Genomic DNA, 54741 nt, shown 5'->3' on the forward strand with positions numbered 1-54741 from the left:
GGCGAAGGCCTCGGGGGTGGGGGTGAGCACGGGCACGGCCCGCAGGTCGGGGGCGACGGGCTCCCAGGGGGCCTCGTCGGGCTCGAAGCGCGGTTGCCCGCCGGGGGCGGCGGGGCGCAGCAGGACGCCGGGTTCGACGGGCAGCGCGGTGCGGGACCACAGGCGCGGGGGCAGCGGCTGGACGAGGGCGAGCGGCGCCTGGCGGGGCCACTGGTGGATGAGCCGCTGGACGGCGCCGCGCTGCCACAGGGGGCCCACGCAGTCGCTGACGATGAGGGTGAGGCGGCGCCCGGTGGGGTCGTGGAGCTGGTCGCCGGGGCGGAGCCGCGGGCGTCCGTCCGACCCGGAGGTGGTGGTGACGAGCGGCAGGCCCTGGCCGGTGTCATAGAGGCGGTGGACCTGGACGTCGCGGAAGGCGCCGGACTGCTGGCAGGCCTGGCGCAGTTCCTCGACCATCCGGGTCCACACGACCATGGCGGGGCCGGTGTCCATGAGGAGCTGGATGTCGGGGCGCACTCCGGCGGCGGGGCGGAGCACGGGGGTGAGGATGCCGGAGGCGGCGCTGTGTTCGGCGGTGGCGTCCTCGTCGAGCCGTCCCTCGCCGGGGCGGGCCGGGAAGCGGGCGGCGTAGTGGCGCAGCGGCCGCAGCGCCTTCTGCAGGCCGAGGAGGCCGGGCAGGGCGTTGGCGCCGGGGGCGCGGACGAGCAGGGCGGCGCCGGAGCGCACGGCGGCCCCGTCGGCGCCGCCCGCGCCCGTGCGGTCGCCGCGCAGAAGCAGGTCGACGGTCTCGGTGGCACGGGCCGGTGCGTCGGCGGTGTCGGGTGGTGTCCCGGGGGCCGTGGTGACGTCGTCGTCGATGGCCGGATCCGTACGGTCCTCGGGGTGTCCGGGCAGCACGGGATCCGGCGGCCGTCGCCCCGACCGCCCTTCCGGGTCGGCTCCCGGCAGCCACTGGGCGAGCCAGACGGCGTCCGCGACCTCCTCGGCGGTGGGGTCCTGGCCGCCGGCCCGCATTCTGCGGGTGAGTTCTTCCAGGTGCATCCGGCTCGTCCGGTGCATCCGGCCATCACCTCGGCTGATCGAGCGGCTGCATGAGCATGTCCGCGATGCGTTCCCGGGTCACCCGCTCGGTGCGGGGGGCGTGCTGGGTCAGGTAGAGGGCGTTGAGCAGCTGGTCGGTGGCGATGACCTCGCCGGGCTCCCGGTCGAGGAAGCGGTCGACGAGGCCGGGTTCGGCCGCGGCGGCGTCGGGGCCCAGGTGGGCCTCGATCATGGCGCCGAGCTGCTCCTCGCCGGGGGCTTCGAGCTCCAGGCGGATGCAGCGGCGCAGCAGGGCGGCGGGGAAGTCCCGTTCGCCGTTGGAGGTGAGGACGATGAAGGGGAACGTGGTGCAGCGGATCCGTCCGCCGTACACGGGCACCTTGCGTCCGTCGTCGGTGAGCACCTCCACGACCGGTTCGCGGTCGGCGAGCCGCTCCAGCTCGGGGATGGCGAACTCGCCCTCCTCCAGGGCGTTCAGGAGGTCGTTGGGCAGGTCGATGTCGCTCTTGTCCAGCTCGTCGATGAGCAGCACGCGGGGCAGCTCGGAGGGGAGCAGCGCGGTGCCGAGCGGACCGAGCCGCAGGTACGAGCCGATGCCGGCCGGGCTCGCGGCGGTGGCGGCGCCTCCCGCGTCGGCGCGGGCACGCTCCAGCTGCACGTCCTGGAGGCGCCCGATCGCGTCGTAGCGGTAGAGGCCGTCCTGGAGGGTGGTGCGGCTGACGATGGGCCAGCGCAGCACCCGTCCGAGGCCCAGCTCGTGGGCGACGGCGTGGGCGAGGGTGGACTTCCCGGTGCCGGGGTTGCCGGTGACCAGGAGCGGGCGGCGCAGGTAGAGGGCGGCGTTGACGGCGTCGGTCTCGGCGGGCCGCGGGTGGTGGTTCTGGACCAGCCTGCGGCGCACACCGAGCCGCCGGTCGGAGCCGGCGAGCGTGTCGTCGGCGCCTCCGGCGGAGAAGTCACGCCACGGCGGCGGGGCGGGCAGCCGCCGTATCTCGTCGTGCGGATGGCCGGCACCACGGTAGATCCGCCAATCGTTCACGCCTGACTCCTCCTGGCAGTGGTGATGTCACCGGCCCCCTCGACGGTACCGTTCGACCGCCGGATCTGCCGACGGTCAAATCGGCCCGGTTGAGGGCTGGTTGGGGCCGAGTACGAGGGTGGCCGCGGGGTCGTGCGCGCCGGGAGCGCGCCGGGCGGGCAGAGGCGCGTTCGGGGGCGGTGGGGACGCCCTCCGGGGCGGTGGGGACGCGCTCCGGGCGGACGAAGGCGCGTTCGGGGGCGGTGGGGGCCCGCTCCGGGTGGACGAAGGAACGCTCCGCGCCGGCGAAGGCGACGTCCGGATCACCCCGCGGGCGGCGGCGCTCACCGGTCGGCCTCGCCGAGCAGGGGTGGCCCTTGGAGGAGGTCGTCGAAGGGGGGCCGGTCCGGGGGGTCGTAGAGCACGGCGAGGTCCTCGGCCCAGGCGTGCTCGGAGCGCTCGCTCGGGTCGGCCTCCGCGTCGGCGGCCCGCATCCGCAGGGTGCGGACGGGCTGGTGCAGGCCCTCGGCGGAGCCGGCGCCCGCGAGCAGCTTGCCGACCTTGTGGTGGAACTCGGCGCAGTCGGCGTGCTCGGGCGCGCCGTGCCGCCACAGGGCGATGGGGTGCCCGGCGGCGAGCGCCACGTCCATGGCGCGGTGGCCGTCACCGCCGCCGACGGGGCCGCAGTAGACCGGCACGCTGCCGTCGACGGCGCCGCCGAGCCGCTCGTAGGCACCCATCCGGCTCTCCCGGCGGACGTGCGGGGCGTGCGCCTCGGCGCCCGCGGCGAGGACCTCGGCGCGCAGCGGCACGGCGCGCAGGGGGCCGCTCTCGCTGCCCCGCCAGCGCCGCCGCCACTCGGGCGAGGGCGGGTGGTGGCTGCGGTGGCGGTCGCGGAGGACGACGATCCGGCGCTGGCCGAGCGGGAGGGAGCGCTCGCCGAAGTGCTCCTCCTCGGGCGTGAGCCGCCAGGTGTCGAGCGGCAGGTCGAACAGCTCGCGCGGCAGCACCACTTCGACGGCGGCGAGGTGGTCCCCGCTGTCGCCGCGACGGAGGGCGTCCACGAGCGGGGCGCGCAGGGTCTCCTGGAGCTGGTCGCGGGTCACCCCGGTGTCGTCGCCGCTCAGCGGGCTGACCGTGTGCCCGTCGAAGAGCAGCATCAGGCGCCAGGTGTAGCGCTGGGGGGCGGCCCAGGGGACGGGGTCGACCTCGATGCGTACGTCGGCGCGGGCGCCGGCCTCGCGCGCGGGGCGCTCGGCGGGCTCCTCGTGCTCCGCTCCGGTGCCGCCGGTCCGGGACGCCCCGGGGTCGAGGAGGGTGTCGATCTCCTCCTGGACGGCGCCGTGGGCGCCGCCGGACTCGTCGGCGATCCAGTCCTCCAGGCGCTCAAGGCCCTCCATGCCCGGCCCGGAGCCGTACCGGTCGGTGAGGTGCCGGACGACCCGCGCCGCGTAGAGGAGCACGGCGTCGAGCCCGAGGTCGGTGCTCCCGGGCCGGTTCTCCTGCTGGGTGGCGTGGAGTTCGTGCAGCAGGCCCACGCCGTCGCGCCAGGTGCGGGCGTCGGTCTCCAGGACGGCCTGGTAGTCCGGGTGGAGGACCCGGCGCTTGACCGCGTCGACCAGGGCCATGACCTCGCCGGGGCCGGTGGGCGGCGGGAGTTCGGCGAAGCGCCCGTAGAGCTGGGTGCGGCGGACGGGGCTGACCCCGCGCGCGGTGGCGGGCCACAGCTCCATCTGCGCGGCGGTCCAGGTGCGGCCTCCGCGCGGGGAGCGGAGGCGGGAGAGGTGGTACTGGTCGTGGGCGCGCAGCACCTCGTGGAGGATCTCGCCGCCGGGCACGTCGTGGAGCTCGCGCAGGGCGGTGAGCGGGACGGCGGCGCCCTCGTCGCGGCCGCGGCCCTTGTTGAGGCCGATCACCGCGCCCCGGCGCAGGTCGACGACGGGCCCGCCGGAGACGCCCTCCACGGGGAGGGTCCAGCGCAGCAGGAGCGCTCCGCCGTCGACGGCGTGGGCCTCTCCTTCGGCGTGCCGGATCCGGACCTCGCCGGTCTGGTGGGACCAGCCGTGCAGGCTGATCGGGGTCGGGGTGGTGGGCGGACGCTCACTGAGCCGGACGCAGGCGGCGCCCTGCGCGTCGGGGACGTGGACGAGGGCGAGGTCGGGGAAGTCCCAGCGGGCCGGGACGTCTTCGGGCGTGGCGGGTCGCGGCTTGGCCAGCACGACCCGGCCGGTGGTCTCGCCGCCCTCCCAGGTGATGCCGACGGCCGGCTCGTCCCTCCACACCGCGCTCCCCCCTTTCGCCACGACATGGGCGCAGGTCAGCACCCAGCCGGGGGCGATGAAGAAGCCCGTGCCCCAGTACGGGTCGCCGTGCGGGTCATACCCGCCACCGGGAGCGGCGATGCGTACGAGTGCGGGGCGCACGAGAGCGTCGAAGGCGCTCATGAGGCGCCATCGGCCGCCGGGGGCCGCTGGGGGCCGGTGTCGGGGGCGTACCCGGGGGTGTTCTCCGGGGAGGCGGTCGGCGGCGGGACGGTGGGCGCGGAGCCGGCGAGCGGCGGCGCGGCGGGGGCGGGGCCCGGCTCGGTCCAGGTGAGGGAGACGTTCACGGAGGCCTTGCCCCCGGCGTCGGCGAGGACGCCGATCACCTTGCCGGCCTGCGCGGAGAGTTCGATGCCGAAGCTGACGGCGACCTCGACGGGCGACTGCGGGTCGATGCCCGCGCGCAGCGAGCCGACCACCCCGCGCACGACGTCGGCGAGGCCCCCGGCCATGGACACGACCCGGTCGCCGAGGGACCCGATGCCGGTGTCCTGGAAACCGCTGCCCCGGTCCAGCTCCTCCACGGCGCTGACCCGGGCCCAGACGGGCGTCCCGTCGTCCAGTCGAATGCGAGCGATTCCATGCGTCACAGCGGCCCCCGCTCCCCGGAACGATGATGAAGAAGGCTAGTGGGTGGTGCGGACGAGGAACAGGGGACGCCGTGGAGGGGTCACGGCACGGCCTATTCTGATCGCATGTACTTCACCGACCGTGGCATCGAGGAACTGGAGAAGCGGCGCGGCGAGGAGGAGGTCACCTTCGAGTGGCTCGCCGAGCAGCTGCGGACCTTCGTCGACCTGAACCCCGACTTCGAGGTGCCCGTCGAGCGCCTCGCGACCTGGCTGGCCCGCCTCGACGACGAGGACGACGACGAGGACTGAGCAGGGCTGCTAGGAGGTGTCGCCGCGCAGCCGGTCGTAGGCGAGTCCGAGCGCCCCGTGGGCGACCAGGAGCAGACCGGCCGCCACCCAGCCGCCGCTGCGGCGGGTGACCCCCAGGGCGAGCAGCGGCACTCCCGCAGCGAGCTGGGCCGCGCTCAGGAGCCGGGCCTTCGGGCCGCGCAGGTACGGGCCGAGGCGGCCGCCCTCCACGGCGTCGAGCTCGGCACGTACGGCATCGCGCCAGCCGTGCCATTCGACGGGTTCGGCACCCCGGGCGCGGGCCACGGACCGCAGCCGGTCGGCGCTGTCGCCGGGGGTGAGGCCGGTGGGCAGGGCGAGTCCGGCACGGGCGAGGACGGCCGTGATCCCGACGAGCCGGGTGTGGGCGTCGGCCTCGGGGTCGGGCCGGGTGAGCGGTTCGAGGGCCTGGACGTCGAGGACCGGGTCGAGGCCGAGGCGGGCCGCGAAGGTGCGCATGGCCTCGTCCTCGCCGACGGGCGTCCCGTCGGCTAGCCAGGTGTAGCCGACGGTCCTGCGGAAGCCGGCGGCGAGCGTGAGCCCGGCGCGTTCCGCGTCCCACCACAGGGCGAGCACGGGCCAGGTGGCGGCGGAGACGGCGAGGGCGGTGGCCCAGCCGGTGACGACCCGTTCGACGGGCTCGCCGTCGTCGAGCCAGGGCTTCCCCTCCGGTACGAGGACGCTCCACTCGGGTCCCGCGGGGGCGAGGAGCAGCCCCTCCCTGAGCAGCTGGGCCGGCGGGCGGACCGCCGGGGGCTCGGCACGGCAGAGCAGCAGCGCTCCGGCGGGGCGGGATCCCGATGTCGCGTTCATGGCCCCTACGCTAGGGCAATTTGTCCGTGTACGGCGGTGAATGCCCGTCGCGACGCTCCCCTCGCCGATCCCTGTCAGGGGCGATTCGGGGTTGACGTGGCCCTACCGCGATATATCGTGTCTATCGAGATACGCGATATGTTGCGTCGCTCGTCGTCCGAAGTCGTCAGCCCACACGGGAGGCCAGCACCATGACAGAGTGGTCCGTCACCGAGCCGCGGAAGCTCCCGCTGACCGATCCCGTGACCCGGCTCCAGATCCGCGTCGTCAACGGCACGGTCAACGTCGTGGGCACCGACGAGAGTTCCGCCCGCCTGGAGATCTCCGAGATCGAGGGCCCCCCGCTCATCGTGAGCCAGAACGGCTCCACGCTGACCGTGAGCTACGAGGACCTGCACTGGAAGGGCTTCCTCAAGTGGCTCGACCCCAAGGGCCACCGGCGCCGGGCCGTCGTCTCCGTCGCCGTCCCCGCGGGCGCCGACGTCGAGGTCGGCGTGATCGGCGCCGAGGCCGTGATCTCCGGCATCAGAGGACGCACCGAGGTCCGCGGGGTCACCGGCGACACCACCCTGGTCAAGCTCTCCGGCCCGGTCCGCGCCGAGACCGTCTCGGGAAACCTGGAGGCCCAGTCCGTCACCGGCGCGCTCCGGGTCAACTCGGTGACCGGGGACGTCACCGTGTTCGAGGGCGCCGGCACCGCGGTGAAGGCCGAGACGGTCAGCGGCGACATGGTCGTCGACCTCGACCCGGCCGCGGGCCTCGACGGGCCGCCCGCCGACATCCGCCTCACCAGCGTCTCCGGCGAGGTCGCCATCCGGCTGCCACACCCGGCGGACGCCACGGTCGAGGCGAGCACGACCAGCGGCGGCGTCTCCAACGCGTTCGAGGACCTGCGGGTGGGCGGCCAGTGGGGCACCAAGTCCATCACCGGTACCCTCGGCGCCGGCCGGGGCACGGTGCGGGCCACCACGGTCTCCGGCTCCATCGCCCTGCTGCGCCGTCCCGAGCCCGAGCCCGACGGCGACGGCTGGACCGCCACCCCCTCCGTGTCCGGAAAGGCCCTCTGACATGCCGCCCGTCTTCGCCCACGGCCGCCTCCGCCTCTACCTGCTCAAGCTGCTCGACGAGGCGCCCCGCCACGGGTACGAGGTGATCCGCCTCCTGGAGGAGCGCTTCCAGGGGCTGTACGCGCCCTCGGCGGGCACGGTCTACCCGCGGCTCGCCAAGCTGGAGGCCGAGGGCCTGGTCACCCATGCCACCGAGGGCGGCCGCAAGGTCTACTCGATCACCGACGCGGGCCGCGCCGAGCTGGCCGGCCGGAGCGGCGAGCTGGCCGACCTGGAGGTGGAGATCCGCGAGTCCGTCTCCGAGCTGGCCGCCGAGATCCGCGACGACGTCCGCGGCGCCGCGGGCAAGCTGCGCAACGAGATGCGGGCGGCGGCCAGCGCGTCCCGCACCAAGGATTCCTCCTCCTTCGCCGACGCCAAGGAGGAGCTGCGCAGAGCCCGGCAGGAGTGGCGGGAGCAGACCCGCCAGGCCCGCGCGGAGGCGCAGTCGGCCAAGCGCCAGGCGAAGGAGTTCCAGCGGATCGCCCGGCAGGTGCAGGAGCAGGTCCAGGAGCAGGTGCGGGAGCAGGTGTCGCGCGGCGAGTGGCCGAAGGACGTCTGGAAGGGCATCTCGGACATCACGGCCCAGCTGGGCGACCTGGTGACGGGCGCCTCCCACGACAAGGCCCCCCGCCGGTCCCCCGCCCCGGACCAGCCCACCGCCCCCGGCCGGCCCCCGGCCGAGGACGCCGCCCCGGGGTCCGGCGGTGCCGAGCCCGCCGGGGACACCCTGACCGTGGCGGAGGCCCCGGGCACGGAGGGCTCCCCGGCACCGAAGCGCCTCACCCCCGAGCACACCCCGGCCCAGGACCAGGGCCTGACCACGGAGTACGTCCCGGCCCCGGAGCACACGCCCGGCAAGGAGCACGCGCCGGGCCAGGCGTACGGCACGGAGCGGGCCGCCGCCGGCTGGGCCGCGGACATAGAGGCGGGGGGCGAGCCGGCCCGCGAGCTGGACCGGCTCCTCGACCGCTTCCGCGACGAGGTCCGCGACGCGGCCCGCGACCACGGCGTGCGCCGCGACCAGCTGGCCGAGGCACGCCGCCACCTGGCGAGCGCGGCCACGGAGATCACGGCACTCCTGCGCCCCCGCACGAAGAGCTGAGCCCGGCTCCCGTCCTCAGCCCCGGGTGACCGTGACCGTCACGTGGGCGCCGGGGGCGGCGACGACCCAGGCACGGCCGTCGGCCCCGTGCCAGACGAACGCCCTCCCCCGGGCCGCGACCTGCCACGCGCCCGGGGGCAGGGACAGTTCGGTGACGCGGGAGCCGCGCCGGGTCGGGGAGTCGTAGGTGAGCCGGTAGACGCCCGCGGCCGGGTCGTACGAGGAGGAGCGGACGGTGCCCGCGACGGCCTCCGCGTACGGCTCCGCGGTGAGCTCCTTGTTGGTGCGGAAGGCTCCTGCGGTGTCCACGGCGCAGTAGCCGCCGCCGTAGCACCACTCCCAGCCCGCCGAGCCGGAGCTGTAGCGGCCGAGCGAGGCCATGGCCTCGCGGTAGAAGCGGTTCATGTTCGGCCGGGAGTTGTTGAGCGGGCCCCACTCCCCCACGATCACCGGGAGCTTGTACTGCTTGGGGTAGAGGGTGACGGCCTCCTCGTAGTTCTCGATCCAGCGGGAGGCCGGGTCGTAGTCGCCGCCCGCCTCCATCGTGCCGTTGTAGAAGTGCGGCGCGTACACGATCTTCGGGTCGTCGATCCGGCCGAGCCCGGTCGGCACGCCCTCGCCCACGATCGGGGTGGGTTCGACGAAGATCCAGCCGTCGCGGTCGACGGACCGGATCGCGTCCGCGATGCGGTTGTACATCGGGGTGAGCTGCTCGCGCTCGATCCGGCGGGCGGCGGTCGGCAGGTCCTCGCCCTCCCGCATCTCGCCCATGGGCTCGTTGATCGGGTCGTAGCCGATGACGGCCGGGTGGTCGCGGAAGCGCTCGGCCAGCACCCGCCACATCCGGGCCTGGGCGCGGCGCAGGTCGGCGTCCTCGTAGAGGTGGGTGAAGGCGCGCTGCACGGCGGGTTCGAAGTACTCGGAGAACCAGTCGTCGGGGTGGTGGGTGAAGGGCAGCCCGTCGGTCCTGGTCGCCCACGCCGGGATGCCCCGGCTGTCGAACGCGGGCCCGAAGACGTCCTGGTGGGCGTCGAGGACGACCTTCACGTCGTACTTCTGGGCCCAGCCCAGGACCCGGTCGATCTTCCGCAGGTAGGCCTGGCTGTACTGGCCGGGCCGCGGCTCCAGGTCGTCCCAGAAGACCAGCAGGCGGGCGAAGTTGAAGCCCTTGGCCCGCATGTCGCGGAAGTGGCGCTCGGTGATGCCGCTGAGGGCCTGGTCACCGCTGTGGGACTTGTCCGCCAGGTTCCAGCCGCGCAGGGTGAGCGCGCGGCCCTGGGCGTCGGTGAGGGCGGGTATCCCGTCCCCGCCCGTCGCGGAGCCCGCCGTGATACCCGGGGTGGCGCCCGGCGCGGTGCCCGGCGTGCGGCCTGGCGTGGCGTCCGGCGTGGCGTGTGCGGTCGTCGGGGCGAGGAGCGCGGCGACGACGGCGGTCGCCATGAGGGTGGTGCGCAACAAGGGAGCCTCCGGCACGATGAAATGAGCATTGTTCACGTTTCGCGTGCCGGAGATCCCATCAGTATTACTGGCGAGTCATCAAGAGGTCGTCAGGACGATCTTTCCGAAGAGTTCGCCCGAGGCCATCTTCTCGAAGCCCTCGCGGGCCCGGTCCAGCGGCAGCACCTCGTCGATCACCGGGCGCAGGCCCGTGGCCGCGCAGAAGGAGAGCAGGTCCTCCAGCTCGTCCTTGGAGCCCATGGTCGAGCCGACCACCTTCAGCTCCAGGAAGAAGATCCGGGTCAGTTCGGCGTGCGAGGGCCGGTCGCCGCTGGTGGCGCCGGAGATGACGAGCGTGCCGCCCGGGCGCAGCGACTTGACCGAATGCGACCAGGTGGCGGCACCGACCGTCTCGATGACGGCGTCCACCCGCCGGGGCAGCCGCGCCCCCGGCTCGTACGCCTCGACGGCGCCGAGTTCGACGGCCCGCTTGCGCTTGGCCTCGTCCCGGCTGGTCGCGTAGACCCGCAGGCCGGCCGCCTTGCCGAGCGCGATGGCGGCCGTGGCGACACCACCGCCCGCGCCCTGCACGAGGACCGAGTCCCCGGGCCGTACACCGGCGTTGGTGAAGAGCATCCGGTACGCGGTGAGCCAGGCGGTCGGGAGGCAGGCGGCCTCCTCGAAGGAGAGCTCCTTCGGCTTGGGCAGCACGTTCCAGCTGGGCACGGTGACCCGCTCGGCGAAGGTGCCCTGGTAGCGCTCGGTCAGGATCGAGCGCGGCTCGTCCGGGCCGACGCCGTGGCCGGTCTGGCCGATGACGGAGTGGAGCACGACCTCGTTGCCGTGCTCGTCGATCCCGGCGGCGTCGCAGCCGAGGATCATCGGCAGCTTCTCCTCGGGCAGTCCGACCCCGCGCAGCGACCACAGGTCGTGGTGGTTGAGCGAGGCGGCCTTGACGGTGACGGTGGTCCAGCCGGGCCGTACCTCGGGCTCGGGGCGTTCCCCCAGTTCGAGGCCGTCGAGGGGCCGGTCGCGGTCGATTCGGGCAGCGTAGGCGGCGAACATGGGCCTGACACTAGGGGCCGACGGCGAGCCCACGGAACCAGGCACAGGTGTGACGCGCGTCCCTCGGTGCCGCGCCGCCGTCCGCGTACGCGAAAGGGCCCCGTACGCACATACGGGGCCCTTCACGGAACAGCGGACGCGCGGTGGCGCGTCAGCGGCGGGCGACGCCCTCCGCACGGGCGGCGGCGGCCACCGCGGCCGCGACGGCGGGGGCGACCCGCTCGTCGAACGGCGACGGGATCACGCAGTCGGCGGCGAGCGCGTCGCCCACGACGTCCGCGATCGCGTTCGCGGCGGCGATCTTCATGCCCTCGGTGATCCGGGAGGCCCGGACCTGGAGCGCGCCGGCGAAGATGCCGGGGAACGCGAGGACGTTGTTGATCTGGTTCGGGTAGTCCGAACGGCCGGTGGCCACGACCGCCGCGTACTTGTGCGCGACGTCCGGGTGCACCTCGGGGTTCGGGTTGGCCATGGCGAACACGAAGGCGTTCGGCGCCATGGACGCGACCGCGGCCTCGGGGACCGTACCGCCGGAGACGCCGATGAAGACGTCCGCGCCGGCCAGCGCGTCCTCCAGGGAGCCGGTCAGACCGGCCTTGTTGGTGAGGCCGGCGATCTCGCGCTTGACGTCGGTGAGGTCACCGCGGTCGCTGCTGACGATGCCCTTGCGGTCCGTCACGCAGACGTCGCCGAGGCCCGCCTCCAGCAGGAACTTGGCGATGGCCACACCGGCCGCGCCGGCGCCGGAGATGACCGCGCGCAGCTCGCCGAGGGTCCGGCCGGTCAGCTTCGCCGCGTTGCGGAGTGCGGCGAGGGTGACGATGGCGGTGCCGTGCTGGTCGTCGTGGAAGACCGGGATGTCGAGCCGCTCCTGCAGCCTGCGCTCGATCTCGAAGCACCGCGGCGCCGAGATGTCCTCCAGGTTCACGCCGCCGAAGGAGGGGGCGAGCCGGACGACGGTCTCCACGATCTCGTCGGTGTCGGTGGTGGCGAGCGCGATCGGCACCGCGTCCACGCCTCCGAACTGCTTGAAGAGGATTGCCTTCCCCTCCATGACCGGAAGCGAGGCCTCCGGGCCGATGTCGCCGAGTCCGAGCACCGCCGTGCCGTCGGTCACGACCGCGACGACCTGGGACTTCCAGGTGTAGTCGTTGACCAGCTCGGGGTTCTCTGCGATAGCGGTGCACACCTTGGCGACGCCGGGCGTGTACGCGAGGGACAGGTCGTCCTTGTCGCGGAGCGGCACGGTGGCCGTGATGGCCATCTTGCCGCCGCGGTGCAGCGCGAAGGCCGGATCGAAGGGCTCACCGGGAGCCCCTTCCGTACCACTGTCGCTGCGAGGATTGACGATCTCCGCTGCCATTGGGTTGACCCCTTAAGTCTTCTTCATTTGAGGGTGGCCGCTCCTGGATGAGGAGGGGTGGGTGGGTCCCGCAGCCGCCGTGTCTGGCAGCCGCGCGGGCACGCCGCACAACGCGCCCTGAGCCCCGGATGAGGGGTGTGAGCATCCTTCTTACCGGACGGACCGGTCCGGAGACGAGTCCATACCGCCTCGGTGACGCGACTCATACCGAGCGCTACCGGGTACGGACGGAGAGCGACACGTCACACCATGTCCGGAAAGATGTATTCCCCACCCGAATAGCGGCCTTCGTATCGTCCGAATAGCGAGATCGGCGGGATAATTTTCGGTACGGGGAATGTCTTCCCGCAGAAGGTTCTGCCTTGGGGCAGCTGGCCACCGGGTTTCGGCAATGACCCGTTACCCGATTTTGACATCCGTGGCCGTCGGTTTGAGGCGGTCCGAATGGCAAGATGCCGTAATCACACGAGGTCGCGGCACTCGAAGGTGCGTGCGCGACCTATGGCAACTCCCTCACACGCCGGAGGAACCCGACCATGACCGCACGCTCCACGCGCTGTACGACCGCCAAGACCCGCACGTCCCGTCTTGCCGCGGTCGCCGCCATCGCGGTCGCCGGCTCCATGCTGCTGACCGCCTGCGGTGACCAGACCAACAGCGGCTCCACCAAGGAGAGCGGCTCCTCCACCGCCGCCGGCTCCAGCAAGGCCCCGCTCTTCTCGAAGCTGCCGGCGGACATCCAGAAGGCCGGCGTCATCAAGGTCGGCACGGACGCCTCGTACGCCCCGATGGAGTTCACCGAGGGCGGCAAGATCGTCGGCGTCGACCCCGACATCGCGCAGGCGCTCAGCAAGCAGCTCGGCGTGGACCTCCAGTTCACCTCGGGCACCTTCGACGGCCTGATCACCTCGATCTACACCGGCCGCCAGGACCTGATCATGTCCTCGATGACGGACAACAAGAAGCGCCAGGAGGGCCTGGACGACAACGGGAAGAAGATCGGCAAGGGCATCGACTTCGTCGACTACTTCAGCTCCGGCGTCTCCCTGCTGGTCAAGAAGGGCAACCCGCAGGGCGTCAACTCCCTCGACGACCTGTGCGGCAAGACCGTCGCCGTCCAGCGCGGCACGATCTACGAGGACACCTTCAAGGCCCAGGCCACCAAGTGCGGTGACAAGAAGCTGACCATCCAGGCCTTCGACACCGACGCCGAGGCGCAGACCCGCGTCAAGGCCGGCGGCGCCGTCGCCGACCTCAACGACTACCCGGTGGCCGCGTACATCGCGAAGACCTCGGGCGGCGGCAACGACTTCGAGGTCGTCGGCAGCCAGAGCGACGTCGGCCTCTTCGGCATCGGCGTCTCCAAGGACAAGACGCAGCTGCGCGACGTCATCAAGGAAGCGCTCGACGCGAGCATCAAGGACGGCTCCTACGCCGCCGCCCTGAAGAAGTGGAACGTCGAGGGCAGCGCCGTGCAGTCGGCGACGATCAACGCCGGCAAGTGACCTCCTCGCTCCACTGAAGGGCAGTCGTCATGACTGACAAGATCTCCAAGGACCCGGCCGCCGCTCCGGCCGGTCCTGGCCCCTCGGGTACGCCGTACGAGGCCATCAAGGCCATCCCCGTACGGCACTACGGGCGCTGGGTCAGCGCCGTCGTGGTGGTCGCACTCCTCGGCTGGCTCGTCTACGCCTTCTCCCAGGGCAACATCATCTGGGCCACGGTCTGGGACAAGCTCTTCGACTCGTCCGTCCTGGACGGCCTGAAGAACACGGTCATCATCAGCGTCGCCTCAATGGCGCTCGGCCTGGTGCTCGGTGTCCTCTTCGCCGTCATGCGCCTGTCGAAGAACCCGGTCACCGGCGCGGTCGCCTGGCTGTACATCTGGTTCTTCCGCGGCACGCCGGTGTACGTGCAGCTGCTGGTCTGGTTCAACCTCTCGCTGATCTTCGAGTACATCAACCTCGGACCGATCTACAAGAACGAGACCGTCGACGTCATGACGCCGTTCATGGTCGCGCTCCTGGGCCTCGGCCTCAACGAGGGCGCGTACATGGCGGAGATCGTCCGCGCCGGCATCCAGTCGGTCGACGAGGGCCAGACCGAGGCCGCGCACGCCCTCGGCATGTCGCAGACGAAGACCATGTGGCGCGTCGTGCTGCCGCAGGCCATGCGCGTCATCGTGCCCCCGACGGGCAACGAGTTCATCAACATGTTGAAGACCTCGTCCCTGGTCTCGGCCGTGCAGTACACCGAGCTCCTGCGCGCCTCGTCGAACATCGGCACCACGGCAGGCGCCGTGATGGAGATGCTCTTCGTGGCCTCCATCTGGTACCTCGCCCTGACCAGCGTGTTCAGCGTCGGGCAGTACTACCTGGAGCGCCGCTTCGCACGCGGCTCCACGCGCAACCTGCCTGCCACACCGTGGCAGCGCGTCAAGAAGAACCTCGTCACGTTCAAGCGTTCCCCGGAGGCGACCCGATGACCGGTCAGCCCATGGTCAAGGCCGAAGGCGTCCACAAGTCCTACGGCGCCGCTCACATCCTCCGGGGCATCGACCTGGAGGTGCAGAACGGCGAGGTGTTCTGTCTGGTCGGGCCGTCCGGCTCCGGCAAGTCGACCTTCCTGCGCTGCATCAACCACCTGGAGCGCGTCGACGGCGGCCGGCTCTCGGTCGACGGCCAGCTGGTCGGCTACCGCCAGAAGGGCGACAAGCTGTACGAGCTGAAGGACAGCGAGGTCGCGACCCAGCGCCGGGACATCGGCATGGTCTTCCAGCGCTTCAACCTGTTCCCCCACATGACGGCCCTGGCCAACGTCATGGAGGCGCCGATCCAGGTCAAGGGCGAGTCCAAGGCGGTGGCGCGCGAGCGCGCCGAGCGCCTGCTCGACCGGGTCGGCCTCGGCGACAAGATGGCGAACTACCCCTCGCAGCTCTCCGGCGGCCAGCAGCAGCGCGTCGCCATCGCCCGCGCGCTGGCGATGGAGCCGAAGCTGATGCTCTTCGACGAGCCGACCTCGGCCCTCGACCCGGAGCTCGTGGGCGACGTCCTCGACGTCATGCGGGACCTGGCCGAGTCGGGCATGACGATGATCGTCGTCACGCACGAGATGGGCTTCGCCCGTGAGGTCGGCGACTCGCTGGTCTTCATGGACGGCGGCGTGGTCGTCGAGTCGGGCAACCCGAGGGACGTCCTGGGCAACCCGCAGCACGACCGGACGAAGGCGTTCCTTTCGAAGGTCCTGTAGCGGCGCGCGGCGCGACACGGGGAAGGGGCGGTACGGGCACACACCCGCACCGCCCCTTCCCGTACCCCTCCGTCCGCTCAGCGCACGGCGAGCAGCAGGGTGTCGGAGGGCGAGGCCCAGACGGCCCGCGCCTCGCCGAAGCCGGCGGCGCGCAGGGTGTCGGCGTGCCAGCGGGGCGCGGGCATGTCGCCGTCGGCGTGCTCGCCGTAGATCTCGAAGCGGCGGGCGGTGGGCCCGGCGAGGGCGGGGTCGGCGGCGGCCAGGGCCCACCACTCGGCCCAGTCGACCGCGCCGGCGGCCTTGGCCTCGGCCATCCGGGCGTGGCGCCGGGCCCGCTCGGCGGCGTTGATCCGGGGCGTGTCCTGGTCGATCATGTGGTCGGCGTTCATGAACACCCCGCCGTCCCGCACGAGCCCGGCGAGCTGCCCGTACAGGCCGGCCAGCGGCTCGCTGTGCAGCCAATGGAGAGCGGTGGCGGTCAGGACGGCGTCGTAGGAGTCGTGGGGCAGCGCGGTGGCCCACTGCGGGTCCTTGAGATCGGCGGTCACGAAGGCGACCCGTTCGTCGCCGGCGAAGTACCCCTCGGCGATGGCGAGCAGGGCGGGGTCGAGGTCGACACCGGTGCTGGTCGCCTTCGGGAACCGACGGAGCAGCCGGTCCGTAATACTTCCCGTACCGCAGGCGAGGTCGAGCACGCGGGGCTCCGGTCCCACCAGCGCCTCGACCATGTCGAGCATGACGCGGAACCGCTCCTCACGGTCCGGCATGTACCACTCCTGCTGACGGTCCCAGCTCTGCTGCCAGGCCGCCCAGTCGGTTCCGGTCACCGCCGTGTCCGTCATCGCTCCACCCTCGCCCTCGACGTAATACCCTCAAAGGAAAAGCGTCACTTACGCTCCCTCCGCCCCGACCCTAGACCGCCGCCGTAAGGACTACAAGTGGAACTGGCCTATTACTCGGATTACGCCGTGCGCCTGGTCAACACCGAGGAGCCGGCCCGCTCCAAGGACTCCCTGACCTCGGTCGAAGCGGTCCGGGAACTCTTCGGCGAGGCCTCCCAGATGGCCCGGCGGGTGACGGACTCCGACGTGACCCGCTTCCGCGCGGTACGCGCCCGGCTGCGCGCGGTGTTCACGGCGGCCGACGAGGGCGACCACACCCAGGCGGTGGACCTGCTGAACTCCCTGCTCCTGGAGTTCCCGGTCAGCCCCCAGATCTCCGGCCACGACCACCTGGACGAGGAGGGCCGGCCGCGGTGGCACATGCACCTCGCCGACCACCCCTCGAACGCGACCGCGGGCTACGCCGCCATCGCCGCCATGGGCCTCGCCTTCCACCTCACCGAGTTCGGCGCCGACCGCCTCGGCCTGTGCCAGGCCGCGCCCTGCCGCAACGCCTACCTCGACACCTCGACCAACCGCTCCCGCCGCTACTGCTCCGACCGCTGCGCCACCCGCGCCAACGTCGCCGCCTACCGCGCCCGCAAGCGCCTGGAGGCGGAACGCGCCGACCTGACAGGCCTGACGGCGGAGACCAGCCAGCCGAGCACCACCCCGATCGACCGCTGACGCCCGGGGGTGACGGGCCGGTACCGCGCCCGCACCCGCCCGAGCACCAAAGGCGCCGGCACCACCCCGAAGACCCGGCTGTCCCCCTCGGCGTCCGGGTTGTCCCCCAGCACCCACCAGCCGCCGTCCCGCCGCTCGACCAGCCGCTTCACGATCAGCAGATCCTGCTGGAGCGGATGCCGCAGCACGGCCACGTTCCCGGGCCGCAACCGCGCCCCGTACTGCACGAACAGCTGATCGCCGTGGAGCAGGGTGGGCACCATCGACACCCCCGTCACCTCGGCGATCCCGAACGGGGCCCCGGGCTCTTGCCCCGATCCCACCATCAAGCACCTCACAGTCCCATCGTCCACGAGTCCCATGCCGACCCTGGACTTTTGTCCTAAGCCCAAGGGGGCGCTCGCGAAAACGTGCTTCTCACCGAGTAATGTCCCACCTGAGAAGACGATCACGAGGAAGGACAGCAGCATGCTCTCCCGCCTGTTTGCCCCCAAGGTGAAGGTCAGCGCCCACTGCGACCTCCCCTGCGGCGTGTACGACCCGGCCCAGGCCCGCATCGAGGCCGAGTCGGTCAAGGCCGTCCAGGAGAAGTTCCAGGCCAACGAGGACCCGCACTTCCGGGCCCGCGCCACGGTCATCAAGGAGCAGCGCGCGGAGCTCGCCAAGCACCACGTCTCGGTGCTGTGGAGCGACTACTTCAAGCCCCCGCACTTCGAGAAGTACCCCGAGCTGCACACGCTCATCAACGACACCCTGAAGGCCCTGTCGGCGGCCAAGGCCTCGACGGACCCGAAGACGGGCGAGAAGGCGCTGGAACTCATCGCCGAGATCGACCGCATTTTCTGGGAGACGAAGAAGGCCTGACCTTCCTCACTCCCGCCCCGAAGGGGCCCGGCCGCGTTGGCGGCCGGGCCCCTTTGGCGTTCCGCCGCCGGCCCCCGCCCCGCCCCTGAAGTCGGCTGCAAGGTTTCGGCAAGGGCGCCGCAAGGGGGTGGACGTGGCCGGTGGGGAGGTTCGTCGGTGGACTGGCCGTGCAACCGGGGACGGGGGCTTCGATGGACGTGGTGGGCAGGAATCCGGCGCAGTGGGTGACCTTGCAGGGGTGCCGGAGGGTGCTGGTGGTGGTGCATACCGAGGTGTACGGGAGGCGGTTGCGGGAGTTGTTGCCGTTGCTCGCGGCGGATCTGCGGGTGCAGGTGGCGTTCACGGTCGCGCCGCACGCCTTCAACGGCGGGGCGCTGCGGGCGCTGCGCGGGCTCGGTGGGGTCGTGCTGCCGTGGGAGGAGGCGGTGCGGAGCGAGTTCGATCTCGCGCTCGCGGCCGGCTCGCAGGGGGTGGAGCAGGTGCGGGCGCCCCTGGTGCGGCTGCCGCACGGCGCCGGGCATGGGAAGTTGCAGCGGGTCGCGGATATGGAAGAGGGCGGTGGGGAGCGGGCCGTGGGTGGGATGGGGCCGGGGTATCTCATGTGGGGTGGGCGGGTCGTGCCCGCCGCCTATGCCGTGGCGCATCGGGAGGATCTGGAGCTGTTGCGCGCGTCCTGCCCCGAGGCCCTGCCCGTCACCGAGGTCGTGGGGGACGGCGTGCACGACCGGATCGCCGTGAGTCTGCCGCTGCGCGAGCGGTACCGGCTCGCGCTGGGGCTGCGTCCCGGGGAGCGGCTGGTCGTCGTCTCGTCGACGTGGGGGCTCGGCTCCTCGTTCAACCGGCTGGACGCGCTCCTGCCGCGGCTGCTCGCGGAGTTACCGGAGGGCACGTACCGGATCGCGGTGCTCGTCCATCCCAACGTCTGGTCGGGCCACGGCGACTGGCAGGTGCGGGCCTGGCTGGGCACCTTGCGGCGCCGGGGCATCACGCTCGTGTCGCCGGGTGCCGACTGGCGGCCTTTGCTGGTCGCGGCGGACTGGGTGATCGGCGACCACGGCTCCGTCACCCTGTACGCCACGATGACACCGGCCGCCATCCTGCTGGCCCGGTTTCCCGAGGAGGACGTCAACCCGGCCTCCCCCGGTGCCGAACTGGCCCGGGTCGCCCCCGCCCTCTCCCCCGCCCACCCGCTGGCGGAGCAGCTGGCGTACGCGGCGGCCACCTACCCGGCGGAGGCGTACGCCCGGATCGCGGGGCGGATCTCCTCCGAGCCGGGGCGTTTCAACGCCAACATGCGACGGTTGCTCTACCGGGTCCTGCGGCTCGGCGAGCCCGCGTACGAGCCGGAGACCGCCCCGCTGCCCGACCCGCCCGCGCTGGACGCGGGGATGGACGGTCTGTCCGAGGTGTGCGCGTGAGCACCGCCACGGCCCTGGGGCCTGATGATCTCGTCTGTGTCGAGTTCGACGGCGGCGCCAGTGAGGCCTGGTTGCAGTGTGCGGACGTGCTGAGTTCCCGCGGTCCGCTCCCGCACCCGGCCGCCGTGCGCCTCGCCGGCTCCGTACTGCTGCGGTATCCGGGGTGTCTGCTGACCGTCGTCGCGCGGCGTGAGGGCGGGTACGTCGTCGGGCTGCGGGCGGCGGGCGGGGGCGTCGGCCTGTTCGTCGTCAGGGGAGCCGGCCCAGGTCGGTGAGGCGGGTGCGGAGGCGGGCCGCGTCGGAGTCGCTGAGCGGTTCGTAGAGGGCCAGGGACCGTTCGTAGCGGTCCCTGGCCTCGGTCCGCTCGCCGCGCAGGGCCGCGGTCTCGCCCAGCATTTCGAGGGTCCTGGCCCGCCAGTGGACCGACCCTGTCGCCGCGAACTCGTCGAGTGCCTGCCGCAGCACCGTCTCGGCGTCCTCGCCGGTGGTGTGGCGCGCCCCGGCGCGGGCCAGGGCCAGCCCGAGCAGTGCGAGCGCGCGGGCCGCGTCGTACGGGTCGGGCACCGCGAGGAGGGTGGTGCGGGCCTCGGTGAGCGGGGCCAGGGCCTCCCGGGGGCGGCCCGCCGTCAGGGCGGCGTCCCCGAGGCAGATCCGGGTCATCGCGGCGCCGCGCCGGTAGCCGATGGCCTCGCGCAGGGTCAGGGCCTCGGTCAGGTACGTGGTGGCCTCGTCGAGCCGGCCGGCCAGCAGGTGCGACTGGCCGAGGCCGTGCAGGGCCTGGGCCTCGGCCTTCCGGTCGGCGTCCGCGCGGGCGCCGCGCACCGCCTCGGTGAACCAGGCGACGGCCTCGTCGGAGCGTCCGGCGTTGCGGAGCCCGACGCCGCCCGAGGTCAGCATGCGGCTGAGCCCCCGCCGGTCCCCGGCCCGCCCGGCGGCGGCGCGGCCGATCTCGTGCGCCTCGACCCACAGGTCGTACGGGCGCAGGCGCAGGAAGAGCGGCCACATGGCGTCGGCGAGCTGCCACGCGGTGGCGTCCCAGCCGTGTTCGGCGGCGGTCCGCAGCGCGGCCATCAGGTGGAAGCGCTCGGTGTCGAGCCAGGCGAGCGCCCCGGCGGCGCTGTCGAACGGCGGCCGGTGCCGGGGCGGGAAGGCGTAGTCGCGGTCCAGGCTGCGATGGCTGGGCGTGAGCAGTTCCTCGGCGGCGGTCGCCACGGCCAGGTAGTGGTCCACGACCCTGCGGACGGTCTCCCGGCGGTCCTCCGGCGGCTCGGTGGTGTCGGCGAGCTGACCGGCGTGGGCGCGGACGAGGTCGTGGAAGCGGTAGCGCCCGAGGCCGGTGGTGTCGTCGGGTCCCAGGTCCTCCAGGAGGCTCACCTCGGCGAGGTCGTCGAGCAGCCGGTCGCCTTCGTCGGGTCCGACGGCGCAGGCCGCGGCGGCGACGGGCCCGTTGAGGACGGTGACCGGCGGCAGGCCGAGCCTGCGGTAGCCGCGGGCGAGTTCGGGGGTGAGCTGGTGGTACGAGGCGTCGAGCGCGAGCCGTACGGCGTCCTCCCCGCCGAGGCTGAGCGCGTCGAGGCGGGCCGCGCCGGAGCCGCCCAGCGCCCCGGCCATGGCGGCGAGGGACTGCTGGGGCCGGGCGGCCAGCCGGGCCGCGGCGACGGAGACGGCGAGCGGCAGACCGGCGCAGAGGGCGGCGACCTCGTGTGCGGCTTCCGCTTCGCGCCGTACCCGGTCGGCGCCGATCCGGCCGGCGAGCAGCCGGACGGCGTCGGCGGCGGACAACACGCCGAGCTGCTGGAACGAGGCGCCGTCGATGCCGAGGGCGGTGAGCCGACGGCGGCTCGTGACGACGACGAGGCTGCCCGGGGAGGAGGGCAGCAGAGGGCGGACCTGGGCGGCGCTGAGGGCGTTGTCGAGCATGACGGCGAGCCGGAGCCCCGCGGTGTGGGAGCGCCAGAGGGCCGCCGCCTCGGCGGGTTCCACGGGGACCTCCTTGACGCCGAGGGCCCTGAGGAAGCGTCCGAGGATCTCGCCGGGGGCGGCGGGCCCGCTGTCGGGGAGGTGGCCGCGCAGGTCCGCGTAGAGCTGCCCGTCCGGGAAGCGGTCGCTGAGGCCGTGCAGCCAGCGGGTGACGAGCGAGGACTTGCCGACCCCCGCGGGTCCGCTGACGACGGTGAGGAGGGGGCGGGCGCCGAGCTGCGGAAGAAGGGTGTCGAGGAGTGCGAGGGCGTCGGTGCGGCCGGTGAAGTGCTCGGGAGCGGGGAGGAGCTGCCGGGGTACCGGCCGTGCGTCCGGCCCGGGCGGGGCGGCCGGGGCCGGCGGTACGTGGATGTGGACGTCGCCCCGGACCTCGCCGGCCTGGACGACCGGGCCGTGGACGGTGGCGGCGCCGGTGAGGGTGTTGGCCGTGTGTGTCGTGCCGGACGCGGTCGCGGGGCCGGTGGCGGCGCCGGTCGCCGGGCCCGTACCCCCGCTCCCGCTCCCGCTCCCACCCCCGCCCGTCGCCACTGCCTCCATGACCGCTGCCGTCCACTCCCCCAGGACCCGCGCGAGGCGCGGATCGCCTGCCGCGGCGTGCGCGAGCCGCTCGGCCAGGTCCGCGTGGGTTACGGGAGGGGCCGTCGGCCCCTCCCGTAAGAGATGCAAGAGATCGGCGACCGCCGGATCCGTGTCGAGATCCCTCAGCCTGTCGGCCAGAACGCGCCACATTTCTGGGCGTGCCGCCCCGTGGAGCAGGGCAGTGGTGAGTCGTGGAGCCGTCACGGGTTCCATATCTTGCGTCTCCCCCCGTATGTCCGTCGGCGCCTATGACTCTGGCCTTCTTGGACGGCATGACCCCTACCCCCAATTGACCCAAATCAGACCGAACACTCTGATCAACCGAGATCAACAGATCATTCTGGCCAAGCAATTTGATCGAGTGGCGCCATCTTTTGACCGAGTTGACATCGTGTCATCCTTTGGCCTCTGCAAGCGAGTGCAGGCACACACGTGCGGGCCTACCGGCTATAGGGGGCGCTCGGTGGACTTCGGAATACTCTTGCTGGGGCCGGTGGAATTCCGCTTGGACGGAAGCCGCGGCGCACCGGGCACACCGAAGGAACGGCTGACCCTCACCGCCCTGGCCCTGGACGCCGGACACCCCGTCACCCTCGACACGCTCGTGCACCGGGTGTGGGACGACCAGCCGCCCAGCAAGCCACGCGCCAGCCTGCACGTGTACGCGGCGCGCATCCGGCGCCGCCTGCGCACCGCCGCGTGCCCCGCGCACCTGCTCCAGGGGGCGCACGCGTACACCCTGGAGATCGACCCGGACCTGGTGGACTGGCACCGCTTCCGGCGCCTCTCCGACGAGGCCCGCGCGCTCTCCGGCGGCGGGGACACCGGCGGCGCGCTGGAGCGCCTCACCGAGGCGGACGGGCTGTGGCGCGGCGAGCCGCTCGCGGGGCTCACCGGCCTGTGGGCGGAGGGGACGCGGACCCATTTCACCGAGAAGCGGCTCGCCGCCACGCTGACGCGGACCGCGATCGAACTGGGCCTCGGCCGCCACGCCGAACTCGTCCCCGACCTGGCGGCACTGCTCGACGCGCACCCGACGGACGAGACCATCGCGGCCCAGCTGATGACGGCCGCCTACGGCTCCGGGCGCCAGGGGGACGCCCTGCGCACCTACGACTCGGTCCGCCGCAGGCTCTCCGAGGAGCTGGGGACGGACCCCGGCGAAGCCCTGTCCCGGGTCCACCGGCTGGTCCTGGACCGCGCGCCCGTCGCCGAGCTGCTGCCGCGCCCGGCGCCGGCGCCGCCCTCCCCCGCCGCACCCCACACCCTGCCCGGACACGGGGACCTCGTCGGCCGGGAACGCGAACTCGGGCTGATCACGAGCATCGGCACCCCGGCCGACACGGCGACGGCGGACCCCTCAGGGGCGGGCGGCGGAGGGGTCATCGCCCTCCAGACGATCGCCGGAATGCCGGGGGTCGGGAAATCCCTCCTCGCCGTGCACGCGGCCCGCCTGCTCGCCGACCGCTACCCCGACGGGCAGGTCCTGCTCGATCTGCGCACCCACGCCCCCGGGCGCCAAGGGCTGAGCGCGCAGGCGGCGCTGTTCACCCTGCTGCGGGTCTTCGGCGTCGCGGCGGACTCCATCCCGGCGGACCCCGACGAACGCACCGCGCTCTGGCGCACCCTGCTGAGCAACCGGCGCGCCGTGATCGTCCTCGACGACGCGGCCGACGCGGAACAGGTGCGGCCGCTCCTTCCCGGCAGTTCCCCGTCCCTGGTGATCGTCACCAGCCGGCGGAGGCTCACCGGACTGCCCGGGGTCCGCTCGCTCTTCCTCGACATCCTGTCCGCCGCCGACGCCGCCGCGCTCTTCCGGCGCCTCGTCGGCGACGACCGGGTACGGGACCCGGAGGACGTGGCGCGCATCGTCCGGCTCTGCGGGCACCTGCCGCTCGCGGTCGAACTGGCCGCCGGACGCCTGGCGTCCCGCCCCTCGTGGAGCACCTCGCACCTGGTGGAGAAACTCACGAGAACACCCGGAAGGCTCGCGGAGATCAGAGACGGATTCCGTGAGATCGCCCGGGTATTCGAAATGTCGTACCACGCCCTGACAGAAGAGCGAAGGAAGGCGTTCCGTCTGTTGAGCCTGCACTTCGGAGCCACTTTCGGACCGCACGCCGCCGCCGCGCTCACCGGCCTTTCCCTCGACGCCACGGAACGCGCGCTCGACTCCCTCCTCGACGATCATCTGCTGTCCGAACCCGCGCCCGAGAGATTCCAGTTCCATGATCTCGTCGGGGAATACGCGCGCCTGCTCGCCGCGATGGAGGACCCGTCCGCCGAACGCGATCTCGCGCAGGGCCGGTTGATCCATTTCTATCTGCACGCGTCCCGGCGGGCCGCGCGTCTGATCCATCCGCGCCGATTCCGGTACGAACCCGCGGCGCCTTCACCGGAGGGCGGTTCGGCGTTCGCGCTGCCCGAGTGGCGGGACGCCCAGGAGGCACGGGACTGGCTGGCCCAGGAGCGCGCCGGTCTCGTCGCCGCGGAGCAGTGCGCGCGCACGCGCGGGCGCCCGCTCGAAGCGGCCCTGCTCGCCGGCGCCCTGGCCGGCTTCCTGGAGGAGGACGGCCACTGGAGCGAGGCCCAGCGCATGCACGGCCCCGCCGCACGCCACTGGAGCGCGGTGGGCGACGCGCGGGGAGAGGCGTCCGCCCTCATCGACCTGGCCGGCGCCCAGTCCCGGGCGAGCCGCTACTCCCGCGCCCTGACGAGCGCCCACCGCGCCCTGGACCTCGCCGGCGCGATCGGCGACCCCGAGACGGAGGCCGAGGTCCGGCACCTCCTCGGCGTCATCCACTGGAACCTCGGCCGGCACGGCACCGCGCTGACCTTCCAGAGCGCGACGCTGGAATTACGCAGACGGACCGGTGACGTCTGGCAGATAGCCCGCTGCCGGAACAACATGGGCATCACGCATCTCTTCATCGGGGACTACGAGGCGTCCGAGGAATCCCTCCACTCCGCTTTGAAGGGATTCCGCTCCTGCGGCGACGAGCGGGAAGTCGCCCGCGTTCTCAACAATCTCTCGGATTTGCACATCCACCTCGGCGAGCGGAACACCGCACGCCGCGTCGCCCTGGAATCCCTCGCCCTCCTCGAAAGAGTGGGAAGCGATACGGAACGGGCGTCCGCCCAAGTGAACCTGGCCAACACGATGATCGCCGAGAGCGAATCCGACGAGATGCTCGCGCTGTACCGCGAGGCCCTTTCGGTCTTCCGGAGAGTAGGCGACCTCCGCAATTCCGCCGCCACCCTCCACAACATCGGCGACGCCCTCCGAGCGGTGGGCCGCCCGACCGAGGCCGCCTTGCACTACAAGGGCGCATGGACGGCGGCACGGGACATCGGGGCGGCGCACGAGGAGGGGGAGGCGCGACGGGCGCTGGAGGCGCTGCAGAGTGAGGGTTAATACCCCTGGCATATTCACTCGCGCTGACGGGTAGTGAATTTATCAGAAAGATCATCGCCGTGTTGTCGGTTTGCGCGCGATGCCTAGCGGGTGCTGAAATCCCGTCGAGCGCAACGAAGCGCCCCGGAACGAACTCGAGTGAGTGAAATGAAGAAATTCACAGCGCATCTGCTCGTCTGCCTGGTCGGCACCGCCGCCGCCATCGGGATCGCGATATGCATCCCGAGCTCGACGACCGAAACGGACACCCTTCTCGCCGTCTCCGCCGTCGACCTCACCTGATTCACCCCGGGCCCGGAACTGCTCCGGGCCCGTTTCTCATTCCCCGGCCGCCCGCCAGGAATACCGCCGCTTCTCCTTCGACGTCGCGCCCAGCCGGTCGTAGAAGCGGATCGCGCCCTCGTTCCACGGTGGGGTCTGCCACTGGATCTCGGTGAGGCCGAGGGTGGCCGCCTCGGTGCGGACCGCCGTCATCAGCAGGGCGCCGAGGCCGTGGCCCCGGGCCGCCTCGGTGAGGTAGAGGCAGTCCATGTGGAGGTATTCGGCGGCGTCCCAGGTGGACAGTTCGGGGGCGCAGGTCGCGTAGCCGGCGAGGGTGGTGTCGGGGAGTTCGGCGACCAGGCAGCGCAGGCGGGGGGCCGGGGTCGCGAAGAGGAGGCCGTGGAGGCGGTCGGCCAGGCCGGGGGCGGGGGCCGTGGCCTTCTCGTACGCGGCGTGTTCGGCGGCCAGTTCGGCGACGCGCGCCAGGTCCTCCGGGCGGGCGTGGCGGACGCGGGCCGTACGGGTCTCCTGGGCGTGCTCGGTGCTCATGCCGACATCATGCACGGTCCCGCCGTCCCGCCCGCGCGCAGCCAGCTCCGGTACGGGGCCGCCCCCAAGGCCGCCTCCCGGTAGGCGGCGGCCAGTTCGGCGTACGGGCGGTCGAGGGGGACGCCCGGGGCGGCGTACAGCAGGAGGCGGACGGCCAGGGGGTCGCCGCGCAGGGGGCGGACGGCCATGTCCTCGCGCGGGTCCGAGGTGGGCTGGCAGGGGGCGACGGCCTCGCCGAGGACGATGAGCGAGGCGGCGGTGTGGTAGTCGGCGTGCAGCAGGGGCGGGTCGAGGCCCGCCGCGCGCAGCACCCGGTGCAGGCCGTCCCATTCGCCGTCGACGGCCGGGTCGACGGCCCACCGGTCATCGGCGAGGTCGGCGAGCTCCACGACCTCCCGCCCGGCCGCCGGGTGGTCGCGGGCCATGGAGATGAACTGGGGTTCCCGTTCGACGAGGACGCGTCCCTTGAGGCCGGGCGGGACCCGCAGGGGGCAGCCCTCGACCTCGTGGACGAAGGCCAGGTCCAGCCGGCCGGCCTCGACGGTGCGCAGCAGGGCGTGGGCCGAGACGTCGACGCGCAGGGCGATGTCGCTGTCCGGCAGGCCCTGGCGGAGCCGGCGGAGCCAGCCGGGGAGCGCACGGCTGGCGGTGGAGCCGACCCGGAGCGCGGGGCCGCGGGTGCGGGCCGCGGCGGCCCGGGTCTCGGTGATGAGCGCGGTCATGCCGTCGACGAGGGGGCGGGCCCGGCCGAGGACCGTGCGGCCCAGCGGGGTGGGGTGGCAGCCGGTGCGGGTGCGGGAGAAGAGTTCGGCGCCCAGGGCGTTCTCGATGCGGCGCAGTTGCGTGGTCAACGAGGGCTGGCTGACGCCCAGTTGGCGTGCGGCCTTGTGCAGACTTCCGGTGTCCGCGATGGCGCAGAGCGCCCGCAGGTGCCTGACCTCCAGCTCCATGGAGCCGAGGTTAGGGCGGGAGGGGCAGGGGCACCAGATGGCCTCCGCTTACTCAACCAGCGCCATGGGGAGGTGAGTTGGCGGATCGGTGATGTGTTGGTGTTATCGGGTGCTGACATCATTCCCACGCGCCCCGGCTCCCCCGACACTCTCCTCAACCCCACAGGAGGAGCCCCCCATGCGACACCCGAAGATCCTCACCTCCCTGCTGGCCACCGCCCTCGGCGCCGGCCTCAGCCTCTCCCTCGGCGCCGTTCCCGCCACGGCGGACGCGTCGCCCGCTCCGTACTCCGGTTACACCGCTTACGCCGGGTCGAGCGCGGAGGCCAAGGCCAACCAGGCGTTCTTCGACGCCGTCATGAAGTCCGTGGCGAAGAAGCGGGCCGCCGCGCCTGGTGCCGCCGCCGTCACGGTGGTCTACAGCACCGCCAACGCCCCCAGCTTCCGCGGCCAGATATCCCAGTCCGCGCAGATCTGGAACGGCTCCGTCGCCAACGTCCGCCTGGTGGAGGGGTCGAACGCCGACTTCGCCTACTACGAGGGCAATGACTCGCGCGGCTCGTACGCGAGCACCGACGGGCACGGCAACGGTTACATCTTCCTCGACTACCGGCAGAACCAGCAGTACAACTCCACTCGCGTGACCGCCCACGAGACCGGGCACGTGCTCGGCCTCCCCGACCACTACAGCGGCCCGTGCAGCGAGCTGATGTCCGGTGGCGGGCCCGGCACGTCCTGCCAGAACGCCTATCCGAACTCCCAGGAGCGGTCCCGCGTCGACCAGCTGTGGCGCTACGGCCTCACCTCGGCGTTCAAGACCTCGTGACCCCGTGACCGTCGCCACCCCTTGACCGTCGCGACCCCCGCGCCCTCCCTGGCCGTCATGAATCCGCGACTCCGTGAATCCGTGATTCCGTGATTCCGTGACGGCCCCGGAGAACGCCGAACCGGGCGAGACCGTCCCGTGCCCCCTCCCCAGGGCCGGGGCGTTCTCGCCCGGTGGTGGTTCTCGGGCCCTTCCGGGCGGGTCAGGCGGCGGCGCGGAGCAGCCTCCGGACGAGCTCGGTGCCGGGCGGGAGCTGGCGGCCGACCCGGGCGAGGGCCTCGTCGAAGTCGGCCCCGGCTATGCCGGATTCGAAGGCCGCGCCTCCGTAGTGCAGGGTCAGGCTGAGGTCGGCCCGCTCGCCGAGCGTCAGCAGGCAGCTGAGGGTGGCCTGTTGGGTCGCGCCGTCCGCGACGACGGGGAGCGGGAGGTCCCACTCCAGCACGCATCCGCCGAGGGCCTGCCCGCCCTCGTCCACGGCACGCAGCGCGGCGAAGCCGGCGCCCTTGTACTCGATTCCCCTGATCCGGGTGGCCACATGGCCCCCGTCGGCCGCGATCACGATCGCTTCCGCTCCGAGGCGGTCCCGGTACCAACCGGTCCAGACTTCTGTCGACTCCGATGACATGCGCGGACTGTAGCGGTATGACCGGCTCCGGCGCGCGCCCGGTCACCCCGGGGCCGGACTTCTCCCGGTCTCGCCGCTCTCGCCGTTCTTGCCGGTCACGTGCGTGCTCGCGGCTTCCGCACCGTGCCCCGCGACGGGCGCGCGGAGGGTCCCGGAGGCGGTTCCGGAGACGGTGGGCGTTCCGGTGGCGGCTCCGGTGACAGCTCCGGTGCCGGCCCCTGGGTCGCCTCCGGCGGGCTCGGGTTCGTACCGCTCGCACCGCGGGTTGCGGCAGGGCTGGACCTCCCACTCCGGCACCCAGGCCCCGAGGACCTTGTGCCGTCGCGCGAGGACACCGCGGGGCTGCCCGCAGGCCGGGCAGGGGTGCTCGGCCCGGGGGTCCCGTGTGGTGTGCGGCGCCGTGTCGGCCATGCCTCCAGCCTAGGACGCGGTGTCCGTCACCGCTTCTTGGTGTACGTCCGCACGACGACCCCGTTGGTGAAGCCGCGCACGTTCTCCAACGTGAAGTCGCGGATGCCGAAGTCGGTGCCGAACATCGGCATGCCGGCGCCGTAGATCTGCGGGTACGACTTGATGACGAGCTCGTCGATCTCGTCGACGAGCTGTCCCGCGACCTGGGCGCCGCCGCAGACCCAGATGCCGAGGGAGCTGTCCTCGGCCTTGAGCTCGCGGACCCGGGCGACGAGGTCACCGGCGACCAGCTCGACGTTCGGGTCGGGCGACTCGGTGAGCGAGCGGGTCGCGACGATCTCGCGCAGGTGGGCGTACGGGCTGGTGATGCCGGCGTCCAGGGCGAGGCGGTACGAGCCGAGGCCCTGGATGACCGTGTCGAAGCGCTTGTTGGGCACGTCCGCGAGGCCGAAGACCTCGCGGAACGCGGTGGGGATCGTGTCCGGGTACTCGGTGTTCATGAAAGCGGCGTACTCCTCGTCCATGAACTGGAACATGGAGGAGGCGTCGCCATGGGGGTCGCCGATGAAGCCGTCGAGGGTGCAGGCGACGTAGTACGTGAGCTTGCGCAAGCCGGGATCTCTTTCCTCAGGGAGCGCGGTCGAGCTGACCACTGCGCCCATAGTGCTCCATCTGTAGTGGTTGCGCAAGCCCTTGGTCGGTGCACCCCTTCACCGGGTCAGCGCGTGCGCCGCGTCACGAACTCCGCGAGCGCCAGCAGGTCACCGGCGGCCGACAGGTCCGGGACCGCCCGGGAGAGCTGCTCCACCGCGCGGGACATCCGCTCGGCCGCCTGGGCCTGGGCCCAGTCCCGGGCCCCGGCCCGCTCCACCGCGTCCGCCGCCGCCCGTACGGCTTCGGCGTCGAGCACCGGTCGGGCGTACAGCTCGGCCAGCTCCTCGCCCGCCGGGGTACCGGAGACGAGGGCCGCCACGACGGGCAGCGACTTCTTGCGGGCGACGAGGTCGGCGCCGGCCGGCTTGCCGGTGCGGCCCGGGTCGCCCCAGATGCCGATCAGGTCGTCGATCAGCTGGAACGCGAGCCCGGCCTCCCGGCCGAACGCGTCCATCGCCGCGACCTCCTCCTCCCCCACGCCCGCGTAGAGCGCGCCGACCGCGCAGGCGCAGCCGAGCAGGGCACCGGTCTTGGCGGTGGCCATCGCCACCACCTCGTCCAGCCCGACCTCGCGCGGCCCGCGCCGCTCGAAGGCGCAGTCCGCCTGCTGTCCCGCGCAGAGCTCGATGACGCAGGCGGCCAGCCGGGCCGCGGCGGCCGTCGAGGCGGGATGGGGGTCCTCGGCGAGCAGCCGCAGCGCGAGCGCGGACATGGCGTCGCCCGCCATCAGCGCGTCCGGGATGCCGAACACCTTCCAGGCGGTGGCCCGGTGACGGCGGGTCGGGTCCTCGTCGACGATGTCGTCGTGGAGCAGGGTGAAGTTGTGCGCCAGCTCCACGGCGGCGGCGGCCTTCACCGCGGGCTCGGGGTCGGCGCCGAAGGCGCGGGTCGCCGCGAGCACGAGGGCCGGGCGGATCGCCTTGCCGCCGGCGCCCTCGGCGGGGCTCCCGTCCGCGTGCTCCCAGCCGAAGTGGTACATCGCCACCCGCCGTATCGAGTCGGGCAACGACTCGACGGTGTTCCGCAGTTGGGGGTCGACGACGCTGCGCGTCCGGTCCAGGAGCAGCACGGCACCCTGTCCCCCGGTCGCGGCGTCCACGCTGATCGTGGTCATGTCTTCTTCGCTGTCGCTTTCTCGGGGTCCGGTCGGCGGCCCCGGTCAGTGGGCCGCGTACGGACGTCGGTACGGGCGCCGGCACGGCATGCCGTACGGGATGCGTACGGCAGGCGGTACGACGCCGGGATGGAGCCGGCACGGAGGGGGCGGGGAGGGGCGGGGGCCCGTCGGCAGGCCCCCGCCCCTCGCGCCGGGTCAGCGCCGGCGGCTGATCTCCACGTTCTCCAGGACGCCCAGGGCGTCGGGGACGAGGACTGCGGCCGAGTAGTAGGTGCTGACCAGGTAGGAGGAGATCGCCTGGTCGTCGATGCCCATGAAGCGGGCCGACAGGCCGGGCTCGATCTCGTCGGCGAGACCGGTCTGGTGGAGTCCGATCACGCCTTGGTCGGACTCCCCCGTACGCATGCAGATGATCGAGGTCGTGCCGGCGCCCGTGACCGGGATCTTGTCGCACGGGAAGATCGGCACCCCGCGCCAGGTCTGGATCCGGCTGCCGTCGACGTCGACGGTCTCGGGCACCAGGCCCCGCCGGTTGAGCTCGCGCCCGAAGGCGGCGATGGCGCGCGGGTGGGCGAGGAACAGCTTGGAGCCGCGGCGGCGGGAGAGCAGCTCGTCCAGGTCGTCCGGGCCGGGCACGCCGTCGTGGGGCTGGATCCGCTGCCCGTAGTCGCAGTTGGCGAGGAGGCCGAACTCCCGGTGGTTGACCAGCTCGTGCTCCTGGCGCTCGCGCAGCGCCTGGACCGTGAGCCGCATCTGCTGCTCGGTCTGGTTCATCGGGTGGTTGTAGAGGTCGGCCACGCGGGAGTGGACCTTCAGGACGGTCTGGGCGACGCTCAGCCCGTACTCGCGCGGGGCGGCCTCGTAGTCCACGTAGGTGTGCGGGACGACGGCCTCGCCGACGTGGCCCGCGGAGAGGGCGATGGCGGCCTCGCCGTAGGAGTTGGTGCGCTGCTGGGGCAGTGCGGCGACGCCCGCGAGCTGGGCGGCGAGGGAGCCGGCCCGCTCGGCGAGGGCGAGCACGTCGGCGCGGGTGAGCTCCAGGACGGTGCAGCCGGTGGCGGCTCGGGCGGTCCACTCCCAGGTGGCGTCCGCGTCGACGAGGGCGTCCTCGCCGAGGTAGGCGCCGTCGGCGAGGACGCCGAGGACGGCCTCGTCCCCGTACGGCCCGGAGCCGATCTGCTCGACCTTGCCGTGGGCGAGGAGGAGGACCCGGTCGGTGCTCTCGCCGCGGGTGGCGATGACCTCGCCCGCCGCGAACGCGCGCTGGCGGCAGCGGCCGGCCAGCTCGGCGAGGGCGTCCTCGTCCTCGTATCCGCGCAGCGCGGGCAGCTCTCCCAGCTCGGCCGGGATGACGGCGACCCGCTCCCCGGTCTGGACGAAGGTGACCCGTCCGTCGCCCACCGCGTAGCTGAGCCTCCGGTTGACCCGGTAGGTCCCGCCGTGGACCTGCACCCAGGGCAGCGTGCGCAGCAGCCAGCGGGAGGAGATCTCCTGCATCTGCGGGACCGACTTGGTGGTGGACGCGAGGTTCCGCGCGGCGGCCGTGCCGAGACTCTGCCGCGGCGGTGCCTGATCCGCGCGGACCTCGTCGCCAACCGAACCAACGGACATGGAACTCCCTCTCGTATGACAGATCTGCGAGAGAGAGCCTTTCAGCACGGAGAGTCGCCGCGCCATTACACAAAAGAGTGGGTGTGGGCGGCGTTCCGCTGGGCATGGCGGTCGATTTCCACTCGAACAGCGCACGCCGGTGCACGCCCGTCCCGGGCGCCCCTCCGCGCCCCTTCGCGCCGCCTCACCCCTCTCTGTCCTGATCTGCTCGCACACGGTCCGAACGCATGGCAGCGGAGCACGCCCCTCCGGTACTCCGGTGGCACCGGTATCCCCTGCTGAAAGGAGCCGGTCATGTCCTCACCCATGTCCGCGAACCGCTTCCTCGACGCGCTGCGCGACGAGGGACTCGACGTCGTCGAGGTCGGCGACTGGCGCACCCACAACCGCAACCACAAGGGCCCCTGGGGCCCCGTGCACGGCGTGATGATCCACCACACCGTCACCCGGGGCACCAGCAACACCGTCCGCATCTGCCGGGACGGTTACCCGTCCCTGCCCGGGCCGCTCTGCCACGGCGTGATCGCCAAGGACGGCACCGTCCACCTGGTCGGCTACGGCAGGGCCAACCACGCCGGTCTCGGCGACGACGAGGTGCTGCGGGCGGTCATCGCCGAGAAGGGCCTCCCCCCGGACAACGAGGCCACCACCGACGGCAACCGGCACTTCTACGGCTTCGAGTGCGAGAACCTCGGCGACGGCGTGGACCCGTGGCCCAAGGTCCAGCTCGACGCTATCGCCAAGGCCGCGGCGGCCCTGTGCCGGGTGCACGGCTGGACCCAGCGCTCGGTGATCGGGCACCTGGAGTGGCAACCCGGCAAGGTCGATCCGCGCGGTTTCACGATGGCCTCGATGCGCGAGCGGATCGCCGAACGCCTGCGCTGACCCGCCGCCCGGGACGGTCCGGGAGGCGGGAGAATGGCCAGGTGAACGCGCCCGACCTCGAACACCTGCGGCCCCGGCTCCCCTCCCCCCTGGAGCCGGTCGAGGACGAGCGCTTCGCCCGGCACGGCCTGACGCTGCTGCTCAAGCGCGACGACCTGATCCACCCGGACCTGCCCGGCAACAAGTGGCGCAAGCTGGCGCTCAACCTCCGGGCGGCCGGCGGCCGCCCGGTGCTCACCTTCGGCGGCGCGTACTCCAACCACCTGCGCGCGACGGCCGCCGCGGGCCGCCTGCTCGGCTTCCGCACCGTCGGCGTCGTACGCGGCGACGAACTGGCCGGCCGGCCGCTGAACCCCTCGCTCGCGCGGTGCGCGGCCGACGGCATGCGCCTGCTGTTCGTCGACCGCGCCACCTACCGCGCCAAACACGAGCCCGCCGTCCTGGCCCGGCTCCTGGAGCAGGTCCCCGAGGACGTGTACGTGGTGCCCGAGGGCGGCAGCAACGCGCTCGCCGTCGAGGGCTGCGTGGCGCTCGGCCGGGAGCTGGCGGGCGCGGCCGACGTGGCCGCCGTCGCCTGCGGGACGGGCGGCACCCTGGCCGGTCTCGCGGCCGGATTCCCGGGCCCGGCGCTGGGCGTCCCGGTCCTCAGGGGCGGCTTCCTGGGCGCCGAGGTCCGCGCCCTCCAGGAGGCCGCGTTCGGCGGTCCGCGCGGGGACTGGCGGCTCGACGAGCGCTTCCACTGTGGCGGTTACGCCCGTACGACCCCGGAGCTCGAAGCCTTCGCGGAGGCCTTCGGGGCGCGGCATGGACTCGCCATCGAGCGACTGTATGTCGCCAAATTGCTGTACGGGCTCGGGGTGCTCGCCGAGGAGGGCGCCTTCGCCCCCGGCACCCGGATCGCCGCCGTGGTCACCGGCTCCCCGGAGCCTCAGGAGGACTCCTCGCGGTAGGCCGCGGCCTCCTCCAGGTCGAGGCGGCGCAGCAGCGTGCGCATCATCTCGTCGTCGATGCGGCGCGCGTCGCGCAGTTGTACGAAGACCTCGCGTTCGGCCTCGATCATCTCGCGGGCCAGGCGCCGGTAGGTGTCGTCGGCGGTCTCGCCGGTGAGCTCGTTGACCGCGCCGAGCCGCTCCCAGACGGCGTTGCGGCGCCGTTCCAGGACGGTGCGGAGCCGGTCGGCGAGGGGCGGCGGGAGGCTGTTGGCGGGGTCGGTGAGGAGCGCGTCGAGCCGCTCCTCGGCGGCCTGCGAGGCCTCGCTCTGGGCCTGTGCCTCGGCCAGGGTCTCCTGGTAGCGGTCGCGTCCCGACAGTTTCAGGACGCGGATGAGCGGCGGCAGGGTGAGGCCCTGGACGACGAGGGTGCCGATGACGGTGGTGAAGGTCAGGAAGAGCACCAGGTTGCGGGCCGCGAACGTGGCGCCGTCGGTGACGACGGGGATGGAGAAGGCGATGGCGAGCGAGACGACCCCGCGCATGCCGGCCCAGCCGACGACCAGCGGCGCCCGCCAGTCCACCTCGGGCTCGCGTTCCCGGATCCGCGCGGACATCCAGCGGGGCAGGAAGGTGGCCGGGTAGACCCAGACGAAGCGGACGACGACCACGGCCACGAAGACCCCGGCCGCGTACATGGCCGCCTCCCCGATGCCGTACCGGCCGAGGCCCTGGACGACGTACGGCAGCTGGAGGCCGATCAGCGCGAAGACGGCGGACTCCAGGACGAAGGCGACCATCTTCCAGACCGCCTCCTCCTGGAGCCGGGTGGCGAAGTCGACCTGCCAGTTCTTGTGCCCGAGGAAGAGGCCGACGACCACGACGGCGAGCACCCCGGAAGCCCCGACCTCCTCGGCGGCGGCGTAGGCGACGAAGGGGACGAGCAGCGAGAGGGTGTTCTGCAGCAGGGCCTCGCGCAGGTGCGTGCGGAGCCAGTGGATCGGCACCATCAGGACCAGGCCGACGCCGATGCCGCCGAGCGCGGCGAGCGCGAACTCGCCGAAGCCGCCGGCCCAGCTGATGCCCTCGCCCACGGCGGCGGCGAGCGCCACCTTGTACGCGGTGATGGCGGTGGCGTCGTTCACCAGGGACTCGCCCTGGAGGATGGTGGTGATCCGGTTCGGCAGGCCCAGCTTCCGCGCGATGGCGGTGGCGGCGACGGCGTCCGGCGGGGCGACGACCGCGCCGAGGACGAGCGCCGCGGTCAGCGGCAGGTCGGGCACGAGGACGTACGCGAGCCAGCCGACCGCGACCGTCGCGAAGAGCACGTAGCCGACGGAGAGCAGGGCGACGGGCCGGATGTTGGCCCGCAGGTCCAGGTACGAGGACTCGACGGCGGCCGTGTAGAGCAGCGGGGGCAGGATCAGCGGCAGCACGATGTGCGGGTCGAGGGTGTAGTCGGGCACCCCGGGCAGGTAGGCGCAGGTGAGGCCGACGGCGACGAGGAGCAGCGGCGCGGGGACCGGTGTGCGCCGGGCGAACCCCGCGACGGCGGCGCTCGCCGCGACCAGTGCGACCAGTTGCAGTGCGTCCATGCCGTCCCGTCGCCCGTCCCGTCCGTGCTTGCGTCACTCCCGTTACGTCACTCCCGCCACAACGTAACCTGGCCATCATGAGCGAGTGCCCGCACGTTGCCGAAATGCCGCGCCCCGAACCGGCGCCGCTGCACGCCACCTGCCCGGAGTGCCTGGCCGACGGCACCCACCCCGTCCAGCTGCGGCTCTGCCTCAGCTGCGGGCACGTGGGCTGCTGCGACTCCTCGCTGGGGCGGCACGCGACGGCACACTTCGCCTCGACCGGCCACCCGGTGATGCGCACCTTCGAACCGAACGAGCGCTGGCGCTGGTGCTTCGTGGACGGTTCGATCGTCTGACGGCTGGGTACGTCACCCCTCCGCGGGTCTCCGCGGCCGCCGGGCGGGGGCCGGTCCTCAGGGCCCCCGGCGACACGGTGGGACGGATCGCGATAGCGTCTCGGCGGACTGCGCAATCCACTGCGTACCGCCTGGTTCGGGGGGTTCTTCCCCGGACCCCGAAAGAGCTTGTGCCACCTTGGAGGTGAGGGTGTCCCAGATCGCAGGCGAGCCCGGGACCCAGGACTTCGTGGAAGTCCGGCTGCCCGCTGCGGGTGCCTACCTGTCCGTGCTGCGTACGGCCACGGCCGGTCTCGCGGCGCGCTTGGACTTCACCCTCGACGAGATCGAGGACCTGCGCATCGCCGTCGACGAGGCGTGCGCGATCCTGCTCCAGCAGGCCGTGCCGGGGTCGGTGCTGAGTTGCGTCTTCCGCTTGGTGGACGACTCGCTCGACGTCACGGTCTCGGCCCCGACGACCGACGGCCGGGCCCCCGAGCGGGACACCTTCGCGTGGACGGTGCTGTCGGCACTGGCCGGCAAGGTGGAATCGTCCGTGGCGGAGGACCGTACGGTCTCCATCAGCCTGTACAAACAGCGCGGCGCGGGGCCAGGCCCGGCGTGAGGCGCGGGGACGCGACGGCCGGCATCCCTGAGCAGCAGGTACGGCCGCATCCGGATGCCGAGGCCGGGTCGGTCTCGGTCGAGACTGGAGTCGAGGTCGCTACGGATCACGCGGAGCAGGCGGACCAGATGAGCGAGCAGGACCAGCACAACGAGGTTCCGGGGACCCCGGAGGCTGCCGGGGCCCAGGAGATTCCTGAGCCGTCGGAGGCCGCCAGGTCTCCGGAGACCCCTGGGTCACCGGAAGCCGCCGAGGCGGAGGAGTCCGACGAGGCTGAAGGGTCCGAGGAGGCTGAGGGGTCCGAGGAGGCTGAGGGGTCCGACGAGGCTCCCGAGCCTCCGGAGACGCCCCATCCGCACGACCGCAGCGGGGCGCGGGCGCTCTTCTTCGAGCTGCGCGAGCTTCCGGAGGGCTCCGCGGAGCGGGCGGCGCTGCGCGACCGGCTGGTGCGGATGCATCTGCCGCTGGTGGAGCATCTGGCCCGGCGCTTCCGCAACCGCGGCGAGCCGCTGGACGACCTGACCCAGGTCGCCACGATCGGCCTGATCAAGTCGGTGGACCGGTTCGACCCGGACCGGGGCGTGGAGTTCTCCACGTACGCGACCCCGACGGTGGTCGGCGAGATCAAGCGCCACTTCCGGGACAAGGGCTGGGCGGTGCGGGTCCCCCGGCGCCTCCAGGAGCTGCGGCTCTCCCTGACGACGGCGACGGCGGAGCTCTCCCAGCAGCACGGCCGCTCGCCGACGGTGCACGAGCTCGCGGAGCGGCTCGGGATCTCGGAGGAGGAGGTCCTGGAGGGTCTGGAGTCGGCGAACGCCTACTCGACGCTCTCCCTGGACGTGCCGGACACGGACGACGAGTCGCCCGCGGTCGCGGACACGCTGGGCGCGGAGGACGAGGCGCTGGAGGGCGTCGAGTACCGGGAGTCGCTCAAGCCTCTCCTGGAGGACCTGCCGCCGCGCGAGAAGCGGATCCTGCTGCTGCGTTTCTTCGGGAACATGACCCAGTCGCAGATCGCGCAGGAGGTCGGCATCTCGCAGATGCACGTCTCCCGGCTGCTCGCGCGGACGCTGGCGCAGCTGCGGGAGAAGCTGCTGGTCGAGGAGTAGGCCCCGGGGGCCTACTGGGGCGCGTCCTGGCCGGGGCGCCGGATGCCGAGCGCCTCGGTCGTGGACGGGCTCACCAGCAGGACGAGCCCGGTCACGGCGAGCGCGGCGAGCGCGATGCCGGCCGGGATCATGACGCTGTTCGCCTGGAGCAGCTGCCAGGCGACCGGCAGGGCGAGGATCTGGGTGATGACCGCGGGGCCGCGGGCCCAGGAGCGGCGCAGCCACAGGCCGCGGGCGGCGGCGAGCGGGATGAGGCCGAGGGCGACGAGGGTCGCCGCGCCCATGACGGCCGAGGTGAGGTCCTCGGGCCCGTCGGCCAGGACGGTCACCAGCAGGTAGAGGCCGCCGGCCAGGAGGGCGAGGCCCTCGACGCCGGCCACCGCGGCGGCGGCGGCGAGGCGTCCGGGCCGCGGGCTCCGCTCCGTACCGCTCATGTCTGCACTCTCGGGGCTCTGGGCACTCTCGGCACTGCTCATGCAGGCAGGGTAGCCGGGGCCCGAGGGGCGGCGTGGGGCGCGGGCGGCTGGGCCGGGGTACCGCCGGGTAGGTACCCTGGCGACCATGCGCGCGCTTCTCGTGGTCAACCCGGCAGCAACCACCACCAGTGCGCGCACACGGGATGTGCTGATCCACGCGCTCGCCAGCGAGATGAAGCTGGAGGCGATCACGACCGAGTACCGCGGCCACGCCCGCGACCTGGGGCGCAGGGCCGCCGACTCGGACGACATCGACCTGGTGGTGGCGCTCGGCGGCGACGGCACGGTCAACGAGGTGGTCAACGGGCTGCTGCACGCGGGGCCCGATCCGAACCGGCTGCCGCGGCTCGCGGTGGTGCCGGGCGGCTCGACCAATGTGTTCGCGCGGGCGCTCGGGCTGCCGAACGACGCCGTGGAGGCGACCGGGGCGCTGCTCGACGCGCTGCGTGAGCGGCGGGCACGGACAGTGAGCCTCGGGCTCGCGTCCGGCACGCCGGGCACGGAGGACGAGGCGGTACCGGAACGCTGGTTCACGTTCTGTGCCGGGTTCGGTTTCGACGCGAGTGTGATCGGCCGGGTCGAACAGCAGCGGGAGCGCGGCAAGCGTTCGACCCACGCGCTCTATCTGCGTCAGGTGGTGCGCCAGTTCCTGGGCGAGCAGAACCGGCGGCACGGCACGATCACGCTGGACCGGCCCGGTGAGGATCCTGTGGAGGATCTGGTCCTCTCCATAATCTGCAACACCTCTCCCTGGACCTACCTGGGGAATCGTCCGGTGTACGCGTCCCCGGAGGCGTCCTTCGAGACGGCCCTCGACGTGCTCGGACTGAGCCGGCTCTCGGCCCCTTCGGTGGCCCGGTACGCGACCCAGCTGCTCACTTCGACCCCCGAGCGGGGGCCGCACGGAAAGCACGCGCTGACCCTGCACGACCTGACCGACTTCACCTTGCATTCGAAGGTCCCCCTGCCGCTCCAGATGGACGGTGACCACCTGGGGCTGCGTACGAGCGTGACGTTCACAGGCGTACGCCGTGCACTGCGTGTGATTGTGTGACCGGAAGGGTCGAAAGTCCTTCCACTCGAACGTTTAGGCTGCCATCCACCCCCTAGAAGTACGGCTGTGACGGAGCCGACACCGAGGAATCAAAAAAAACTTTCCAGAAGGGGTTGTATCCGCTGCCGAGGTTTGCGAGTCTCTTCTTGGCGATCGGGACGGCCCGCAAGACCGGCCTCCACTGAGAGCCAGAACCCCTCCTCAAAACCCAGGACCACACCAGTTCACCTGGCAGTCGGCCCTTCCCTTGCGGGGGGATTCGTGAAAGCGTTCACATTCACAAGCAACTTGCACGTAATAACCAAGAGAGGTAGCAGCCATGGACTGGCGTCACAACGCCGTTTGTCGTGAGGAAGACCCGGAGCTGTTCTTCCCCATCGGCAACACCGGTCCTGCGCTGCTGCAGATCGAGGAAGCCAAGGCCGTCTGCCGCCGCTGCCCCGTCATGGAGCAGTGCCTGCAGTGGGCGCTCGAGTCCGGCCAGGACTCCGGCGTCTGGGGTGGCCTCAGCGAGGACGAGCGCCGCGCGATGAAGCGCCGCGCCGCCCGCAACCGGGCGCGCAACGCCAGCGCCTGAGCCACCGTGACAGCCTGAGGCAAGCGGCGCGTACATCGTGTACGCACTCACCGCCCCCGAGCCGCAGCGCGCAGCAGTAAACCCACAGCATTCGAGCCCCGGACCGATTCCCTTCGGTCCGGGGCTCGCTGCTGTGATCCGGCCGGCGACGCGATCCGGCCCCGCCGAGATCGGGCCCCGCTGTGATCCGGCTCTCAACTCCCGTCGTACCGACGCTACTTCTGCGGCTGTACGGGGATGTCGAGGACGACCCGGGTGCCGCCCTCGGCGCCCGGCTGCATGTCGAAGCCGCCGCCGAGTTCGCCCTCGACCAGGGTCCGCACGATCTGCAGTCCGAGGTTGCCGGCCCGCTGCGGGTCGAAGCCCTCGGGCAGACCGCGGCCGTCGTCCTTGACCGTGATCAGCAGACGGGCGTCGGCGCGGGGCTCGCCGCGGACGGCGGTGACCTCGACGGTGCCCTGCTCCCCCGGCGCGAAGGCGTGCTCCAGGGCGTTCTGCAGGATCTCGGTCAGGACCATCGCCAGCGGGGTGGCGACCTCGGCGTCCAGGATGCCGAAGCGGCCGTTGCGCCGGCAGGTCACCTTGCCCGGGGAGATCTCGGCGACCATCGCGATCACCCGGTCCGCGATCTCGTCGAACTCGACCCGCTCGTCCAGGTTCTGGGACAGCGTCTCATGAACGATGGCGATCGAACCGACGCGCCGCACGGCCTCGTTGAGGGCCTCGCGGCCGCCCTCCGAGTCCATCCGGCGGGCCTGGAGGCGCAACAGGGCGGCCACCGTCTGGAGGTTGTTCTTCACCCGGTGGTGGATCTCCCGGATGGTGGCGTCCTTGGTGATCAACTCGCGCTCGCGGCGGCGCAGTTCCGTGACGTCCCGGAGCAGCACCAGCGAACCGATGCGGGTGCCCTTGGGCTTGAGCGGGATCGCGCGCAGCTGGATCGACCCGCCGTTGCCCTCGACCTCGAACTCGCGCGGGGCGTAGCCGGAGGCCATCGTGGCCAGGGCCTCGTCGACCGGGCCGCGCGAGGGGGCGAGTTCGGCGGTGATCTGGCCGAGGTGCTGGCCGGTGAGGTCGGCGGCGAGGCCGAGCCGGTGGTACGCGGAGAGGGCGTTGGGCGAGGCGTACTGGACGACGCCGTCGGCGTCGAGCCGCATCAGCCCGTCGCCGGCCCGGGGCGAGGAGTCCATGTCGACCTGCTCGCCGGGGAAGGGGAAGCTGCCCGCGGCGATCATCTGGGCCAGGTCGGAGGCGGACTGGAGGTAGGTGAGCTCCAGCCGGGACGGGGTCCGGACGGTGAGCAGGTTGGTGTTGCGGGCGATGACGCCGAGGACGCGGCCCTCACGGCGAACGGGGATGGACTCGACCCGGACCGGGACCTCCTCGCGCCACTCGGGATCGCCCTCGCGCACGATCCGGCCCTCGTCCAGGGCGGCGTCCAGGAGCGGGCGCCGGCCGCGCGGGACCAGATGGCCGACCATGTCGTCCTGGTACGAGGTGGGGCCGGTGTTCGGCCGCATCTGGGCGACGGAGACGTACCGGGTGCCGTCCAGGGTCGGAACCCACAGGACGAGGTCGGCGAAGGAGAGGTCGGAGAGCAGCTGCCACTCCGACACCAGCATGTGGAGCCAGTCGAGGTCGGACTCGCTCAGAGCGGTGTGCTGGCGGACGAGGTCGTTCATGGAGGGCACGTGTGCGAGCGTACCCGCGGAATTACAGGGCGGTGAACCTGGATCTCCGGGCCTCCGTGTTGGAGGATGGGCCCGGAAGGACCCGGTTCCTATGGATGGACAGACGAGAATGGTCTAGTCCACAATGCTGTACAGGAGCCTCCACTCTCCCCGCACAGGAGGGTGGACGAGGTACCCGGCGCTCTCTGCCCTGACTGCGCCGAGACCTCCCATACGGCCGAGGGCACCGCACACCCACGGCCGAGTAACTCCGGGCTGCGGTGCCGGACGGGTTGAGGGTCCCGTCAGGCGCCGCGGCCCGCGGGTGTTTCCGGGGGCTTTCCGGGGCCTGCGGGGCTCGCGGAGCCCCTCCCCGCCCGGGTTCCCGTCACGGGCCACGCCAGCATCGCCGTCTCGGCCAGCGCCTCCAGCTCCGGCCGGCCTGCGCCGTCGCGGGCCTGCTGGGACATGCCTTGGAGGACGGCGCCGCTGAAGCGGGCGAGGGCGTGGGCGTCGGTGTCCGCGGGCAGCTCGCCGCTCTCGACGTCCCGGCGGATCCGCGCCTCGAAGGCCGAGATGTTGGCGTTGCGGCGCGTGCGCAGGTCCTCCTCGACCTCGGGCGTCGAGCAGTTGATCGCGGCCGAGATCATCAGACAGCCGCGCGGGTGGGCCGGGTCCGTGTACTCCACCGCCGCCTCCCTGAGCATCCGGCCGATCGCGCCGCGGGCGGTCGGCTCCTCCGCGAAGGCGCGCCCGCCGAAGGCCCCGTACGAGCGCGCGTACTCCTCCACGACCTCTTCGAAGAGGGTCTTCTTGTCGCCGAAGGCCGCGTAGAGGCTCGGCGCGCTGATGCCCATCACCCGGGTGAGGTCGGAGACGGAGGTCGTCTCGTAGCCGTGTTCCCAGAAGGCCATGGTGGCCTGCTCCAGCGCCGTCGGGCGGTCGAAGGAACGGGGCCGGCCGCGCTGTTTCGACGTCATGGCACTAATTCTATAGCGGACGCTACGGAAGGTGGTACGGTTCTTTTCGTAACGACCGCTACAGATGTGAGGGGGGCGTCGTCATGGGCGTGCTCAAGGGGAAGACGGCACTGGTCACGGGTGGCAGCAGGGGCATCGGGCGGGCTGTCGCCGAGCGCCTGGCGCGGGACGGGGCGCGGGTCGGCGTGCATTACGGGAGCAACGACGCGGCGGCGAAGGAGACGGTCGCCACGATCCGGGCCGCGGGCGGCGACGCCTTCGCGATCGGACAGGAGCTGGGCGTCCCGGGGGACGCGGAGGCGCTGTGGGCGGCTTTCGACGCCCATGCGGACGGCCTGGACATCCTGGTGAACAACGCGGGGATCGGCGCCTCGGCCCCGTTCTCCTCGATCGGCGAGGAGGAGTACGAGCGGATCTTCGCGGTCAACACGAAGGCGCCGTTCTTCCTGGCCCAGCTGGGCGCGGAGCGGCTGCGCGACGGCGGCCGGATCGTGAACGTGTCGACGGGGCTCTCGCACGCGGCGGTGATGCCGGAGCTGATCGCGTACGCGATGTCGAAGAGCGCGCTCGACACCTTCACCCGCTATCTGTCGAAGGTGCTCGGCCCGCGCGGGATCACGGTCAACGCGGTGGCGCCGGGCATCGTCGACACCGACATCAACGCGGGCTGGCTGCGGGGGAACGAGGAGGCCTGGGCGGGGGCGGCGGCGATGTCGGCCCTGGGGAAGGTCGGGGAGCCGGCCGACATAGCCGACGTGGTGGCCTTCCTGGCCTCCCACGACGGGCGTTGGGTGACGGGGCAGTGGATCGACGCGACGGGAGGCTCGCTGGCCTGATCCCCAGGAGGGCTCGAGTGGCTGGCGGGACGGGTGCGGCCGACGATGGGTGAGACGGGCCGGAACAGCATGGGCGGACGGGCCCGGCTCTGCTAGATTTGGGTTTGATTGGTCTATACCACCAGGCTCCTTTCCAGCCCCTCACCAGATCGGCAGGCACAGCGTGGAAGTTGTCATCGTCAAGGACGCCAAGGCGGGCGGCGAGCTCATCGCGGACGGCATCGCCGACCTCCTGCGCCGCAAGCCCGACGCGCTGCTCGGCGTGGCCACCGGATCGACCCCGCTGCCCATCTACGACGCCCTGACCGCCCAGGTCGCGGCCGGCTCCGTGGACGCCTCCCGGGCCCGCATCGCCCAGCTGGACGAGTACGTGGGGCTGCCCGCCGGGCACCCCGAGTCCTACCGGTCCACGGTGCTGCGCCAGGTCGTCGAGCCGCTCGGGCTCTCCCAGGACGCCTTCATGGGCCCCGACGGCTCCGCCGAGGACGTCCTGGCCGCCTGCGAGGCCTACGACCGGGCGCTCAGCGAGGCCGGCGGCGTCGACCTCCAGATCCTCGGCATCGGCACCGACGGGCACATCGGCTTCAACGAGCCCTGCTCCTCGCTCGCCTCCCGCACCCGGATCAAGACGCTCACCGAGCAGACCCGGGTGGACAACGCGCGCTTCTTCGACAACGACATCGACCAGGTGCCCCACCACGTCATCACCCAGGGCATCGGCACCATCCTGGAGGCCCGTCACCTGGTGCTGCTCGCCACCGGCGAGGGCAAGGCCGAGGCCGTCGCGCAGACCGTCGAGGGCCCGGTCGCGGCGCTCGTGCCGGCCTCCGCGCTCCAGCTGCACCCGCACGCGACCGTGGTCGTGGACGAGGCCGCCGCCTCCAAGCTGAAGCTGGCGGACTACTTCCGCCACACCTTCGCGAACAAGCCGTCCTGGCAGGGCATCTAGGGCCTGTCCGGCGGCACACAACCGAAGGGGCCCGGCACCTGATCCAGGTGCCGGGCCCCTTCCGTGTACGCGGAGCGTGGCCCTAGCGGCCGACGACGGCCTCCGCCGCGGCGCGGCCGCAGACGCGGGCGGCGCCGTGCGTGGCGATGTGCAGGGCCCCTCGGGGCTCCGACTCGTTCAGGCCCATCTCGACCACCACGGTGTCCGGGCGGGCCGCGAGCAGGGCGTCCAGGGCCTTCGCCATCCACGGGTGCCGGTGGGCGTCGCGTACGACCGCGACCACCCGCCGGTCCCCGGCGGCGGCGAGGAGCTCGTCGAGCGAGGCGTCGGCGCCGTAGGAGCCGGTCGCGGTGCCCGGGAGGAGCCGCTCCAGCTCGGCGGCGATGCCCCAGGGGGTCTCGTCGCCGACCGCGAAGTTGGCGACGGGGGTGAAGGAGGCCACGTAGGGCGCGCCGGTGACCGGCTGGTACGGCCGCTCCCCCGGGGTGATCCGCAGGGCCCGGCGGGCCGCGACGAGGCCCACGTCGGTGCCGGGCGCGGTCCCCTCCTGCACTGCCGCGCCCGGCCCCGAAACAGCCCCCCTGGCCCGGTGCGCCTGGGTCCAGGCCGCCAGGGCGCGCACGCGCGCCGCGGCGTCGGCCAGCCGCTCCTCGGGCAGTTCACCGGTCCGTACCGCGGTCACCAGCGCGTCGCGCAGGCGCAGTACGGTGTCCTCGTCGGCCAGCCCGCCGCCGACGCAGATGGCGTCGGCGCCCGCGGCGATCGCGAGGACGGATCCGCGCTCGATGCCGTACGTCGACGCGATGGCCTGCATCTCCATGCCGTCGGTGACGATCAGCCCCTCGAAGCCCAGCTCCCGGCGGAGCAGACCGGTGAGGATCTGCGGGCTCAGGGTGGCCGGACGGTTCGGGTCGAGCGCGGAGAGCAGGATATGCGCGCTCATCACGGCTTTGGTACCCGCGGCGATGGCCGCGCGGAAAGGCACCAGCTCACGGGCGTGCAGTGTGTCGAGGTCCACATCGATGCGGGGCAGCGCGTGGTGCGAGTCCACGTTGGTGTCGCCGTGCCCCGGGAAGTGCTTGGTGCAGGCGGCGACGCCCACGGCCTGGAGGCCGTCGACATAGGCCACGGTGTGCCGGGCGACCAGCTCGGGGTCGGCGCCGAAGGAGCGCACCCCGATGACCGGATTGTCGGCGTTGGAGTTCACGTCGGCGGACGGCGCCCAGTTGAGGTCGACCCCGCACTCGGCGAGCCGGCGGCCGAGCTCGCGGGCCACGGCCCGGGTGAGCTCGACGTCGTCGACGCTGCCCAGCGCGTAGTTGCCGGGGAACGAGGAGCCCTGCTTGACCTCAAGGCGGGTGACGTCGCCGCCCTCCTCGTCGATGGCGACCAGGACGTCGTCGCGCTCGGCGCGCAGCCGCGCGGTGAGCGCGGCGAGCTGCTCCGGGGTGTCGATGTTGCGTCCGAAGAGGCCGACGGAGGAGAGCCCCTCGCCGATGCGGCGGAGCAGCCAGTCGGGGGCGGTGGTGCCGACGAAGCCCGGCTGGAGAACGGTGAGGGCGTCCCGGGTCAGCGTGTCCGAGGCGCTTTCGAGAATGGTCATGGTGCGGACGTCATCCCTTCACTGCGCCGGCCGTCAGGCCAGCGGCCATCTTGCGCTGGACGAGGAGGAAGAGGATCACGATGGGGACGGCCATCATGGTCGAGCCGGCCATCATCGCGGAGTACTCGGTGCCGTTCTTGGTGATGAAGTTGGAGAGCCAGACGGTGGCCGTCTGGTTCTGCTGGCTCATCAGCATCAGGGCGTAGAGGTACTCGTTCCAGGCCTGGATGAAGCCGTAGACCGAGGTGGCGACCATGCCGGGGGCGAGCAGCGGGAAGACGACCCGGAGGAACGCGCCGGTGGGCGTGCAGCCGTCGACCTGGGCGGCCTCCTCCAGCTCCTTGGGGATGTTGACGATGAATCCGCGCAGCGTCCACACCGTGAAGGGCAGGATGAAGGTCAGGTACGTGATGATCAGGCCGGTGAGCTTGTCGTACTGCCCGAGGTCGTTGAGCATCAGGAAGACCGGGATGATCATCGCGACGAGCGGGACCATCTGGACCGCGAGGATGCCGACGATGACGATCTTGCGGCCGCGGAAGGCGAAGCGGGAGATCGCGAGGGCGGCGAGCAGGCCGACCACGATGCCGATCACGACCACGACGGACGAGACGAGCAGGCTGCGGGTGACCGGTCCCCAGAAGTCCGCGATGTCCAGCGCACGCTTGAAGTTGTCGAACGTGAACGTGGTCGGGAAGAACTTCGGGTCCGGGTCGATGGCGTCCTTGTCGGGCTTGAACGCGGTGTTGAGCATCCAGTAGACCGGGAAGCCGGCGGTGACGAAGACGAGGAGCCCGAGCAGGTTCCAGCCCAGCTTCGACTTGCGGGGGCGGCGCGGGGCCGCGGAGACCTTGGCGGTGCTCATTCGACATCTCCGATCTTGAGCATCTGGCGCATGTAGACCGCGACGACGCCCAGCAGCAGCAGGACCGTGACGAGCGCGATCGCGGAGCCGGTGCCGTAGTCGTTGACGACGAACGCCCTGTCGAACGAGTACGTGGTGAGCAGCTGGAACTCGGCCTCGGGGTGCCCGTTGCGCATCACGTAGACCTGGGGGAAGACACCCATGTCCCAGATCACCGAGAGGGTCGTCAGCATGACGAGGATCGGCTTCATGATCGGCAGGGTGACGTAGCGGAAGACCTTCCAGGCGCCGGCGCCGTCGAGGCGGGCGGCCTCTTCGAGCTCCTTCGGCACCTGCGTGAGGCCGGCGCTCAGGGTGATCACCACGAAGGGCACGGCGCCCCAGACCACCAGGAGCATGATCACGGCGAGGCCCTGCGGGCCGCTGGCGAACCAGTTGTGGCCGATCATGTCCACGCCGGGGAGGCGGCTGAGCAGCCAGTTGAGCACGCCGTAGTCGGTGTCGAAGATCCACTTGAAGATGGCGGTGGCGACGATGATCGGCATGCCCCAGCTCGCCACCAGGACGACGTTGATGAGCATCTTGACCCAGCTGGAGACGCGCTGGAGGAGCAGCGCGATCGCCATGCCGAGGATCATCGTGACGATCACGGCGCCGGCCGCGAAGAGCACGGTGCGCAGGACGACGGCCCAGAACTCGGAGTCGCCGAGGATCCGGGTGAAGTTCGACAGGCCGGCCGACTCGGCCTCCTGGAAGCCCCACAGCTGCGGCTGCCCGAACTTCTGGAACGAGAGGGTGACCAGGCGGATCAGCGGATAGCCGAGCACCAGGAGGAGCACGAGCAGACATGGCACGAGGAGCAGCCATGGGATCCCGGCCCCGCTCTTGGACTTCCCGCGCGGGGCGGGCGTACCGGCTTGGGAGCCGGATGATGGCGATTGCCGCACCGGCGGCACCTTCGCGGTGGTTGTGTCTGCGGCACTCATCCCGTGCTCCTCAGCGATCCCTCTCGTGGTACGGGCGGCAGGGCCCCGCCGTGGTGGCGAGGCCCTGCCGGTAGGTCACTTGGCGTTGATGACCTTGTCGATCGCGGCGTCGGCGTCCTTGGCCGCCTGCTCGACCGACTTCTTGCCGTTGGCGATCTCGATGAGCATCGTCTTGAGGGTCTGCGCCTTCTCGACCTGGCCCCAGCCGGGGGCGGTCGGGACGAACCAGCTGGACTCGGCCGCGGTCGCCGGGACGGCGGTGGCCGGGTCGTTCTTCAGCGGGGCGAGGTCCGCCTTGTTGTTGGGCAGGTTGCCCTTGGCGATGAGGCCCTTCTGACCCTCGGCGCCGGTGAAGGCGGCGATCCACTCGCCGGCGACGCCCTGCGCCTTGGACTTGACCGGGATGGCCAGGTCCGAGCCGCCGAGGAAGACCGGGAGGTTCTTGCCGGACGGGCCCGGCATGACGAAGTTCTCCAGCTTGTCCTTCAGCCCGCCGACCTTGTCGGACTTCGGGTCGGCGGCGGTGGCGCCCTCCCAGCCGGCGGCGAAGATCGTCGCGGACTTGCCCTGGCCGAAGACGACGGGACGGTCGGACTCGTCCTTCGTCTTGTCGCCGTGCATGTACTTGTCGACGATGTTCTTGTACTCGGTGAGGCCCTTGACGGACTCGGCCGAGGAGAGGTTCGACTTCCAGGTCTCGCCGTCCTGCTTGGCGATGGAGCCGCCGGCCTCGTAGACGAAGGACATCGCGGCGTACCAGTCCGGCGACGGCTGGTACCAGGCGCTGAACTTGTCGCCCTTCTTCTTCTGGATGGCGTCGAGCGCGGCGGTCAGCTCGGCCCAGCTCTTCGGGGGGGCCTTGACGCCCGCCTCGGCGGCGATGTCCTTGCGCCAGGTGCCCACGCGGCCACCGGCGTAGTAGGGGACACCGTAGGTCTTGCCGTTGTAGGTGACCGAGTCCTTGAGGGCGTCCAGCCACTTGTCGGAGTTCTCGAACTTCGACGGGTCGACCTCGGCGAACGCGCCCTTGGCCATGTAGCTGATCATCTCGGAGTTGCCCATCTCGACAACGTCCGGGGCCTTGTCCGTGGCGAGCACCGCGTCCAGCTTGGTGTTCTTGTCCGGCCAGCCGTAGTACTCGTGCTTGATCTTGATGCCCGGGTGCTTCTTGGTCACCGCGTCATCGGCGGCCTTGACCAGCTCGGGCCAGTTGTTCTGGGCGTCGACCGTCAGCCAGACGGTGAGCTCCTTGGCGTCGCCGCCGGCCTTCGCACCGCCCTTGTCGTCCGTGCCACCACACGCGGCAATGCCGACCATCATGCCCGCGACGCCGATCGCCGCGATGAGCTTGCGCTTCACGCCACCCTCCTCAGGGATGCTGCAACCCCTGCCCACCGCGCGAAGACATACAGACATACGTCGAGTAATGCTCGTGGGGCTGGGACCTGGTCTTTAATGGTGTAGACCAGTACCCGGAGCTTGGCCTAGACCTTTAGGGGTGTCAAGGGTGTATAAGAAGGGCAGTCGGGTCCGTTATCGGACCGACACCTGAGGGAGGGCGACGACCCGTGACCGGTCCGTGCCACCATGTGAGCCGCGACAGACGGAGGAGCCGGTGACGGCAGCAGCACAGGAGTCGGGAAGGCAGGCCATGGCCACGGACGCGGGCAGCACGGAGACAGAGGGCGGCGCCGCCACCCGCACCGCGCGCGTGCCCAAGTACTACCGACTGAAGCGGCACTTGCTCGACATGACGGACACCCTGCCGCCCGGCACCCCCGTCCCGCCCGAGCGCACTCTCGCCGCCGAGTTCGACACCTCGCGCACCACCGTGCGCCAGGCACTGCAGGAACTGGTGGTCGAGGGCCGCCTGGAGCGGATCCAGGGCAAGGGCACCTTCGTGGCCAAGCCCAAGGTCTCCCAGGCCCTCCAGCTCACCTCGTACACCGAGGACATGCGCGCGCAGGGCCTGGAGCCCACCTCGCAGCTCCTCGACATCGGCTATGTCACCGCCGACGACACGCTCGCCGGGCTGCTCGACATCACCGCCGGCGGCCGGGTGCTGCGGATCGAGCGCCTGCGGCTCGCGAGCGGCGAGCCGATGGCCATCGAGACCACCCACCTGTCCGCCAAGCGCTTCCCCGCGCTGCGGCGTTCGCTGGTGAAGTACACCTCGCTCTACACGGCCCTCGCCGAGGTGTACGACGTGCACCTGGCCGAGGCCGAGGAGACCATCGAGACCTCGCTGGCCACCCCGCGCGAGGCCGGCCTGCTCGGTACGGACGTGGGCCTGCCGATGCTGATGCTCTCCCGGCACTCCCTCGACGCGCAGGGCGAACCGGTCGAATGGGTGCGTTCGGTCTACCGCGGCGACCGCTACAAGTTCGTCGCCCGCCTGCAGCGCCCCAACGGCTGACCGGGCGCGCCTGATCCGTTATACGGACAGGGGTTCCTAACAGCGAGACCGTCCCCTAGATTTCCCCGTCTTACGAGGTGATCAGTGAGGGGACGGTTTCGCCATGTCAGAAGCGGCACAAGGGAAACAACCGGTCATCACACCGTCGAGGGTGGTGATCGCGCTCTGCCTGTTCGCACCGTTCGTGGCGATGCTCTGGGTGGGCTCGTACGCGAAGGTGGACCCCGCCTTCATCGGCATCCCGTTCTTCTACTGGTACCAGATGCTCTGGGTGGTCGTCTCCACCGGGCTGACGATGCTCGCGTACCAGCTCTGGAAGCGCGACCAGCGCGCCCGCAAGGGGGGTGACGCGCGATGAAGGACGGTGTGAACGGCGTCGCGCTCGGCGTCTTCGTCTTCTTCTTCCTGGCCGTCACGGTCATGGGCTTCCTGGCCGCCAAGTGGCGCAAGGCCGAGAACGACAACAGCCTCGACGAATGGGGCCTGGGCGGCCGTTCGTTCGGCACCTGGGTCACCTGGTTCCTGCTCGGCGGCGACCTGTACACCGCGTACACCTTCGTCGCCGTCCCGGCGGCCATCTACGCGGCGGGCGCGGCCGGCTTCTTCGCCGTGCCGTACACGATCCTGGTCTACCCGCTGATCTTCACCTTCCTGCCCCGCCTGTGGTCGGTGTCCCACAAGCACGGGTACGTCACCACCTCCGACTTCGTCCGCGGCCGCTTCGGCTCCAAGGGCCTGTCGCTGGCCGTCGCCGTCACCGGCATCCTCGCCACCATGCCGTACATCGCCCTCCAGCTCGTCGGCATCCAGGCCGTCCTGGACGTGATGGGCGTCGGCGGCGGCGAGAACACCCACTGGTTCGTCAAGGACCTGCCGCTGCTCATCGCCTTCGGTGTCCTCGCGGCGTACACGTACTCCTCCGGCCTGCGCGCCCCGGCGCTCATCGCCTTCGTCAAGGACGCCCTGATCTACATCGTCATCGCGGTGGCGATCATCTACATCCCGATCAAGCTGGGCGGCTTCGACGAGATCTTCGGCAAGGCGGCGGAGGCGTACCAGACGGTCAACCCGGTCACCGGCAAGCCCAAGGGCGCGCTCGTGCCCGGCGAGGCCGGCCAGTGGACGTACGCGACGCTGGCCCTCGGCTCGGCGCTGGCGCTCTTCATGTACCCGCACTCGATCACCGCGACGCTCTCCTCCAGGAGCCGCGAGGTGATCCGCCGCAACACCACGATCCTGCCGCTGTACTCGCTGATGCTGGGCCTGCTCGCGCTGCTCGGCTTCATGGCGATCGCCGCCGGCGTCAAGGTCACCAACGGGCAGCTCGCCATCCCGCAGCTCTTCGAGGACATGTTCCCCGCCTGGTTCGCGGGCGTCGCCTTCGCCGCCATCGGCATCGGCGCCCTGGTGCCGGCCGCGATCATGTCGATCGCAGCGGCCAACCTGTTCACGAGGAACATCTACAAGGACTTCCTCAAGCCGGACGCGACGCCCGAGCAGGAGACCAAGGTCTCCAAGCTGGTCTCGCTGCTGGTGAAGGTCGGCGCGCTGGTCTTCGTCCTCACCATGGACAAGACCGTCGCCATCAACTTCCAGCTGCTCGGCGGCATCTGGATCCTGCAGACCTTCCCCGCCCTCGTCGGCGGCCTGTTCACCCGCTGGTTCCACCGCTGGGCGCTGCTCGCCGGCTGGGCCGTCGGCATGGTCTACGGCACCGCCGCCGCGTACGGCGTGGCCAGCCCCACCCAGAAGCACTTCGGCGGCTCCTCGGCCGAGATCCCCGGCATCGGGGAGATCGGCTACATCGGCCTCACCGCCTTCGTGCTCAACCTGGTCGTCACCGTGGTCCTCACCGTCGTCCTGAAGGCGCTCAAGGCGCCCGACGGCGTCGACGAGACCTCGCCCGGGGACTACACGGCGGACGCCGGTGACGCGGGCGTCGCCACCGAACTGCCGAAGGTCGGCACCGCCGGGCACTGAGCCCCGCGGCCGTCCGCTCCGGCCCCTCCGCCCGCCTCCGGTTATCCGGAGGCGGGCGGAGCCGTGCCGGGGGCAGACTGCCGGGCATGGACTTCACGATCAGGGCGGTACGGCCCGAGGAGTACGCGGCCCTCGGCGAGATCACCGCGCGGGCCTATCTCGACGACGGGTTCCTCGCCTTCGGCGAGGACGACGCGTACCTGCACCTGCTGCGGGACGTGGCCCGGCGGGACGCCGAGGCCGAGGTGCTCGTGGCGGTCGACACCACGGACGCGGCCGGCACGGTCCTCGGCGGGGTGACCTTCACCGCCGGCGGCGAGGAGTGGGCGGACATCGCCCGGGAGGGCGAGGCCGAGTTCCGCATGCTGGCCGTCGCGCACGCGGCGCGCGGCCGGGGCGTCGGGGAGGCCCTGGTGCGGGCCTGCGTGGACCGGGCGCGGGCCGTCGAGGGGTGCGCGCGGATCGTGCTGTCCACCCAGCGGACGATGGCCACCGCCCACCGGATCTATGAGCGACTGGGCTTCGTCCGCTCCCCCGAGCGGGACTGGAAGCCCGTCCAGGGGCTCGACCTCACGCTCTTCACCTACGTTCTGGAGCTCTGAACTCCGCCCCGACCGACACAACATGTGGGGGGTGCCGTGAGCGGCGCCCCCCACATGTATGCTCGTCCTCGCTGTCGCCGCAGGGGAATCCGGTGGAAATCCGGAACTGTCCCGCAACGGTGTGTTTTGCGCGCTTTTCGCGCCCAGGGTGAGTCCGAAGACCTGCCGGCAGCGCGCCCGGTCCGTCCGTTCCGGGTGTCACAGACGTCCGGGCCTCGCGGAGTGGGCCGGTGGACGCGGCGCCGCCGTGCGTACGGCCGCCCGTTCCCGCCTCCCGTCCTGGCTCCGCGCCGAGCGAGGGAGAGCCCCCACGTGACCATCGCGCCCGCCGATCCGGCCGCAGCGATCGAGACCGACGGCCCCGGCACCGTGCTGCTGCGGGTCCTGACCGATCTCACCGCCGACCTCCCGGACACCGACCCCGGCAAGGTCGCCGCCGCCGCCCTGCGCGGCCGCAGCGCCGGCTCGGACGAGGCGGAGCTGCGCGAGCTGGCCACCGAGGCCGCCGCCGGACTCATCGCCGAGGACCCGGCGTACTCCCGGCTCGCCGCCCGGCTCCTCACGATCACCATCGCCGACGAGGCGGCCGGCCAGGGCGCGGTGTCCTTCTCGGCCTCCGTCGCCGTCGGCCACCGCGAGGGCCTGATCGCCGACCGCACGGCCGCGTTCGTCGCCGCGCACGCCGCGCGCCTCGACGCGCTGATCGACCCGGCCGGCGACGACCGCTTCGGCTACTTCGGCCTGCGCACCCTGTACTCCCGCTACCTGCTGCGGCACCCGATCACCCGCCAGGTCGTCGAGACCCCGCAGCACTTCATGCTGCGCGTGGCGAGCGGCCTCGCCGAGGACGAGTCGGCGCGTGCCGTGGACGAGGTGGCGGCGCTGTACGGGCTGATGAGCCGGCTCGACTACCTGCCCTCCTCCCCCACCCTGTTCAACTCCGGCACCCGCCACCCGCAGATGTCCTCCTGCTACCTGCTGGACTCCCCGCAGGACGAGCTGGACTCCATCTACGACCGCTACCACCAGGTCGCGCGCCTGTCGAAGCACGCGGGCGGCATCGGCCTGTCGTACTCGCGCATCCGCGCCCGCGGTTCGCTGATCCGCGGCACCAACGGGCACTCCAACGGCATCGTGCCGTTCCTGAAGACGCTGGACGCCTCCGTCGCCGCGGTGAACCAGGGCGGCCGCCGCAAGGGCGCCGCCGCGGTCTACCTGGAGACCTGGCACGCGGACATCGAGGAGTTCCTGGAGCTCCGCGACAACACCGGCGAGGACGCCCGCCGTACGCACAACCTGAACCTCGCGCACTGGATCCCGGACGAGTTCATGCGCCGGGTCAACGCCGACGCCGCGTGGTCGCTGTTCTCCCCCGCCGACGTGCCCGAGCTGGTCGACCTGTACGGCGACGAGTTCGACGCCGCGTACCGCAAGGCGGAGGCCGCGGGCCTGGCCAAGAAGACCATGCCGGCCCGTGACCTGTACGGCCGCATGATGCGCACCCTCGCGCAGACCGGCAACGGCTGGATGACCTTCAAGGACGCGTCCAACCGGACCGCCAACCAGACCGCCGAGCCCGGCTCCGTCGTCCACTCCTCGAACCTCTGCACCGAGATCATCGAGGTCACCGACGACGGCGAGACGGCCGTCTGCAACCTCGGCTCGGTGAACCTGGGCGCCTTCGTCCAGGAAGGAGCCGACGGCGGGCAGATCGACTGGGCGCGCCTGGACGAGACCGTGCGCACCGCCGTCACCTTCCTCGACCGGGTCGTCGACATCAACTTCTACCCGACCGAGCAGGCCGGCCGTTCCAACGCCCGCTGGCGCCCGGTGGGCCTGGGCGCGATGGGCCTCCAGGACGTCTTCTTCAAGCTGAAGCTGCCCTTCGACTCGGCCGAGGCCCGCGCGCTGTCCACCCGGATCGCCGAGCGGATCATGCTGGCCGCGTACGAGGCCTCCGCCGACCTCGCCGAGCGCAACGGCCCGCTGCCCGCCTGGGACAAGACCCGTACGGCCCGTGGCGTGCTGCACCCGGACCACTT

53 protein-coding genes and 1 riboswitch (2 of these 54 only partly in view) are annotated in these 54741 nt (G+C 72.0%); of the genes, 27 read left to right on the forward strand and 26 right to left on the reverse strand.

The window, feature by feature from the left end:
• The 4 genes from ACZ3ZE_RS23595 to ACZ3ZE_RS23610 all read right to left on the reverse strand — a co-directional run.
• Window positions 1-1059, reverse strand: the beginning of a protein-coding gene (locus ACZ3ZE_RS23595) for an SAV_2336 N-terminal domain-related protein (protein ID WP_467260560.1). 2088 nt of this gene lie to the left of the window's left edge; the window shows 1059 of its 3147 coding nt (coding positions 1-1059); its start codon is at window positions 1057-1059; its stop codon lies off the left edge, out of view.
• Window positions 1060-1066: 7 nt separating this feature from the next.
• Entirely contained in the window at window positions 1067-2080 is a 1014-nt protein-coding gene (locus ACZ3ZE_RS23600) for an AAA family ATPase (protein WP_361166990.1), read from the reverse strand.
• Window positions 2081-2403: 323 nt separating this feature from the next.
• The gene (locus ACZ3ZE_RS23605) at window positions 2404-4503 is read right to left on the reverse strand and encodes a VMAP-C domain-containing protein (protein ID WP_361166987.1); all 2100 of its coding nucleotides are present in this window, start codon (window positions 4501-4503) and stop codon (window positions 2404-2406) included.
• Entirely contained in the window at window positions 4500-4970 is a 471-nt protein-coding gene (locus ACZ3ZE_RS23610; protein WP_467260563.1) for a CU044_2847 family protein, read from the reverse strand. The genes ACZ3ZE_RS23605 and ACZ3ZE_RS23610 overlap by 4 nt, the downstream gene beginning before the upstream one ends.
• Before the next feature lie 105 nt (window positions 4971-5075).
• On the opposite strand from ACZ3ZE_RS23610, the gene ACZ3ZE_RS23615 reads away from it, so the two are divergent.
• Window positions 5076-5261, forward strand: coding sequence for a DUF6104 family protein (locus tag ACZ3ZE_RS23615; RefSeq protein ID WP_046907272.1), 186 nt, complete (start codon window positions 5076-5078; stop codon window positions 5259-5261).
• 9 nt (window positions 5262-5270) lie between these two features.
• Here the strand turns inward: ACZ3ZE_RS23615 and ACZ3ZE_RS23620 are convergent, their stop codons facing one another.
• Complete coding sequence (locus ACZ3ZE_RS23620; protein WP_467260566.1) at window positions 5271-6092, reverse strand: hypothetical protein; 822 nt, start codon at window positions 6090-6092, stop codon at window positions 5271-5273.
• Between the two features lie 191 nt (window positions 6093-6283).
• Between ACZ3ZE_RS23620 and ACZ3ZE_RS23625 the strand changes: the two genes are divergently transcribed.
• Both ACZ3ZE_RS23625 and ACZ3ZE_RS23630 read left to right on the forward strand, forming a co-directional pair.
• Window positions 6284-7159: a DUF4097 family beta strand repeat-containing protein gene (locus ACZ3ZE_RS23625; RefSeq protein WP_361166978.1), complete on the forward strand. Its 876-nt coding sequence runs from the start codon at window positions 6284-6286 to the stop codon at window positions 7157-7159.
• A gap of 1 nt (window position 7160) precedes the next feature.
• On the forward strand, window positions 7161-8303 hold the full coding sequence (locus ACZ3ZE_RS23630; RefSeq protein ID WP_361628192.1) for a helix-turn-helix transcriptional regulator: 1143 nt from the start codon (window positions 7161-7163) through the stop codon (window positions 8301-8303).
• Between the two features lie 15 nt (window positions 8304-8318).
• Here the strand turns inward: ACZ3ZE_RS23630 and ACZ3ZE_RS23635 are convergent, their stop codons facing one another.
• From ACZ3ZE_RS23635 to ACZ3ZE_RS23645, 3 genes are all read right to left on the reverse strand, one after another.
• Window positions 8319-9758 carry a cellulase family glycosylhydrolase gene (locus ACZ3ZE_RS23635; RefSeq protein WP_467260569.1) on the reverse strand — a complete coding sequence of 480 codons (1440 nt, stop codon included), beginning with the start codon at window positions 9756-9758 and terminating at the stop codon, window positions 8319-8321.
• An 81-nt stretch (window positions 9759-9839) separates the two neighbouring features.
• Complete coding sequence (locus tag ACZ3ZE_RS23640) at window positions 9840-10805, reverse strand: zinc-binding dehydrogenase (RefSeq protein WP_361166972.1); 966 nt, start codon at window positions 10803-10805, stop codon at window positions 9840-9842.
• A gap of 151 nt (window positions 10806-10956) precedes the next feature.
• The gene (locus ACZ3ZE_RS23645) at window positions 10957-12168 is read right to left on the reverse strand and encodes an NAD(P)-dependent malic enzyme (protein ID WP_361166969.1); all 1212 of its coding nucleotides are present in this window, start codon (window positions 12166-12168) and stop codon (window positions 10957-10959) included.
• Window positions 12169-12704: 536 nt separating this feature from the next.
• Here ACZ3ZE_RS23645 and ACZ3ZE_RS23650 point away from each other — a divergent pair.
• The 3 genes from ACZ3ZE_RS23650 to ACZ3ZE_RS23660 are packed head-to-tail and all read left to right on the forward strand — an operon-like array spanning window position 12705 to window position 15417.
• A complete protein-coding gene (locus ACZ3ZE_RS23650) occupies window positions 12705-13673 on the forward strand; it encodes an ABC transporter substrate-binding protein (protein WP_361166966.1) in 969 nt (322 codons plus the stop codon).
• A 29-nt stretch (window positions 13674-13702) separates the two neighbouring features.
• The gene (locus ACZ3ZE_RS23655; protein ID WP_361166963.1) at window positions 13703-14653 is read left to right on the forward strand and encodes an amino acid ABC transporter permease; all 951 of its coding nucleotides are present in this window, start codon (window positions 13703-13705) and stop codon (window positions 14651-14653) included.
• On the forward strand, window positions 14650-15417 hold the full coding sequence (locus ACZ3ZE_RS23660; RefSeq protein WP_361166960.1) for an amino acid ABC transporter ATP-binding protein: 768 nt from the start codon (window positions 14650-14652) through the stop codon (window positions 15415-15417). Before ACZ3ZE_RS23655 ends, ACZ3ZE_RS23660 begins: the two co-directional genes overlap by 4 nt.
• Before the next feature lie 77 nt (window positions 15418-15494).
• Here ACZ3ZE_RS23660 and ACZ3ZE_RS23665 read toward each other — a convergent pair whose 3' ends face one another.
• Entirely contained in the window at window positions 15495-16259 is a 765-nt protein-coding gene (locus ACZ3ZE_RS23665; RefSeq protein ID WP_467260572.1) for a class I SAM-dependent methyltransferase, read from the reverse strand.
• Between the two features lie 96 nt (window positions 16260-16355).
• Between ACZ3ZE_RS23665 and ACZ3ZE_RS23670 the strand changes: the two genes are divergently transcribed.
• Window positions 16356-16985 carry a CGNR zinc finger domain-containing protein gene (locus tag ACZ3ZE_RS23670; protein ID WP_361166954.1) on the forward strand — a complete coding sequence of 210 codons (630 nt, stop codon included), beginning with the start codon at window positions 16356-16358 and terminating at the stop codon, window positions 16983-16985.
• Here ACZ3ZE_RS23670 and sodX read toward each other — a convergent pair.
• Window positions 16889-17311, reverse strand: coding sequence for a nickel-type superoxide dismutase maturation protease (sodX, locus tag ACZ3ZE_RS23675; RefSeq protein WP_361166951.1), 423 nt, complete (start codon window positions 17309-17311; stop codon window positions 16889-16891). The genes ACZ3ZE_RS23670 and sodX overlap by 97 nt on opposite strands.
• 142 nt (window positions 17312-17453) lie before the next feature.
• Between sodX and sodN the strand changes: the two genes are divergently transcribed.
• The 3 genes from sodN (at window position 17454) to ACZ3ZE_RS23690 (ending at window position 19542) form a co-directional block, all read left to right on the forward strand.
• Window positions 17454-17849 carry a superoxide dismutase, Ni gene (gene sodN, locus ACZ3ZE_RS23680; protein WP_329424065.1) on the forward strand — a complete coding sequence of 132 codons (396 nt, stop codon included), beginning with the start codon at window positions 17454-17456 and terminating at the stop codon, window positions 17847-17849.
• Window positions 17850-18106: 257 nt separating this feature from the next.
• Window positions 18107-19267: a hypothetical protein gene (locus tag ACZ3ZE_RS23685; protein WP_361166947.1), complete on the forward strand. Its 1161-nt coding sequence runs from the start codon at window positions 18107-18109 to the stop codon at window positions 19265-19267.
• Window positions 19264-19542, forward strand: coding sequence for a hypothetical protein (locus ACZ3ZE_RS23690; RefSeq protein WP_467260575.1), 279 nt, complete (start codon window positions 19264-19266; stop codon window positions 19540-19542). Before ACZ3ZE_RS23685 ends, ACZ3ZE_RS23690 begins: the two co-directional genes overlap by 4 nt.
• On the opposite strand, the gene ACZ3ZE_RS23695 is transcribed toward ACZ3ZE_RS23690, so the two are convergent.
• A complete protein-coding gene (locus ACZ3ZE_RS23695) occupies window positions 19517-21784 on the reverse strand; it encodes an ATP-binding protein (protein ID WP_467260578.1) in 2268 nt (755 codons plus the stop codon). The two genes, ACZ3ZE_RS23690 and ACZ3ZE_RS23695, sit on opposite strands and share 26 nt — an antisense overlap.
• A 547-nt stretch (window positions 21785-22331) precedes the next feature.
• On the opposite strand from ACZ3ZE_RS23695, the gene ACZ3ZE_RS23700 reads away from it, so the two are divergent.
• Together ACZ3ZE_RS23700 and ACZ3ZE_RS23705 are read left to right on the forward strand one after the other, a co-directional pair.
• On the forward strand, window positions 22332-25241 hold the full coding sequence (locus ACZ3ZE_RS23700; RefSeq protein WP_467260580.1) for an AfsR/SARP family transcriptional regulator: 2910 nt from the start codon (window positions 22332-22334) through the stop codon (window positions 25239-25241).
• Between the two features lie 147 nt (window positions 25242-25388).
• Window positions 25389-25523, forward strand: a complete 135-nt coding sequence (locus ACZ3ZE_RS23705; RefSeq protein ID WP_361166935.1) for a hypothetical protein — start codon at window positions 25389-25391, stop codon at window positions 25521-25523.
• 36 nt (window positions 25524-25559) lie between these two features.
• On the opposite strand, the gene ACZ3ZE_RS23710 is transcribed toward ACZ3ZE_RS23705, so the two are convergent.
• Together ACZ3ZE_RS23710 and ACZ3ZE_RS23715 are read right to left on the reverse strand one after the other, a co-directional pair.
• A complete protein-coding gene (locus tag ACZ3ZE_RS23710; RefSeq protein ID WP_361166932.1) occupies window positions 25560-26051 on the reverse strand; it encodes a GNAT family N-acetyltransferase in 492 nt (163 codons plus the stop codon).
• The gene (locus tag ACZ3ZE_RS23715) at window positions 26048-27001 is read right to left on the reverse strand and encodes a LysR family transcriptional regulator (protein ID WP_361166929.1); all 954 of its coding nucleotides are present in this window, start codon (window positions 26999-27001) and stop codon (window positions 26048-26050) included. Before ACZ3ZE_RS23715 ends, ACZ3ZE_RS23710 begins: the two co-directional genes overlap by 4 nt.
• Before the next feature lie 178 nt (window positions 27002-27179).
• Here ACZ3ZE_RS23715 and snpA point away from each other — a divergent pair, with 178 nt between their 5' ends.
• Window positions 27180-27827, forward strand: coding sequence for a snapalysin (gene snpA, locus ACZ3ZE_RS23720; RefSeq protein WP_361166926.1), 648 nt, complete (start codon window positions 27180-27182; stop codon window positions 27825-27827).
• Window positions 27828-28029: 202 nt separating this feature from the next.
• On the opposite strand, the gene ACZ3ZE_RS23725 is transcribed toward snpA, so the two are convergent.
• The 5 genes from ACZ3ZE_RS23725 to ACZ3ZE_RS23745 all read right to left on the reverse strand — a co-directional run bounded on the left by ACZ3ZE_RS23725 (window position 28030) and on the right by ACZ3ZE_RS23745 (window position 32245).
• On the reverse strand, window positions 28030-28452 hold the full coding sequence (locus ACZ3ZE_RS23725) for a DUF6304 family protein (protein WP_361166924.1): 423 nt from the start codon (window positions 28450-28452) through the stop codon (window positions 28030-28032).
• Between the two features lie 42 nt (window positions 28453-28494).
• Window positions 28495-28863: a hypothetical protein gene (locus ACZ3ZE_RS23730; protein ID WP_361166921.1), complete on the reverse strand. Its 369-nt coding sequence runs from the start codon at window positions 28861-28863 to the stop codon at window positions 28495-28497.
• 26 nt (window positions 28864-28889) lie between these two features.
• Window positions 28890-29474 (reverse strand): dihydrofolate reductase family protein, encoded by a 585-nt coding sequence (locus ACZ3ZE_RS23735; protein WP_361166918.1) that lies wholly within the window; start codon window positions 29472-29474, stop codon window positions 28890-28892.
• Between the two features lie 107 nt (window positions 29475-29581).
• On the reverse strand, window positions 29582-30631 hold the full coding sequence (locus ACZ3ZE_RS23740; protein WP_361166915.1) for a family 2 encapsulin nanocompartment cargo protein polyprenyl transferase: 1050 nt from the start codon (window positions 30629-30631) through the stop codon (window positions 29582-29584).
• A 198-nt stretch (window positions 30632-30829) separates the two neighbouring features.
• On the reverse strand, window positions 30830-32245 hold the full coding sequence (locus ACZ3ZE_RS23745) for a family 2B encapsulin nanocompartment shell protein (RefSeq protein ID WP_467260583.1): 1416 nt from the start codon (window positions 32243-32245) through the stop codon (window positions 30830-30832).
• Between the two features lie 294 nt (window positions 32246-32539).
• Here ACZ3ZE_RS23745 and ACZ3ZE_RS23750 point away from each other — a divergent pair, with 294 nt between their 5' ends.
• Both ACZ3ZE_RS23750 and ACZ3ZE_RS23755 read left to right on the forward strand, forming a co-directional pair.
• Window positions 32540-33130: an N-acetylmuramoyl-L-alanine amidase gene (locus ACZ3ZE_RS23750; protein WP_361628171.1), complete on the forward strand. Its 591-nt coding sequence runs from the start codon at window positions 32540-32542 to the stop codon at window positions 33128-33130.
• Between the two features lie 41 nt (window positions 33131-33171).
• Window positions 33172-34080: a 1-aminocyclopropane-1-carboxylate deaminase/D-cysteine desulfhydrase gene (locus ACZ3ZE_RS23755; protein WP_361628168.1), complete on the forward strand. Its 909-nt coding sequence runs from the start codon at window positions 33172-33174 to the stop codon at window positions 34078-34080.
• Here ACZ3ZE_RS23755 and ACZ3ZE_RS23760 read toward each other — a convergent pair.
• Window positions 34059-35654, reverse strand: a complete 1596-nt coding sequence (locus ACZ3ZE_RS23760; RefSeq protein WP_467260585.1) for a Na+/H+ antiporter — start codon at window positions 35652-35654, stop codon at window positions 34059-34061. The genes ACZ3ZE_RS23755 and ACZ3ZE_RS23760 overlap by 22 nt on opposite strands.
• A gap of 77 nt (window positions 35655-35731) precedes the next feature.
• On the opposite strand from ACZ3ZE_RS23760, the gene ACZ3ZE_RS23765 reads away from it, so the two are divergent.
• From ACZ3ZE_RS23765 to ACZ3ZE_RS23775, 3 genes are all read left to right on the forward strand, one after another.
• The gene (locus ACZ3ZE_RS23765) at window positions 35732-35992 is read left to right on the forward strand and encodes a UBP-type zinc finger domain-containing protein (RefSeq protein WP_329423938.1); all 261 of its coding nucleotides are present in this window, start codon (window positions 35732-35734) and stop codon (window positions 35990-35992) included.
• A 190-nt stretch (window positions 35993-36182) separates the two neighbouring features.
• Window positions 36183-36596 carry an ATP-binding protein gene (locus tag ACZ3ZE_RS23770; protein ID WP_015036094.1) on the forward strand — a complete coding sequence of 138 codons (414 nt, stop codon included), beginning with the start codon at window positions 36183-36185 and terminating at the stop codon, window positions 36594-36596.
• Complete coding sequence (locus ACZ3ZE_RS23775) at window positions 36593-37705, forward strand: RNA polymerase sigma factor SigF (protein ID WP_467260587.1); 1113 nt, start codon at window positions 36593-36595, stop codon at window positions 37703-37705. The genes ACZ3ZE_RS23770 and ACZ3ZE_RS23775 overlap by 4 nt, the downstream gene beginning before the upstream one ends.
• Before the next feature lie 11 nt (window positions 37706-37716).
• Here the strand turns inward: ACZ3ZE_RS23775 and ACZ3ZE_RS23780 are convergent, their stop codons facing one another.
• The gene (locus tag ACZ3ZE_RS23780; RefSeq protein ID WP_361166897.1) at window positions 37717-38181 is read right to left on the reverse strand and encodes a hypothetical protein; all 465 of its coding nucleotides are present in this window, start codon (window positions 38179-38181) and stop codon (window positions 37717-37719) included.
• An 85-nt stretch (window positions 38182-38266) separates the two neighbouring features.
• Here ACZ3ZE_RS23780 and ACZ3ZE_RS23785 point away from each other — a divergent pair, with 85 nt between their 5' ends.
• Both ACZ3ZE_RS23785 and ACZ3ZE_RS23790 read left to right on the forward strand, forming a co-directional pair.
• Window positions 38267-39235 carry a diacylglycerol/lipid kinase family protein gene (locus ACZ3ZE_RS23785; RefSeq protein ID WP_467260589.1) on the forward strand — a complete coding sequence of 323 codons (969 nt, stop codon included), beginning with the start codon at window positions 38267-38269 and terminating at the stop codon, window positions 39233-39235.
• A gap of 319 nt (window positions 39236-39554) precedes the next feature.
• Window positions 39555-39812 (forward strand): WhiB family transcriptional regulator, encoded by a 258-nt coding sequence (locus tag ACZ3ZE_RS23790; RefSeq protein WP_003953983.1) that lies wholly within the window; start codon window positions 39555-39557, stop codon window positions 39810-39812.
• A 215-nt stretch (window positions 39813-40027) separates the two neighbouring features.
• Here ACZ3ZE_RS23790 and ACZ3ZE_RS23795 read toward each other — a convergent pair whose 3' ends face one another.
• Together ACZ3ZE_RS23795 and ACZ3ZE_RS23800 are read right to left on the reverse strand one after the other, a co-directional pair.
• Entirely contained in the window at window positions 40028-41494 is a 1467-nt protein-coding gene (locus tag ACZ3ZE_RS23795) for a sensor histidine kinase (RefSeq protein ID WP_361167702.1), read from the reverse strand.
• Between the two features lie 293 nt (window positions 41495-41787).
• Window positions 41788-42462, reverse strand: coding sequence for a TetR/AcrR family transcriptional regulator (locus tag ACZ3ZE_RS23800; RefSeq protein ID WP_467260592.1), 675 nt, complete (start codon window positions 42460-42462; stop codon window positions 41788-41790).
• Between the two features lie 83 nt (window positions 42463-42545).
• Between ACZ3ZE_RS23800 and ACZ3ZE_RS23805 the strand changes: the two genes are divergently transcribed.
• Both ACZ3ZE_RS23805 and nagB read left to right on the forward strand, forming a co-directional pair.
• The gene (locus ACZ3ZE_RS23805; protein ID WP_363292839.1) at window positions 42546-43298 is read left to right on the forward strand and encodes an SDR family oxidoreductase; all 753 of its coding nucleotides are present in this window, start codon (window positions 42546-42548) and stop codon (window positions 43296-43298) included.
• A 163-nt stretch (window positions 43299-43461) separates the two neighbouring features.
• The gene (gene nagB / locus ACZ3ZE_RS23810; RefSeq protein WP_329423929.1) at window positions 43462-44247 is read left to right on the forward strand and encodes a glucosamine-6-phosphate deaminase; all 786 of its coding nucleotides are present in this window, start codon (window positions 43462-43464) and stop codon (window positions 44245-44247) included.
• An 82-nt stretch (window positions 44248-44329) separates the two neighbouring features.
• On the opposite strand, the gene ACZ3ZE_RS23815 is transcribed toward nagB, so the two are convergent.
• From ACZ3ZE_RS23815 to ACZ3ZE_RS23830, 4 genes are all read right to left on the reverse strand, one after another.
• Entirely contained in the window at window positions 44330-45850 is a 1521-nt protein-coding gene (locus ACZ3ZE_RS23815) for a glycoside hydrolase family 3 protein (protein WP_361166883.1), read from the reverse strand.
• A gap of 10 nt (window positions 45851-45860) precedes the next feature.
• On the reverse strand, window positions 45861-46715 hold the full coding sequence (locus tag ACZ3ZE_RS23820) for a carbohydrate ABC transporter permease (protein WP_361166880.1): 855 nt from the start codon (window positions 46713-46715) through the stop codon (window positions 45861-45863).
• On the reverse strand, window positions 46712-47701 hold the full coding sequence (locus ACZ3ZE_RS23825) for a carbohydrate ABC transporter permease (RefSeq protein WP_467260594.1): 990 nt from the start codon (window positions 47699-47701) through the stop codon (window positions 46712-46714). The genes ACZ3ZE_RS23820 and ACZ3ZE_RS23825 overlap by 4 nt, the downstream gene beginning before the upstream one ends.
• Before the next feature lie 75 nt (window positions 47702-47776).
• Window positions 47777-49060 (reverse strand): extracellular solute-binding protein, encoded by a 1284-nt coding sequence (locus ACZ3ZE_RS23830; RefSeq protein ID WP_363292840.1) that lies wholly within the window; start codon window positions 49058-49060, stop codon window positions 47777-47779.
• 292 nt (window positions 49061-49352) lie between these two features.
• Between ACZ3ZE_RS23830 and ACZ3ZE_RS23835 the strand changes: the two genes are divergently transcribed.
• The 5 genes from ACZ3ZE_RS23835 to ACZ3ZE_RS23855 form a co-directional block, all read left to right on the forward strand.
• Window positions 49353-50117 carry a GntR family transcriptional regulator gene (locus ACZ3ZE_RS23835; protein WP_329428531.1) on the forward strand — a complete coding sequence of 255 codons (765 nt, stop codon included), beginning with the start codon at window positions 49353-49355 and terminating at the stop codon, window positions 50115-50117.
• A 103-nt stretch (window positions 50118-50220) separates the two neighbouring features.
• A complete protein-coding gene (locus ACZ3ZE_RS23840; RefSeq protein ID WP_361166871.1) occupies window positions 50221-50475 on the forward strand; it encodes a DUF3311 domain-containing protein in 255 nt (84 codons plus the stop codon).
• Window positions 50472-52097, forward strand: coding sequence for a monocarboxylate uptake permease MctP (gene mctP, locus ACZ3ZE_RS23845; RefSeq protein ID WP_361166868.1), 1626 nt, complete (start codon window positions 50472-50474; stop codon window positions 52095-52097). Before ACZ3ZE_RS23840 ends, mctP begins: the two co-directional genes overlap by 4 nt.
• A gap of 86 nt (window positions 52098-52183) precedes the next feature.
• The gene (locus ACZ3ZE_RS23850; RefSeq protein ID WP_361628154.1) at window positions 52184-52699 is read left to right on the forward strand and encodes a GNAT family N-acetyltransferase; all 516 of its coding nucleotides are present in this window, start codon (window positions 52184-52186) and stop codon (window positions 52697-52699) included.
• Window positions 52700-52757: 58 nt separating this feature from the next.
• Window positions 52758-52883: riboswitch (cobalamin riboswitch) on the forward strand.
• A gap of 128 nt (window positions 52884-53011) precedes the next feature.
• A protein-coding gene (locus tag ACZ3ZE_RS23855; RefSeq protein ID WP_361166862.1) for a ribonucleoside-diphosphate reductase subunit alpha crosses the window boundary here: on the forward strand, window positions 53012-54741 show its 5' portion. 634 nt of this gene lie beyond the right edge of the window; 1730 of the gene's 2364 nt are visible here — the first part of the coding sequence; it begins with the start codon at window positions 53012-53014; its stop codon lies off the right edge, out of view.

This window comes from Streptomyces sp. NPDC023157 (genome assembly GCF_055560575.1).

What these genes read in the sequence shown, in the direction of transcription:
- ACZ3ZE_RS23615 (WP_046907272.1), top strand. Translation starts at nt 5,076, where the DNA reads ATGTACTTCACCGACCGTGGCATCGAGGAACTGGAGAAGCGGCGCGGC.
- ACZ3ZE_RS23625 (WP_361166978.1), top strand. Translation starts at nt 6,284, where the DNA reads ATGACAGAGTGGTCCGTCACCGAGCCGCGGAAGCTCCCGCTGACCGAT.
- ACZ3ZE_RS23665 (WP_467260572.1), bottom strand. Translation starts at nt 16,259, where the DNA reads ATGACGGACACGGCGGTGACCGGAACCGACTGGGCGGCCTGGCAGCAG.
- ACZ3ZE_RS23655 (WP_361166963.1), top strand. Translation starts at nt 13,703, where the DNA reads ATGACTGACAAGATCTCCAAGGACCCGGCCGCCGCTCCGGCCGGTCCT.
- mctP (WP_361166868.1), top strand. Translation starts at nt 50,472, where the DNA reads ATGAAGGACGGTGTGAACGGCGTCGCGCTCGGCGTCTTCGTCTTCTTC.
- ACZ3ZE_RS23800 (WP_467260592.1), bottom strand. Translation starts at nt 42,462, where the DNA reads ATGACGTCGAAACAGCGCGGCCGGCCCCGTTCCTTCGACCGCCCGACG.
- ACZ3ZE_RS23660 (WP_361166960.1), top strand. Translation starts at nt 14,650, where the DNA reads ATGACCGGTCAGCCCATGGTCAAGGCCGAAGGCGTCCACAAGTCCTAC.
- ACZ3ZE_RS23645 (WP_361166969.1), bottom strand. Translation starts at nt 12,168, where the DNA reads ATGGCAGCGGAGATCGTCAATCCTCGCAGCGACAGTGGTACGGAAGGG.
- ACZ3ZE_RS23695 (WP_467260578.1), bottom strand. Translation starts at nt 21,784, where the DNA reads ATGGAGGCAGTGGCGACGGGCGGGGGTGGGAGCGGGAGCGGGAGCGGG.
- ACZ3ZE_RS23620 (WP_467260566.1), bottom strand. Translation starts at nt 6,092, where the DNA reads ATGAACGCGACATCGGGATCCCGCCCCGCCGGAGCGCTGCTGCTCTGC.
- ACZ3ZE_RS23705 (WP_361166935.1), top strand. Translation starts at nt 25,389, where the DNA reads ATGAAGAAATTCACAGCGCATCTGCTCGTCTGCCTGGTCGGCACCGCC.
- ACZ3ZE_RS23730 (WP_361166921.1), bottom strand. Translation starts at nt 28,863, where the DNA reads ATGGCCGACACGGCGCCGCACACCACACGGGACCCCCGGGCCGAGCAC.
- sodX (WP_361166951.1), bottom strand. Translation starts at nt 17,311, where the DNA reads ATGGTGGGATCGGGGCAAGAGCCCGGGGCCCCGTTCGGGATCGCCGAG.
- ACZ3ZE_RS23640 (WP_361166972.1), bottom strand. Translation starts at nt 10,805, where the DNA reads ATGTTCGCCGCCTACGCTGCCCGAATCGACCGCGACCGGCCCCTCGAC.
- ACZ3ZE_RS23805 (WP_363292839.1), top strand. Translation starts at nt 42,546, where the DNA reads ATGGGCGTGCTCAAGGGGAAGACGGCACTGGTCACGGGTGGCAGCAGG.
- ACZ3ZE_RS23750 (WP_361628171.1), top strand. Translation starts at nt 32,540, where the DNA reads ATGTCCTCACCCATGTCCGCGAACCGCTTCCTCGACGCGCTGCGCGAC.
- ACZ3ZE_RS23785 (WP_467260589.1), top strand. Translation starts at nt 38,267, where the DNA reads ATGCGCGCGCTTCTCGTGGTCAACCCGGCAGCAACCACCACCAGTGCG.
- ACZ3ZE_RS23760 (WP_467260585.1), bottom strand. Translation starts at nt 35,654, where the DNA reads ATGGACGCACTGCAACTGGTCGCACTGGTCGCGGCGAGCGCCGCCGTC.
- ACZ3ZE_RS23630 (WP_361628192.1), top strand. Translation starts at nt 7,161, where the DNA reads ATGCCGCCCGTCTTCGCCCACGGCCGCCTCCGCCTCTACCTGCTCAAG.
- ACZ3ZE_RS23765 (WP_329423938.1), top strand. Translation starts at nt 35,732, where the DNA reads ATGAGCGAGTGCCCGCACGTTGCCGAAATGCCGCGCCCCGAACCGGCG.
- ACZ3ZE_RS23745 (WP_467260583.1), bottom strand. Translation starts at nt 32,245, where the DNA reads ATGTCCGTTGGTTCGGTTGGCGACGAGGTCCGCGCGGATCAGGCACCG.
- ACZ3ZE_RS23780 (WP_361166897.1), bottom strand. Translation starts at nt 38,181, where the DNA reads ATGAGCAGTGCCGAGAGTGCCCAGAGCCCCGAGAGTGCAGACATGAGC.
- ACZ3ZE_RS23710 (WP_361166932.1), bottom strand. Translation starts at nt 26,051, where the DNA reads ATGAGCACCGAGCACGCCCAGGAGACCCGTACGGCCCGCGTCCGCCAC.
- ACZ3ZE_RS23820 (WP_361166880.1), bottom strand. Translation starts at nt 46,715, where the DNA reads ATGAGCACCGCCAAGGTCTCCGCGGCCCCGCGCCGCCCCCGCAAGTCG.
- ACZ3ZE_RS23740 (WP_361166915.1), bottom strand. Translation starts at nt 30,631, where the DNA reads ATGACCACGATCAGCGTGGACGCCGCGACCGGGGGACAGGGTGCCGTG.
- ACZ3ZE_RS23725 (WP_361166924.1), bottom strand. Translation starts at nt 28,452, where the DNA reads ATGTCATCGGAGTCGACAGAAGTCTGGACCGGTTGGTACCGGGACCGC.
- snpA (WP_361166926.1), top strand. Translation starts at nt 27,180, where the DNA reads ATGCGACACCCGAAGATCCTCACCTCCCTGCTGGCCACCGCCCTCGGC.
- sodN (WP_329424065.1), top strand. Translation starts at nt 17,454, where the DNA reads ATGCTCTCCCGCCTGTTTGCCCCCAAGGTGAAGGTCAGCGCCCACTGC.
- ACZ3ZE_RS23605 (WP_361166987.1), bottom strand. Translation starts at nt 4,503, where the DNA reads ATGAGCGCCTTCGACGCTCTCGTGCGCCCCGCACTCGTACGCATCGCC.
- ACZ3ZE_RS23835 (WP_329428531.1), top strand. Translation starts at nt 49,353, where the DNA reads ATGGCCACGGACGCGGGCAGCACGGAGACAGAGGGCGGCGCCGCCACC.
- ACZ3ZE_RS23715 (WP_361166929.1), bottom strand. Translation starts at nt 27,001, where the DNA reads ATGGAGCTGGAGGTCAGGCACCTGCGGGCGCTCTGCGCCATCGCGGAC.
- ACZ3ZE_RS23825 (WP_467260594.1), bottom strand. Translation starts at nt 47,701, where the DNA reads ATGAGTGCCGCAGACACAACCACCGCGAAGGTGCCGCCGGTGCGGCAA.
- ACZ3ZE_RS23850 (WP_361628154.1), top strand. Translation starts at nt 52,184, where the DNA reads ATGGACTTCACGATCAGGGCGGTACGGCCCGAGGAGTACGCGGCCCTC.
- ACZ3ZE_RS23840 (WP_361166871.1), top strand. Translation starts at nt 50,221, where the DNA reads ATGTCAGAAGCGGCACAAGGGAAACAACCGGTCATCACACCGTCGAGG.
- ACZ3ZE_RS23815 (WP_361166883.1), bottom strand. Translation starts at nt 45,850, where the DNA reads ATGACCATTCTCGAAAGCGCCTCGGACACGCTGACCCGGGACGCCCTC.
- ACZ3ZE_RS23650 (WP_361166966.1), top strand. Translation starts at nt 12,705, where the DNA reads ATGACCGCACGCTCCACGCGCTGTACGACCGCCAAGACCCGCACGTCC.
- ACZ3ZE_RS23790 (WP_003953983.1), top strand. Translation starts at nt 39,555, where the DNA reads ATGGACTGGCGTCACAACGCCGTTTGTCGTGAGGAAGACCCGGAGCTG.
- ACZ3ZE_RS23795 (WP_361167702.1), bottom strand. Translation starts at nt 41,494, where the DNA reads ATGAACGACCTCGTCCGCCAGCACACCGCTCTGAGCGAGTCCGACCTC.